Annotated in this window: 40 protein-coding genes and 1 riboswitch; of the genes, 21 read left to right on the top strand and 19 right to left on the bottom strand. The window is 70.4% G+C overall.

From position 1 onward, the window contains the following. Positions 1–100 precede the first annotated feature (100 nt). The 3 genes from ACFWZ5_RS13220 to ACFWZ5_RS13210 form a co-directional block, all read right to left on the bottom strand. Positions 101–1,132, bottom strand: a complete 1,032-nt coding sequence (locus tag ACFWZ5_RS13220) for an alanine racemase (protein ID WP_384791152.1) — start codon at positions 1,130–1,132, stop codon at positions 101–103. Between the two features lie 65 nt (positions 1,133–1,197). Further along, positions 1,198–2,319, bottom strand: a complete 1,122-nt coding sequence (locus ACFWZ5_RS13215; protein ID WP_384791150.1) for a lipid II:glycine glycyltransferase FemX — start codon at positions 2,317–2,319, stop codon at positions 1,198–1,200. 188 nt (positions 2,320–2,507) lie between these two features. Then, positions 2,508–2,819, bottom strand: coding sequence for a hypothetical protein (locus ACFWZ5_RS13210; RefSeq protein ID WP_384791147.1), 312 nt, complete (start codon positions 2,817–2,819; stop codon positions 2,508–2,510). A gap of 307 nt (positions 2,820–3,126) precedes the next feature. Here ACFWZ5_RS13210 and rpsF point away from each other — a divergent pair, with 307 nt between their 5' ends. The 4 genes from rpsF (at position 3,127) to rplI (ending at position 4,862) form a co-directional block, all read left to right on the top strand. Beyond that, the gene (rpsF, locus tag ACFWZ5_RS13205) at positions 3,127–3,417 is read left to right on the top strand and encodes a 30S ribosomal protein S6 (protein ID WP_006604399.1); all 291 of its coding nucleotides are present in this window, start codon (positions 3,127–3,129) and stop codon (positions 3,415–3,417) included. Positions 3,418–3,493: 76 nt separating this feature from the next. Next, positions 3,494–4,090, top strand: coding sequence for a single-stranded DNA-binding protein (locus ACFWZ5_RS13200; protein ID WP_384791145.1), 597 nt, complete (start codon positions 3,494–3,496; stop codon positions 4,088–4,090). 70 nt (positions 4,091–4,160) lie between these two features. After that, a complete protein-coding gene (gene rpsR / locus ACFWZ5_RS13195; protein WP_003949403.1) occupies positions 4,161–4,397 on the top strand; it encodes a 30S ribosomal protein S18 in 237 nt (78 codons plus the stop codon). 18 nt (positions 4,398–4,415) lie between these two features. Then, positions 4,416–4,862 carry a 50S ribosomal protein L9 gene (gene rplI, locus ACFWZ5_RS13190; protein WP_384791142.1) on the top strand — a complete coding sequence of 149 codons (447 nt, stop codon included), beginning with the start codon at positions 4,416–4,418 and terminating at the stop codon, positions 4,860–4,862. Between the two features lie 167 nt (positions 4,863–5,029). Here the strand turns inward: rplI and ACFWZ5_RS13185 are convergent, their stop codons facing one another. Then, a complete protein-coding gene (locus ACFWZ5_RS13185) occupies positions 5,030–6,367 on the bottom strand; it encodes an MATE family efflux transporter (protein ID WP_384791140.1) in 1,338 nt (445 codons plus the stop codon). 460 nt (positions 6,368–6,827) lie between these two features. Between ACFWZ5_RS13185 and dnaB the strand changes: the two genes are divergently transcribed. Then, entirely contained in the window at positions 6,828–8,288 is a 1,461-nt protein-coding gene (gene dnaB / locus ACFWZ5_RS13180; protein WP_384791137.1) for a replicative DNA helicase, read from the top strand. A 14-nt stretch (positions 8,289–8,302) separates the two neighbouring features. Here dnaB and ACFWZ5_RS13175 read toward each other — a convergent pair whose 3' ends face one another. Beyond that, complete coding sequence (locus ACFWZ5_RS13175; RefSeq protein WP_384791134.1) at positions 8,303–9,436, bottom strand: NAD(P)/FAD-dependent oxidoreductase; 1,134 nt, start codon at positions 9,434–9,436, stop codon at positions 8,303–8,305. Positions 9,437–9,530: 94 nt separating this feature from the next. Further along, a complete protein-coding gene (locus ACFWZ5_RS13170) occupies positions 9,531–10,409 on the bottom strand; it encodes an RNA polymerase sigma-70 factor (protein WP_384791131.1) in 879 nt (292 codons plus the stop codon). Positions 10,410–10,520: 111 nt separating this feature from the next. Between ACFWZ5_RS13170 and ACFWZ5_RS13165 the strand changes: the two genes are divergently transcribed. After that, positions 10,521–11,894 (top strand): serine hydrolase domain-containing protein, encoded by a 1,374-nt coding sequence (locus ACFWZ5_RS13165; protein WP_384791128.1) that lies wholly within the window; start codon positions 10,521–10,523, stop codon positions 11,892–11,894. A 118-nt stretch (positions 11,895–12,012) separates the two neighbouring features. On the opposite strand, the gene ACFWZ5_RS13160 is transcribed toward ACFWZ5_RS13165, so the two are convergent. Together ACFWZ5_RS13160 and ACFWZ5_RS13155 are read right to left on the bottom strand one after the other, a co-directional pair. Continuing rightward, positions 12,013–12,465, bottom strand: coding sequence for a GNAT family N-acetyltransferase (locus tag ACFWZ5_RS13160; protein ID WP_384791125.1), 453 nt, complete (start codon positions 12,463–12,465; stop codon positions 12,013–12,015). A gap of 47 nt (positions 12,466–12,512) precedes the next feature. After that, positions 12,513–12,971: a MarR family winged helix-turn-helix transcriptional regulator gene (locus tag ACFWZ5_RS13155; RefSeq protein WP_384791122.1), complete on the bottom strand. Its 459-nt coding sequence runs from the start codon at positions 12,969–12,971 to the stop codon at positions 12,513–12,515. Positions 12,972–13,132: 161 nt separating this feature from the next. On the opposite strand from ACFWZ5_RS13155, the gene ACFWZ5_RS13150 reads away from it, so the two are divergent. Then, positions 13,133–14,353 (top strand): MFS transporter, encoded by a 1,221-nt coding sequence (locus ACFWZ5_RS13150; RefSeq protein ID WP_384791119.1) that lies wholly within the window; start codon positions 13,133–13,135, stop codon positions 14,351–14,353. A gap of 112 nt (positions 14,354–14,465) precedes the next feature. Then, positions 14,466–14,891, top strand: a complete 426-nt coding sequence (locus ACFWZ5_RS13145; protein WP_384791116.1) for a heme-binding protein — start codon at positions 14,466–14,468, stop codon at positions 14,889–14,891. Between the two features lie 100 nt (positions 14,892–14,991). Here ACFWZ5_RS13145 and ACFWZ5_RS13140 read toward each other — a convergent pair whose 3' ends face one another. Both ACFWZ5_RS13140 and ACFWZ5_RS13135 read right to left on the bottom strand, forming a co-directional pair. Continuing rightward, positions 14,992–15,870 carry a GNAT family N-acetyltransferase gene (locus ACFWZ5_RS13140; protein ID WP_384791113.1) on the bottom strand — a complete coding sequence of 293 codons (879 nt, stop codon included), beginning with the start codon at positions 15,868–15,870 and terminating at the stop codon, positions 14,992–14,994. Positions 15,871–15,875: 5 nt separating this feature from the next. Further along, on the bottom strand, positions 15,876–16,457 hold the full coding sequence (locus ACFWZ5_RS13135; protein ID WP_384791110.1) for a DUF2269 domain-containing protein: 582 nt from the start codon (positions 16,455–16,457) through the stop codon (positions 15,876–15,878). Between the two features lie 76 nt (positions 16,458–16,533). On the opposite strand from ACFWZ5_RS13135, the gene ACFWZ5_RS13130 reads away from it, so the two are divergent. Then, the gene (locus ACFWZ5_RS13130) at positions 16,534–17,205 is read left to right on the top strand and encodes an HAD family hydrolase (RefSeq protein ID WP_384791107.1); all 672 of its coding nucleotides are present in this window, start codon (positions 16,534–16,536) and stop codon (positions 17,203–17,205) included. A 330-nt stretch (positions 17,206–17,535) separates the two neighbouring features. Continuing rightward, positions 17,536–19,185: a globin domain-containing protein gene (locus tag ACFWZ5_RS13125; RefSeq protein ID WP_384791104.1), complete on the top strand. Its 1,650-nt coding sequence runs from the start codon at positions 17,536–17,538 to the stop codon at positions 19,183–19,185. Positions 19,186–19,237: 52 nt separating this feature from the next. Here ACFWZ5_RS13125 and ACFWZ5_RS13120 read toward each other — a convergent pair whose 3' ends face one another. The 5 genes from ACFWZ5_RS13120 to ACFWZ5_RS13100 form a co-directional block, all read right to left on the bottom strand. After that, positions 19,238–19,720 carry an NUDIX domain-containing protein gene (locus ACFWZ5_RS13120; RefSeq protein ID WP_384791101.1) on the bottom strand — a complete coding sequence of 161 codons (483 nt, stop codon included), beginning with the start codon at positions 19,718–19,720 and terminating at the stop codon, positions 19,238–19,240. A 59-nt stretch (positions 19,721–19,779) separates the two neighbouring features. After that, the gene (locus ACFWZ5_RS13115) at positions 19,780–20,685 is read right to left on the bottom strand and encodes a LysR family transcriptional regulator (RefSeq protein ID WP_384791098.1); all 906 of its coding nucleotides are present in this window, start codon (positions 20,683–20,685) and stop codon (positions 19,780–19,782) included. Positions 20,686–20,883: 198 nt separating this feature from the next. Beyond that, a complete protein-coding gene (locus ACFWZ5_RS13110; protein ID WP_384791095.1) occupies positions 20,884–22,116 on the bottom strand; it encodes a cystathionine gamma-lyase in 1,233 nt (410 codons plus the stop codon). After that, positions 22,113–22,643: a low molecular weight protein-tyrosine-phosphatase gene (locus tag ACFWZ5_RS13105; RefSeq protein WP_384791092.1), complete on the bottom strand. Its 531-nt coding sequence runs from the start codon at positions 22,641–22,643 to the stop codon at positions 22,113–22,115. Before ACFWZ5_RS13105 ends, ACFWZ5_RS13110 begins: the two co-directional genes overlap by 4 nt. Positions 22,644–22,652: 9 nt before the next feature. Next, positions 22,653–23,033 (bottom strand): phage holin family protein, encoded by a 381-nt coding sequence (locus tag ACFWZ5_RS13100; protein ID WP_384791090.1) that lies wholly within the window; start codon positions 23,031–23,033, stop codon positions 22,653–22,655. 71 nt (positions 23,034–23,104) lie between these two features. Here ACFWZ5_RS13100 and ACFWZ5_RS13095 point away from each other — a divergent pair, with 71 nt between their 5' ends. From ACFWZ5_RS13095 to ACFWZ5_RS13080, 4 genes are all read left to right on the top strand, one after another. Then, positions 23,105–23,422: a cupin domain-containing protein gene (locus ACFWZ5_RS13095; RefSeq protein ID WP_384791087.1), complete on the top strand. Its 318-nt coding sequence runs from the start codon at positions 23,105–23,107 to the stop codon at positions 23,420–23,422. Between the two features lie 245 nt (positions 23,423–23,667). Further along, the gene (locus tag ACFWZ5_RS13090) at positions 23,668–23,883 is read left to right on the top strand and encodes a DUF5326 family protein (protein WP_384791084.1); all 216 of its coding nucleotides are present in this window, start codon (positions 23,668–23,670) and stop codon (positions 23,881–23,883) included. Positions 23,884–24,215: 332 nt separating this feature from the next. Then, complete coding sequence (locus ACFWZ5_RS13085; protein ID WP_384791161.1) at positions 24,216–24,929, top strand: IclR family transcriptional regulator; 714 nt, start codon at positions 24,216–24,218, stop codon at positions 24,927–24,929. Positions 24,930–25,030: 101 nt separating this feature from the next. Then, the gene (locus ACFWZ5_RS13080; RefSeq protein WP_384791082.1) at positions 25,031–25,468 is read left to right on the top strand and encodes an SsgA family sporulation/cell division regulator; all 438 of its coding nucleotides are present in this window, start codon (positions 25,031–25,033) and stop codon (positions 25,466–25,468) included. 161 nt (positions 25,469–25,629) lie between these two features. Here ACFWZ5_RS13080 and ACFWZ5_RS13075 read toward each other — a convergent pair whose 3' ends face one another. Continuing rightward, positions 25,630–27,012, bottom strand: a complete 1,383-nt coding sequence (locus tag ACFWZ5_RS13075) for a YibE/F family protein (RefSeq protein ID WP_384791079.1) — start codon at positions 27,010–27,012, stop codon at positions 25,630–25,632. A 71-nt stretch (positions 27,013–27,083) separates the two neighbouring features. Further along, a riboswitch (TPP riboswitch) is annotated at positions 27,084–27,240 on the top strand. Here ACFWZ5_RS13075 and thiC point away from each other — a divergent pair. Beyond that, positions 27,233–29,026 carry a phosphomethylpyrimidine synthase ThiC gene (thiC, locus tag ACFWZ5_RS13070; protein ID WP_384791076.1) on the top strand — a complete coding sequence of 598 codons (1,794 nt, stop codon included), beginning with the start codon at positions 27,233–27,235 and terminating at the stop codon, positions 29,024–29,026. (Overlaps the previous riboswitch by 8 nt.) A gap of 363 nt (positions 29,027–29,389) precedes the next feature. Here the strand turns inward: thiC and ACFWZ5_RS13065 are convergent, their stop codons facing one another. The 3 genes from ACFWZ5_RS13065 to ACFWZ5_RS13055 all read right to left on the bottom strand — a co-directional run bounded on the left by ACFWZ5_RS13065 (position 29,390) and on the right by ACFWZ5_RS13055 (position 33,327). After that, positions 29,390–30,280: a hypothetical protein gene (locus tag ACFWZ5_RS13065; RefSeq protein WP_384791073.1), complete on the bottom strand. Its 891-nt coding sequence runs from the start codon at positions 30,278–30,280 to the stop codon at positions 29,390–29,392. Between the two features lie 191 nt (positions 30,281–30,471). Then, positions 30,472–31,974 carry a metallophosphoesterase gene (locus ACFWZ5_RS13060; protein WP_384791071.1) on the bottom strand — a complete coding sequence of 501 codons (1,503 nt, stop codon included), beginning with the start codon at positions 31,972–31,974 and terminating at the stop codon, positions 30,472–30,474. 231 nt (positions 31,975–32,205) lie between these two features. Further along, on the bottom strand, positions 32,206–33,327 hold the full coding sequence (locus tag ACFWZ5_RS13055) for a LacI family DNA-binding transcriptional regulator (RefSeq protein ID WP_384791068.1): 1,122 nt from the start codon (positions 33,325–33,327) through the stop codon (positions 32,206–32,208). 505 nt (positions 33,328–33,832) lie between these two features. On the opposite strand from ACFWZ5_RS13055, the gene hisC reads away from it, so the two are divergent. The 6 genes from hisC to ACFWZ5_RS13025 form a co-directional block, all read left to right on the top strand. Continuing rightward, positions 33,833–34,921 (top strand): histidinol-phosphate transaminase, encoded by a 1,089-nt coding sequence (hisC, locus tag ACFWZ5_RS13050; protein WP_384791065.1) that lies wholly within the window; start codon positions 33,833–33,835, stop codon positions 34,919–34,921. Positions 34,922–35,235: 314 nt separating this feature from the next. Then, positions 35,236–36,783: a cytochrome ubiquinol oxidase subunit I gene (locus ACFWZ5_RS13045; protein WP_384791062.1), complete on the top strand. Its 1,548-nt coding sequence runs from the start codon at positions 35,236–35,238 to the stop codon at positions 36,781–36,783. Positions 36,784–36,797: 14 nt separating this feature from the next. Then, positions 36,798–37,826 (top strand): cytochrome d ubiquinol oxidase subunit II, encoded by a 1,029-nt coding sequence (cydB, locus tag ACFWZ5_RS13040; protein ID WP_384791059.1) that lies wholly within the window; start codon positions 36,798–36,800, stop codon positions 37,824–37,826. 64 nt (positions 37,827–37,890) lie between these two features. Then, positions 37,891–41,442: a thiol reductant ABC exporter subunit CydD gene (cydD, locus tag ACFWZ5_RS13035; RefSeq protein WP_384791056.1), complete on the top strand. Its 3,552-nt coding sequence runs from the start codon at positions 37,891–37,893 to the stop codon at positions 41,440–41,442. 78 nt (positions 41,443–41,520) lie between these two features. Next, positions 41,521–43,329, top strand: coding sequence for a GAF domain-containing protein (locus ACFWZ5_RS13030; protein WP_384791053.1), 1,809 nt, complete (start codon positions 41,521–41,523; stop codon positions 43,327–43,329). Positions 43,330–43,544: 215 nt separating this feature from the next. Continuing rightward, positions 43,545–44,376, top strand: an 832-nt coding sequence (locus tag ACFWZ5_RS13025; RefSeq protein WP_384890715.1) for a M23 family peptidase, incomplete at its 3' end; no start/stop codon positions are given.

Raw genomic sequence — 44,376 nt, 5'->3', positions numbered from 1 at the left:
CGCGACGAGTGTCGCGGGCCCGGCCCTGCGTCATGAACGGCTCCGCACGCGCCTGAACGGCGGTGTCAGCGGCCGCGTACGGCAGCGGTCGACTTCTGGGTCAGCGGTCGACGATCCGGTCGAACTGCGTTGTCGTGTGCCGCAGGTGGGCCACCAGCTCCTCGCCCACTGTGGGTTCCGGCGCGTCCGACGGCACGAAGAGAATCGACACCTGCATGTGCGGCGGCTCGGCGAACCAGCGCTGCTTGCCGCCCCAGACGAACGGCGACAGGTTGCGGTTGACCGTCGCGAGACCCGCGCGGGCCACGCCCTTGGCCCGCGGCACCATGCCGTGCAGTGCCTTCGGGGCCTCCAGACCGACACCGTGCGAGGTGCCGCCCGCGACGACGACCAGCCAGCCGTCGGACGCGGTCTTCTGCTGGCGGTAGCCGAAACGGTCCCCCTTGGAGACGCGCGTGACGTCCAGGATGGCGCCCCGGTACTCCGTCGCCTGGTGGTCGCCCAGCCAGAGGTGCGTACCGATCCGCGCGCGGAAGCGTGTCTGCGGGAACTGCTGCTGCAGGCGGGCGAGTTCACCGGCCTTGAGATGGCTGACGAACATCGTGTGCAGCGGCAGCCGGGCGGCGCGCAGCCGGTCCATCCACGCGATGACCTCCTCGACGGCGTCCGAGCCGTCGGGGCGGTCGAGGGGCAGGTGGATCGCGAAGCCCTCCAGGCGCACGTCCTCGATCGCGGCGTGCAGCTGCGGCAGGTCCTGCTCGCTCACGCCGTGGCGCTTCATCGAGGACATGACCTCGATGACGACGCGGGCCCCCACGAGGCCGTGCACGCCGTCGATCGACGACACGGAGCGGATGACGCGGTCGGGCAGCGGCACGGGCTCCTCGCCCCGCCGGAACGGCGTCAGGACCAGCAGGTCACCGCCGAACCAGTCCTTGATCCGGGCGGCCTCGTACGTCGTGCCGACGGCGAGGATGTCGGAGCCGAAGAGCGTGGCCTCTTCGGCGAGCCGCTCGTGTCCGAAGCCGTAGCCATTGCCCTTGCAGACCGGGACGATGCCCGGGAACTGGTCGAGCACGTGCTTCTGGTGTGCCCGCCAGCGCGCGGTGTCGACATAGAGCGTGAGCGCCATGGCTGGTCCCGGAACCTTTCTGGTTGCTGCGGTGTAACAGAGGTATGGAAGGAAATTGTGCGGGATCAGCGACGCGACATGTAGATGTCGAGCGCCTTGTGCAGCAGCTTGTTCAGCGGGAAGTCCCACTCGCCGACGTACTCGACGGCCTCGCCGCCGGTGCCGACCTTGAACTGGATCAGGCCGAAGAGGTGGTCGGTCTCGTCGAGCGAGTCGGAGATGCCGCGCAGGTCGTAGACGGACGCGCCGAGGGCGTAGGCGTCGCGCAGCATCCGCCACTGCATCGCGTTCGAGGGCCGGACCTCACGCCCGATGTTGTCGGAAGCGCCGTAGGAGTACCAGACGTGCCCGCCCACGACGAGCATCGTCGCCGCCGACAGATTCACGCCGTTGTGCCGCGCGAAGTACAGCCGCATGCGGTTGGGGTCCTCGGTGTTGAGGGCCCGCCACTGCTGCTGGAAGTAGCTCAGCGGCCGCGGCCGGAACTTGTCGCGGATCGCCGTGATCTCGTAGAGCCGCTGCCATTCGGCCAGATCCTCGTAGCCGCCCTGGACGACCTCGACGCCGGCCTTCTCGGCCTTCTTGATGTTGCGGCGCCACAGCTGGTTGAAGTTCTTGAGGACCTCGTCCAGGGAGCGGTTGGCGAGCGGCACCTGGAAGACATAGCGGGGCTGGACGTCGCCGAAGCCGGCGCCGCCGTCCTCGCCCTGCTGCCAGCCCATGCGGCGCAGCTTGTCGGACACCTCGAAGGCGCGCGGCTCGATGTGCGTGGCCTCGATGTCACGCAGTCGCTTCACGTCGGGGCTCTGGATGCCCGCCTTGATGGCCTGGGCGTTCCAGCGGCGGATGACGACCGGCGGGCCCATCTTCACGGAGAAGGCGCCCTGCTTCTTCAGGTGCGCGAGCATGGGCTGGAGCCAGTCGTCCAGGTTCGGGGCGTACCAGTTGATGACCGGACCCTCGGGCAGATACGCGAGATAGCGCTTGACCTTGGGCAACTGGCGGTAGAGCACCAGGCCCACGCCCACCAGCTGACCGGTCCTCTCGTCGAACCAGCCCAGGTTCTCCGAGCGCCATTCACTCTTCACGTCTGCCCATGCCGGGACCTGGCAATGGCTCGCCGACGGCAGGCTCTGGATGTACGCCAGATGTTGCTCTCGGCTGATGGTCCTCAGGGTCAGGCTCATTCGCGGCGCTCCTCGGGCTGGTGTGTCCCCATGGGTACAGGGGCTCCGGCTCTAGCGCCGAAGCCTACTGCGCCCTGCGAGCGCCCCGATTGGGCGTATGCAACCTTCGCCCCGGGCCGGGCTCCGACCAGGGGCGACGCGGACCGGTCAGCGGCCGGTCCGGGGAGCGGCGGGGAGCCGCGGGCGGGCTACCAGAGTCCGCCGAAGAGGCCGCCGTGCGCCATACCCAGGAAGAAGCCGACCGCCGAAGCGCCGAGGCCGACGATCAGGAAGAAGCGCTCGCGCGTCGTCACGGAGATGAACTGTCCGTACGCGCCCGTGAAGATCCCGACCAGGCCGGTCCAGGAACTGAGCAGATGGAGGTTGTGGAACATCGCGGTCACGAAGGCGATCGCGCCGAGCGCCAGCGTCACGCCGAGCAGCGTGTCCTGGAGCGGATGGGGCTTGCCGTCGGTGGCGAAGAGGGAGCCTGCGGTGTCGCGTCGCATTGCCTGTGCCATGGAGGCACCTCCTGCGGAAGGCGGCGCATCGTAGCGCCATACACACCCGATGTGTACAGATTCTGCCCGTCCGACGCCGGATTTCAACCGGAAGCCTCCGTGCAGGTACTCTGTACCGTCTGCACCGGTGTCTGCCCAGACCAGTCCTCGACTGGCACAGCCACCCGGCAGCCGAACGGCACGGACTCCCCCGCACCCGCGACCAGGGACCCGATTGTCAGTGGCGGCCGATACCGTTGCGTACGCATCACGACCCTCCTGCCACGGAACGACCGTGGCCGCTGAGTCCAAAGGAGGTGGGTTCCACATGCGTCACTACGAGGTGATGGTCATCCTCGACCCCGATCTCGAGGAGCGCGCTGTCTCCCCGCTGATCGAGAACTTCCTCTCCGTCGTCCGTGAGGGCAACGGAAAGGTCGAGAAGGTCGACACCTGGGGCCGTCGTCGTCTCTCGTACGAGATCAAGAAGAAGCCCGAGGGCATCTACTCGGTCATCGACCTGCAGGCCGAGCCTGCGGTCGTCAAGGAGCTCGACCGCCAGATGAACCTGAACGAGTCGGTCCTCCGGACTAAGGTCCTCCGCCCCGAGACCCACTGAGCTTCCTAGCTCAGCGGCACTCGGGATTCGAGTAGCAGCAAGCAGCCAGCAGCAAACCCGCCGAGAGGTTCCCCCAATGGCAGGCGAGACCGTCATCACGGTCGTCGGCAATCTTGTCGACGACCCCGAGCTGCGCTTCACCCCGTCCGGTGCGGCGGTCGCGAAGTTCCGCGTCGCGTCCACTCCCCGCACCTTCGACCGGCAGACCAATGAGTGGAAGGACGGCGAGAGCCTGTTCCTGACCTGCTCGGTCTGGCGTCAGGCGGCGGAGAACGTCGCCGAGTCGCTCCAGCGAGGCATGCGCGTCATCGTGCAGGGCCGACTGAAGCAGCGGTCCTACGAGGACCGTGAGGGCATCAAGCGCACGGTCTACGAGCTGGACGTCGAGGAAGTCGGCGCCAGCCTGAAGAACGCCACGGCCAAGGTCACCAAGACCACCGGTCGCGGCGGCCAGGGCGGATACGGCGGCGGTGGCGGTGGCGGCCAGCAGGGCGGCGGCTGGGGCGGTGGCTCCGGCGGCGGTCAGCAGCAGGGTGGCGGCGGTGCTCCCGCCGACGACCCCTGGGCGACCGGTGCCCCGGCTGGCGGCGGCCAGCAGGGCGGCGGCGGTGGCGGCTGGGGTGGAAACTCCGGCGGCTCCGGCGGCGGCTACTCGGACGAGCCCCCCTTCTAGGTCCCGGGCGACAGCTCAGGGCGAGAAGGCGGGCCGTACCCACACTTCTTGATCACACAGGAGAAACACCATGGCGAAGCCGCCTGTGCGCAAGCCTAAGAAGAAGGTCTGCGCTTTCTGCAAGGACAAGGTCACGTACGTGGACTACAAGGACACGAACATGCTGCGGAAGTTCATTTCCGACCGCGGCAAGATCCGTGCCCGCCGCGTGACCGGCAACTGCACGCAGCACCAGCGTGACGTCGCCACGGCCGTGAAGAACAGCCGTGAGATGGCGCTGCTGCCCTACACGTCCACCGCGCGCTAAAGGAAGGGTGACCTACACATGAAGATCATCCTGACCCACGAGGTCTCCGGCCTCGGTGGCGCCGGCGACGTTGTCGACGTCAAGGACGGGTACGCCCGTAACTACCTGATCCCGCGGAACTTCGCGATCCGCTGGACCAAGGGTGGCGAGAAGGACGTCGCGCAGATCCGTCGTGCGCGCAAGATCCACGAGATCGCGACCATCGAGCAGGCCAACGAGATCAAGGCCCAGCTCGAGGGCGTCAAGGTCCGCCTGGCCGTCCGCTCCGGCGACGCCGGTCGTCTCTTCGGTTCCGTCACCCCGGCTGACGTCGCTTCGGCGATCGAGGCTGCCGGTGGCCCGAAGGTCGACAAGCGCCGCATCGAGCTGAACGCGCCGATCAAGACGCTGGGCGCCCACGCGACGTCCGTGCGTCTGCACCCCGAGGTTGCCGCGAAGGTCAACGTCGAGGTCGTCGCTGCCTGAGCATTGCGCTCGCAGGACTGAGTGAAGGGGCCGCACCCATCGGGTGCGGCCCCTTTGCCGTGCGGTGTCGGGCTCGGTGCTCTGCCTACGCGTCGTGAGAGGTGGTCCCGGCGTGGGTCAGGGGCGACGTTTCACGTGAAACATCGCCTCTCACGTGAACCATCGCGTCAGCGCGTGGCGCCCGTGACGATCCAGCGGCCCGAGCGGGAGCGCAGCCACAGGGTGAGCATGCGCACGGTCATCATGAGCGTCATGGCGGCCCACAGTGCGGTCAGCCCACCGCCGAGCGTCGGCACGAGCAGGGCGGCCGGGGCGAACGCCGCAAGAGTGATCAGCATCGCCCAGGCCAGATACGGTCCGTCCCCCGCGCCCATCAGGACGCCGTCGAGGACATAGACGATGCCGCAGATCGGCTGGGCGAGGGCGATCACGATCAGGGCGGGCAGGGCCGCGTCCTGGACAGGAGCGTCGCCGCTGAAGAGCGGGACGAACACCGGCCGTGCCAGGACGACCAGGAGGCCGAGCACGACGCCGGAGGCAAAGCCCCACTGCACCATGCGGCGGCAGACGTCACGGGCGCCCTGGGCATCGTTCGCCCCCAGATAGCGGCCGATGATGGCCTGCCCGGCGATCGCGATGGCGTCGAGGGCGAAGGACAGCAGGCTCCACAGGGACAGGACGATCTGGTGGGCCGCGATGTCGGCGTCGCCCAAGCGGGCGGCGACGGCGGTCGCGATCATCACGATCGCCCGCAGTGAGAGCGTGCGGACCAGGAGCGGGACCCCGGCCTGGGCGCAGGCCCTGATCCCGGCGGCGTCGGGGCGCAGCGAGGCACCATGGCGCCGGGCGCCGCGGACGACCACGTACAGATAGACCGCGGCCATGCCGCACTGGGCGAGCACGGTGCCCCACGCGGAGCCGGCGATGCCGAGGCCCGCCCCGTAGACGAGGAGCGCGTTGAGGGCGGCGTTGGCGACGAAGCCGCCGACGGCCACGTACAGCGGGGTCTTGGTGTCCTGGAGGCCGCGCAGCACGCCGGTGGCGGCGAGCACGATCAGCATCGCGGGGATGCCGAGCACGGAGACCCTGAGATAGGTGACCGCGTACGGTGCGGCGGAGTCGGAGGCGCCGAAGAGGTCCACGAGCACGGGTGCCGTGGGCAGGGCGACGGCGATGACGGCGGCGCCGAGGAGCAGGGCGAGCCAGATGCCGTCCATGCCCTGTCGGATGGCGGCCTGGAGGTCACCGGCGCCGACGCGGCGGGCGACGGCGGCCGTGGTGGCGTAGGCGAGGAAGACGAAGACGCTGACGGCGGTCATCAGGAGGGCCGAGGCGACGCCGAGCCCGGCGAGCTGGGCGGTGCCGAGATGGCCGACGATGGCGCTGTCGGCCATGACGAAGAGGGGCTCGGCCACGAGTGCGCCGAAGGCCGGGACGGCGAGTGCGACGATCTCTCGGTCGTGTCGTCGCCGGGCGGCCTTGGGTGCCGCGGGAGCCTGTGTCATGAGCACCAATCTAATCTTCCACAGGTAAGAGATGCAATTGAGGTAGGACCCTTACTTGGGCTGTGTGTGCACCTCGGCTCGTGCGCCGTTCGGCAAGTTCTTGGGCCGACTGGGGAAGTTTTTCTTCTGCACAGCCGGTGGATGGGAAAGGTGCAGGTCAGAGAGGGTGCGAAAAGTGTCCTGAGGGCTTGTTCACAGGGCTGTCCACCGGACCGTGCACAGGTTTGGCGGGGTTCTCCACAGCATCGCGGCAGTCATCCACACCGCCTGTGGATAACCAGATTGGCTGACGGTGCCCACGGGCCTACGGTTGTCCGGCGCCCGCCTCGTCCTGCCATCGCGGAAACCCCGCAAATCCGACGCGTCAGAACCGGAGTTGGGCCCCCTTATTTGTCAGTGTCGTGCCGTAGGAAAGAGGGGCACGGCGAGGTCCGCGCGGCGGACGGGAGGAGGTGGCCCGGTGAGTATCTCCGAGCCCTTGGACGACCCGTGGGCCGACAGCGGTCCAAGTGATCGTCTGCCTGTGTCCCGCCCGTCCCGCGACGGCGGCCGGAGCCGCGAGGAGCAGCACGAGCGCGGCTGGGACGGCGGCCCGTCCTTCGAGCGCGTGCCTCCGCAGGACCTCGACGCCGAGCAGTCGGTGCTCGGCGGCATGCTGCTCTCGAAGGACGCCATCGCGGACGTCGTCGAGGTGCTCAAGGGCCATGACTTCTACCGCCCGGCGCACGAGACGATCTACACCGCGATCCTCGACCTGTACGCCAAGGGCGAGCCGGCCGACCCCATCACCGTCGCCGCGGAGCTCACCAAGCGCGGCGAGATCACCAAGGTCGGCGGCGCCTCGTATCTGCACTCGCTGGTCCAGACGGTCCCGACCGCTGCGAACGCCGAGTACTACGCGGAGATCGTCCACGAGCGCGCGGTCCTGCGCCGCCTGGTCGAGGCCGGCACCCGCATCACGCAGATGGGATACGCGGCGGACGGCGACGTCGACGAGATCGTCAACAGCGCCCAGGCCGAGATCTACGCCGTCACCGAGCAGCGCACCAGTGAGGACTATCTGCCGCTCGCGGACATCATGGAGGGCGCCCTCGACGAGATCGAGGCGATCGGCTCCCGCAGCGGCGAGATGACGGGCGTTCCCACGGGCTTCACCGACTTCGACTCGCTCACGAACGGCCTGCACCCCGGCCAGATGATCGTCATCGCGGCCCGCCCCGCCATGGGTAAGTCCACCCTGGCCCTCGACTTCGCGCGCGCCGCCTCCATCAAGCACAGCCTGCCCAGCGTCATCTTCTCCCTGGAAATGGGGCGCAACGAGATCGCGATGCGTCTGCTGTCCGCGGAGGCACGCGTGGCGCTGCACCACATGCGCTCCGGCACGATGACGGATGAGGACTGGACGCGGCTCGCACGTCGGATGCCCGAGGTCTCGGCGGCGCCGCTCTACATCGACGACTCCCCGAACCTGTCGATGATGGAGATCCGCGCGAAGTGCCGCCGCCTCAAGCAGCGCAGCGACATCAAGCTGGTGATCATCGACTATCTGCAGCTGATGCAGTCCGGTGGCTCGAAGCGTGCCGAGAGCCGCCAGCAGGAAGTCTCGGACATGTCGCGAAACCTGAAGCTGCTCGCCAAGGAGCTCGAGGTTCCGGTCATCGCGCTCTCGCAGCTGAACCGTGGCCCCGAGCAGCGCACGGACAAGAAGCCCCAGGTCTCCGACCTGCGTGAATCCGGCTCCATCGAGCAGGACGCCGACATGGTGATCCTGCTGCACCGCGAGGACGCGTACGAGAAGGAGTCACCGCGCGCGGGCGAGGCGGACATCATCGTGGGCAAGCACCGTAACGGCCCCACGGCGACGATCACGGTCGCCTTCCAGGGCCACTACTCGCGCTTCGTGGACATGGCGCAGACGTAGCCGGAGCCGCGGTCCTAGCGGCGCGGTTCGCTTCCGTGCGGGGTGAGCTTGACCAGGGCCGGGTGGCGCTGGGCGGACAGGGCGCCGCGGACGATGAACTCCTTGTACAGGGCGGCGGCGCGGCCGGTGAGGACCCGCTCGACCGGGGTGTCGTCGTCCCGTACGAACTGGATGAGGCCGTCGCGGCGCCCCAGGCTGACGCACTGGTTGAGGTAGCGGAAGCGCAGCGGGCGCGGGGTGCGGCCGGCGAGGCGGTCGCCCACCGTCCGTGCCACGTGGGCGGCCGACGGCAGCCCGGTGGCGCAGGCCATGCGCAGCTCCTGCCCGCCCTGCCGCTGGGCCGCCGCCGCATCACCGATCGCGTACACGTCGGGGTGCGATACCGAGCGCAGCGTCCGGTCGACCAGCATCCGGCCGTGGTCGTCCACCGCGAATCCGGCCTCGCGCGCGATCTGTGGCACACGGAAGCCGGTGGTCCACACCACGGTGTCCGCGGGAAGCACCTCACCGTCGTCCAGGACGACACCGTCCGCGTGTACTTCGCTGACCCGTACGCGATCCCGGACGTCCACGGCGAGCCGGTCGAAGACGCGGCGCAGATGCCGTCGGCCCCGTTCGGACAGAGCCGCGCCGAGTGCGCCGCCGGTGACCAGGCGGACCTTCAACTCCGGGCGGGACTCGGCCAGTTCGGCTGCGGCCTCGATGCCGGTCAGCCCGCCGCCGACGACCGCGACGCTTCCGCCCTCGGCAAGGCGGGCCCCGAGGCGCTCCGCATCGGTGGCGGTCGCGAGCGGGTACGCGTGCTCGGCGACCCCGGGCACGGTCTCGTGGTCGGCGCTGCTGCCCAGGGCATAGATCAAGGTGTCGTACGCGAGGGGAGTGCCGTCGGCGAGGAGTACCTCACGGCGGGTGGCGTCGACCGCGACGACCCGGTCGACGATGAACCGTACGGGTGCGTCGGCGAGCAGCTCGGCGATCGGCCGCTGCCGCACCTTCTGGCCCGCGGCGACCTGGTGCATCCGGACCCGCTCCACGAATCGGTCGCTCGCGTTCACCAGGGTCACCCGGGTCCCGGGCTGTTTGGCGGTCGCCTTGGCGGCGACGACTCCGGCGTATCCCGCACCCAGCACCACGATGTGCGCTGTCATCACGATCTCCTCCCGACGCCCTGACGACCAGGCGGCGTCGAAGGGTTGACCAGACAGGCCCCCCGATCCGTGACAGTGTCTGGAGAGATGTGGATCACATCGGCTGAGCTGCGGCGAAGGCGAGCTTGGCGGGGTTCACCACGTTGTGCACGGCCTGCACCTGCCCGTCCTCGATCTCCAGGTGCAGCACGGCGACCAGCTCGCCCCCCAGGCGGCCCACGATCGCCGGTGCGCCGTTGACCAGCCGTACGTCGAGCACGGCACCGGCCGCACGCGGGTGGGTGGCGAAGCCGACGAGGAGACGGGAGACCCGGTCCGCACCGGTGACCGGGCGTCGCGCGGCCGAGACCGCACCGCCGCCGTCCGACCACGAGACGACATCCTTGGCGAGCAACCGTTCGAGCCCCGCCACATCGCCCTCCGTCGCCGCGGCGAGGAACCGGTGCACGATCTCCGCGCACTGCTGGGGATCCGAGTCGAAGCGGCGCCGCGGCTCCCGTACATGCTCACGGGCCCGTCGGTAGAGCTGGCGCACTCGCGCCTCCGGTACATCGAGGACCTCCGCGATGTCCGCGTGGGGATAGCCGAAGGCCTCACGCAGCACGAAGGCCGCTCGCTCCGCGGGCGTCAGCCGCTCAAGGAGGACGAGCAGGCCGACCGACACCGAGTCGCGCTGCTCGACCGTCTCCAGGGGACCCAGCTGTCCGTCATCGGTGAACACCGGCTCGGGGAGCCAGGGCCCCACGTATCGCTCGCGACGGGCGCGGGCCGAACTCAGCCGGGTCAGACAGAGATTCGTCACCGCTTTGGTCAGCCAGGCCGCGGGAACCTCGACCGGGCCGCTGTCCGCCCAGCGCAGGTAGGCGTCCTGCAGTACGTCCTCAGCCTCGGCGGCTTCGCCGAGCATCCGGTACGCCAGGCCGAACAGCCGCGCACGGCTCTCCTCGTAACTGACCAGCTTGTCTTCCGACATGGCAACCAGCGTTTCACGTGAAACATGTCGAGCCGCATCGGGTCCCGGGCGAGAAAGGACTCGACGCCGGGCGCCGCGCCCCTATGGACTGGCCGCATGACGACTGACCCCATGACAAACGCAGAACTGCTTCCCGCCACACGCCGAGCCCTGACCCATCGCATCGCCACCGCCCAGACGGAGGGGCGTGCGCCGTCCCTGGTCGCCACCGTGGTCCGCGGGGGAGAGACGGTGTGGGCGGGGAGCCGTACCTCGGTCGATGGCCACGCACCGGACGAGCACGTGCAGTACCGCATCGGATCGATCACCAAGACCTTCACCGCCGTCCTGGTGATGCGGCTGCGGGACGAGGGCGTGCTCGATCTGTCCGACCCGCTGGAGAAGCATCTGCCGGGCACGGGCGCTGGTGAGGTCACGATCGCCGATCTCCTCTCGCACCGGGGCGGCCTCGCGGCCGAGACACCGGGACAGTGGTGGGAGCGCAGCCCCGCGTCGCTGCGGCCCGAACTGAGCGATGTCCTCGGGGAGCAGCCCTTCAAGCACCCTGTCGGTCGTCGGTTCCACTACTCCAACCCCGGCTACACGCTGCTCGGCTCGCTCGTCGAGGCGCTGCGTGGGGCTCCGTGGGAGGACGTACTGCGTCGTGAGGTCCTCGAACCGCTCGGCCTGCATCGCACGAGTGGTCAGCCGATGGCCCCCCACGCCGGCGGCTGGGCTGTGCATCCGTGGGCCGATGTCTTGCTGCCCGAGCCTGCCGAGGATCTGGGGCTGATGGCTCCGGCCGGGCAACTGTGGTCGACGGCAGCTGACTTGGCGCGCTTCGCCGTGTTCCTGATGTACGGCGATGACAGGGTGCTCTGTGCGGATTCGGTCCGCGAGATGAGGATGCCGGCAGCGGTCGCGGATTTTGGTGACGTGGAACAGACCTATGGATTCGGCGTCAGCATCGTGCGGGGCGGTGGACGTACGCTCGCCGGTCACTCGGGCTCGCTGCCCGGCTTCCTCGCCGGCCTGTGGACCTGCGAGGGGGACGACGTCGCGGCGGTGGTCCTGGCCAACTGCACCAGTGGGCCTCCGGTGGCCGCGGTGGCGGCCGACCTCGTACGGATCGTGGCGGAGGCGGAACCGCGGATCCCTGAACCGTGGCGCCCCCTTCCCGAAGTCGACCGGTCCGTACTGGAGTTGACCGGGCCCTGGTACTGGGGAACGAGCACGCTGGCGCTGCGCCTCGCGGCCGACGGGGCGGTCGAGTTGGCTCCGTTGGTGGGTGGTGGGCGAGGCTCGCGGTTCCGGCCGAACGGCGACGGGACGTGGACGGGCCTTGACGGGTACTACGCGGGAGAGCTGCTGCGGGCGGTCCGGCGTCCGGACGGCTCGGTGAGCCACCTCGACCTGGGGTCGTTCGTTTTCACGCGGGAGCCCTATGACGAGGGGGCTCCGGTGCCGGGCGGGGTGGACCCGGAGGGGTGGCGGGGGCTCGCATAAACGCCCTCACTTGCATGAGGTGCCCCTGTTTCACGTGAAACAGGGCACCTCGGGTCGGGGCGCTCGGACTCATGGTGTCGCGCAGGTCAATGCCGCCGCGCGTACGCCCACGCTGCGGTCAGAGCTGGAGCTTGAAGCCGACATGCGAGGCCGTGAACCCCAGACGCTCGTAGAAGCGGTGCGCGTCGGTGCGGCTGGCGTCCGAGGTCAGCTGCACCAACTGGCAGCCCTGGCGGCGGGATTCAGCGACGGCCCACTCGATGAACCGGGTGCCGAGGCCGCTGCCCCGTTCGTCGGCGTGCACGCGGACGCTTTCGATGATCGACCGGATGGTGCCCTTCCGCGACAGCCCCGGGATGATCGTGAGCTGGAGCGTGCCGACCACGCGGCCCTCGCGTACGGCGACGACCAGATGCTGGTTCGGGTCCTTGGCGAGCCGCTCGTACGCCGGGAAGTACGGGGTGAGGTCGTCCGGCGACTCGCGCTGGGCGCCCAGGGGATCGTCGGCCAGCATGGCCACGATCGCGGGGATGTCATCGGCTGCGGCGGGGCGTATCTCAAGATCTCCCATGGCCGCAGCCTATGCGCACGCCCCCCGATGAGCGCCGGGCGAGCCCGCTAGGCCGGGGTGCGGACCGTTTCCACCGCTCTGACCAGCGGGGCGAGCTCGGGGTTCTGCGCGGCTTCGTCGAGCGCCTCGCGCAGCGCCGTGTCGTTGGTGGGCCGGGCCTCGGCGAGGAGCTTGGCGCCGCTCTCGCTGACGTTGGTGTAGATGCCACGCCGGTCGGTGGGGCACAGATAGCGCGACAGGAGGCCGCGGTCCTCAAGCCGTGTGACCAGGCGCGTCGTCGCGCTCTGGCTGAGTACGACGGCGTCGGCGACCTGCTTCATCTGCAGATGGCCGCCCTCTCCGTCGTGCTGGCGGCTGAGGACGTCGAGGAGGCCGTACTCCCGCACGCTCAGGCCGTGCTTGGCCTGGAGCGCCCGCTCGACATGGGTCTCGATCTTCCCGTGGAGCAGGGAGAGCGCGCACCAGCCCTGGGCGAGGGCGGTGAGTGCGGGGTCGGTCGCTGTCATGGCAGTTCCTCCGTCTTCCTGCGTCCCGTCGTCCTGTGCCCTGGAGCGGCTGCGTCCAGGATAGTCCACCGATGCAATATCCAGCGCTTGCAATTATCCCGCGTATGCAATTATTGTGGACGCACGTTAAGCGCACCTGCAACCGTCTGGAAGGAAACTCCATGCCTCTCGCGCTTCTGGCCCTCGCGATCGGGGCCTTCGGAATCGGGACCACAGAGTTCGTGATCATGGGACTCCTTCCCGAGGTCGCGGGTGACTTCGACGTCTCCATCCCCACCGCCGGATTCCTCGTGACCGGCTACGCCCTGGGCGTCGTGATCGGCGCCCCGCTGATGACCGCGCTCGCCACCCGCATCTCCCGCAAGCGGATGCTCATGCTGCTCATGGGCCTGTTCATCGCGGGCAATCTGGTCTCGGCCGTCGCGCCGGTCTTCGGCGTGATGCTGGCGGGCCGCATCGTCGCCTCGCTCGCCCACGGCGCCTTCTTCGGCATCGGCGCCGTCGTCGCCGCGGAGCTGGTCGCCCCTGAGAAGAAGGCCGGGGCCATCGCCATGATGTTCTCGGGCCTGACCGTCGCCAACGTGGTCGGTGTGCCGCTCGGCACGTTCGTCGGCCAGGCCATCGGCTGGCGGATCACCTTCGTCATCGTCGCCGCCCTCGGCGTCGTCGGTCTTGTCGGCATCGCCAAGCTCGTACCGGACCTGCCCAAGCCCGAGGGCGTGCGCCTGCGCGACGAGATCGGGGCCTTCCGCAACGTCCAGGTGCTGCTCGCCATGGCGATGACCGTCCTCGGCTTCGGCGGCGTCTTCGCGGCCATCACCTACATCACGCCGATGATGACGGACGTCGCGGGCTACGCGGACGCGTCGGTGACCTGGCTGCTCGTCCTCTTCGGCCTCGGCATGGTCGGCGGCAACCTCGTCGCAGGCAGGCTCGCCGACCGCGCGATGATGCCGATGCTGTACGTCACGCTCGGCGCCCTCGCCCTGGTGCTCGGCCTCTTCACGCTCACCGCGCACAACAAGGTCGCGTCGGCCGTGACCGTCGTGCTGATCGGTGCCCTGGGCTTCGCGACCGTGCCGCCGCTGCAGAAGCGCGTGCTCGACCAGGCCTCCGGCGCCCCCACGCTCGCATCGGCCGTCAACATCGGCGCCTTCAACCTGGGCAACGCACTCGCGGCGTGGCTCGGCGGAGTCGTGATCTCCGCGGGCCTCGGCTACACCGCCCCCAACTGGGTGGGCGCCCTGCTCGCCGGATCCGCCCTCGTGCTCGCCGTGCTCTCGGCCGCCCTGGAGCGGCGCTCCGCCGCACCGACCCGCGTCGTCGCGGGAACCGCCTCCGTCGCCCCCGTCACCGAAAGCGCGACGCCCGTGCACCACTGACCCCGTCCAGGGCGCCCAGGCTGCCGTCACGGCGCCCTGGGCCACCAGCCCCCGACGCCCCGCATCACCGCATCAGCGAATCACTGCATCACTGCATCAAGGAGAACCCCTCGTGAGCACCACCACCCCCGCCGTCACCCCGCTGACCACCACGGACGCGGAGGCCCTCGTCACCGCCGCCCACCGCGCCGCCGAAGCGGCCGGAGTCACGGTCAGCGTCACCGTCCTCGACGCCGGTGGCCACCTGCTCGCCTTCCGGCGCGACGACCGGGCCGTGCTGATCTCCGGCGAGACCAGCACCCGCAAGGCCTACACGGCCCTCCAGCTCGACGCCCCGACCGCCGACCTCGTCGACGCGGTCCAGCCCGGCGGCCTCTTCCACACGCTGCCCACGGCCCTCGACCGGCCCCTGCTCTTCATCGCGGGAGGCGTGCCCGTCCACCGCGACGGCCGGCTGATCGGCGCGATCGGCGTCGGCGGCGGCGCTCCGGAGCAGGACCACGGGTTCGCGACGGCAGCCCTGGACGCGCTCGCCTGAGGCCCTTCGTGGGCTCCGCACCGGGGCCCTGGGCATGACGAAGGCCCGCCCTCACGTACCGAGGAACTCCCGGTACGTGAGGGCGGGCCTTCGTGTGCCGTCAGCCCGCCGCCACCGTCAGTGGTGCGAACCGGCGGGTCCAGTCGCCGGGCAGCTCCGGGGTTCCGTACGTCATTACGGAGTTGAAGGCGACGGGCGCCAGACCGCGCGCCTTCACCCAGGCGAGCAACTCCTCGTGGCGCACGTCGATGTCGGTGCGCAGCGGCCGGTCGGTGCGGGTGCCGAGGGAGGCGATGAGCGCCTTCGCCGTGTCCGTGTCGCGGGCGATCAGCGGGCCGACGACATGGGTCTGCATGTTCGGCCACAGGCCCGCGTACCCGATGATCTCGCCGTCCGCCTCCGCGACGCGGAGCTGGTCGGTGAAGGCCGGCAGGCGGGTGATCACCGGGGTGCGGTCGAGGCCGAAGACCTCGGTGTCGAGCCCGACGAGGACGGGCAGGTCCTCCGCCGTCGCCGCCCGCGTGGTGACGCCCGGCACGTCCTCGTCCGAGGCCTCGGGGGTGAACGGGCCGAGGACCATTTCGGCGCGCCCGGTCGTCTTGAAGCCGAGCTGCTCGTACAGGGGGCGGCCGTTCGGTGTCGCGTGGAGGGTGAGCGGGGTGGTGCCCGCGGACTCGACGACGTACCGCATCAGATGGCGGCCGATGCCCTTGCGGGCATGGCGCTCGGCGACCAGCACCATGCCGATCGCCGAGAGTCCCGGGTTCTCGTACGGTCCGTACTGGGTCACGACGCAGGCGGCGATGAGCCCCGGTCCGTCGGGGTCGTCGATGCCGTAGCCCGTCCCGGCCGAGAGCAGCAGTCCCCATTTGTGTTCCTCGCGGGGCCAGCCGCGGTCCTCGGACAGGTCGGCGCAGGCCATGAGGTCACGGGGAGTGAGCTTGCGGATGGGCAGTGCGGAGAGGGTAGGTGTCGACACGCGGGTCAGGCTGTCTGACGCATGACCTCGGCGTCCACCTCTTTGTGGGGAGAAGCACTCTGCTTTTGGCCAAGTTTCCTCTGGTCACGCTGCTGCCCGGCGCGGAGCCGTCGGCCGCGCCCGGTCAGGCCCCAGGGTTTGAGAACCGAGATGACCGTCATGAACAGATACGCGCTGAGCGAGACGATGGGTCCGGCGATGAGATCGCTCGGGTCGGCCAGGGGGTCTCCGGCGGATACGGTCGCGACCGCCTCGTTGACCCCGGGGCGCAGCGCGAAGGTCGACGCGGCGATGGTCACCAGGGTCAGCCAGAACTTCGTGTAGACCCAGCGGTGGCGGGCGAGCCCCCAGGTCGTACCGAGCGAGAGCAGCAGGCCGCTCAGCAGGGTGAGGAACGCCAGCGGGAGGACGAGCCAGTCGGTGAAGACCTTCATCGAACGGACGGAGGCCTCGATGGCCGCAGGGGAGTCGGTGGTGAGTGCCGTCGTGGCCAGCCCGACGAGCCCGAGCGTGAGCCCGAGCCAGCCGGCCGAGGCGGCGACATGGACAGCGAGGGTGGCCCGGCGTGCGGGACGACGTAGTTTCACGTGAAACACCGTGCCGGTATCGGCGCGCGGGGGCGTCTGACCGTGGGAGTAACCGCGGGTACTAGCCTCGGCGTACATGACGCGCCTACACCTCTTCGACCTGGACGGCACGCTGCTGTACGGCACTGCGGCGCCCGTGGAGATCTCTCGACAGCTGGGCCTGGAAAGGGAGATCGCGGAGCTTGAGCGGGAATTCGTCGGGCAGCGCGTCGACTCCGCTCAGTACGCGGTGCGGGTGCACGCCCTGTGGGCGGGCCTCACGGATGCCCATGTGACGGCCGCCTTCGAAGGGGCGCCCTGGCTGTCCGGTATCCAGGACACCTGGGCCGAGATCCGGGCGAACGGCGACTACTGCGCGGTCATCTCGCTCTCGCCGTCTTTCTTCGTGGAGCGGCTTCTGGGCTGGGGCGCGCATGCGGCGTACGGCTCGCGCTTCCCGGCCGTGCCGTTCACCGAGCCGGTGAATCCCACGGGCATTCTCAACGCGGCGGCCAAGGTGAGGATCGCGAACCGGCTCTGTGAAGAGTTCGGGGTGGACCGTGCGGATTGCGTCGCCTACGGAGACTCGCTGTCCGACTTGGAGCTGTTCGCCGCCATGCCTGTTTCGGTCGCGGTCAATGCGGACCCACGGCTTGTGGACCTGGCCACTCACTCCTACGTCGGGCGGGATTTGCGGAAGGCGTACGCATTGGCGGGCACGCCGGTAATGGAGGCAATTGCCAGGCCCGGATCCCACAATTCCGAATGAAGCAAGGGCACTTGTGCGTTCGACGCCTGCCGGTAGGGTCGACTCCGGTTCGGGCCCGGTGCGCGGGGAGGCGCACGCCAGGGACGCGCACGCAGATCAATAAAGCTTAACGGGGCAAAGAGATCGATGACCCCCACTTCCGGCTATCAGCTCCCCACAATGGACACGGGTGGGATGCTGCGGATGAGGTGACTGCGGCCAATGTCACATTTCCCCCTACTTGTCCGTAGGGCTTGGGTATCAGGGTTCACTGTGATCGACATGGGCTGCCGAGGCAGAGCGGGGAAAGCAAGCATCTTCCGGTGAGGAAGTGCGTGGACCGACTGAGAGATGTTCGAGGCGAGGCACAGCATGGACGCTCCGACCACCACGTCGGCGGGCAACGGCACTTCCGGGGAGAACGGCAGCGGCTGGTTCACGCCACGCACGCCGTCGAAGCGGCCGGAGAGCGCGGAAGCGAGCCTGGCGGAGACGGCTGACCGCGTGTCCGAGGGCGATGAACAGCCCTTCCCCGAGCCCCTCCCTGAGCCCGGCCCCGAGCCCGTTCCCGAGTTCGGCGCCCGGGAGGCGCTTCCCGGGCGGCGCGTGTCATCGATACGCCCTCTCGGCAGACCCCGAGCCCGTCCCACCGAGAGCGGTGGTTCTGGGCGAATACCGCACACCACACGGGAGTTGGAGCCCGCACCACCGCGCCCCGGCGGACAGACCCTGGCGGCGCCGGACAGCACCGCACCGCAGCCCTCCGAACCGAAGTCGGAACCCACCGCGCCCTCCGCGCTGAAGCCCGAGCGCCCCGCACCGCAACTCGAGCCGGTCGCCCCCCACCCCCAACAGCCCGACCCACCCGACGCATCCGACGCATCAGCCCACGCATCCCCCGACGCCGTCCTCGTCCAGCGCACGATGGCCGAGATAGCCCCCGTCGCCGACAAGGTCACCTCGTACTTCTACGCGCTGCTGTTCACCCGGCACCCGGACCTGCGCACGCTGTTCCCGGCGGCGATGGACACGCAGCGCGACCGGCTGCTCAAGGCGCTGCTGACCGCGGCGGAGCACATGGACCAGGTCGACGTACTCGTCGGCTATCTGCGGAACCTCGGCCGCGGGCACCGCAAGTACGGCACCCAGGCCGAGCACTACCCGGCCGTCGGCGAGTGCCTGATCGGCGCGCTGAGCCGGTACGCGAGCGCGGTCTGGGACGAGGAGACCGAGGCCGCGTGGGTGCGGGCGTACACGACGATCTCCCAGGTCATGATCGACGCGGCCGCCGAGGACGAACTGCGCGCGCCCGCTTGGTGGTACGCCGAGATCGTCTCGCACGATCTGCGGACGCCCGACATCGCTGTCGTCACCGTCCGCCCCGACCAGCCGTACCCGTTCCTCGCCGGGCAGTACACCACCCTGGAAACCCCCTGGTGGCCGCGCATTTGGCGGCACTACTCGTTCGCGTCGGCGTCCCGCTCCGACGGGCTGCTCTCCTTCCACGTCAAGGCGATACCGGCCGGGTGGGTCTCCAACGCCCTGGTGCACCGCGCCCGCCCCGGTGACGTCCTGCGGCTCGGGCCACCCGCCGGCTCCATGACGGTGGACCACACGACCGACAGCGGGCTGCTCTGTCTCGGTGGCGGGACCGGCATCGCGCCCATCAAGGCCCTGGTCGAGGATGTCGCCGAACATGGCAGGCGGCGGCCGGTCGAGGTCTTCTACGGCGCCCGGACCGACCACGACCTGTACGACATCGACACGATGCTGCGGCTCCAGCAGACCCACCCGTGGCTCGCCGTCCGCCCGGTCGTCGACAACCAGGAACAACTGCCGGACGCGGTGCGCGAGTACGGCCCGTGGAACGAGTACGACGCGTACCTCTCGGGCCCGCCCGGGATGATCCGCAGCGGGGTCGACGCGCTGCGGGACGTGGGGATACCGGCGGGCCGGATCCGGCACGACGCGGTGGAGGAACTGGTCGCCGCGGGCGACTGACCGCGTCCCCCAGATCGGGCTCAGCCCAGATCAGGCTCTCCCCAGACCCGGCTCAGCCCAGATCAGGCGCGTGCATCGCGCGTACGCCTTCGATGTTGCCGTCCAGATAGTGCCGCAGGGACAGCGGGACGAGGTGGACCGATGCGATCCCGACGCGGGTGAACGGCACCCAGACGGTCTCGTACTCGCCGATGGGCTCCTCGACCTCGGGGCCGTGCCGCTGGGCCGGGTCCATGGACTCCAGTCGGCAGACGAAGAAGTGCTGCACCTTCACTCCTGTGGCGCCGCCGTCCTCGCCGATGTGCTCGACCGTGTCCACGAAGCACGGGACCACATCGGTGATCTTGGCGCCGAGCTCCTCGTGCACCTCACGATGGAGCGCGTCGACCACCGTCGCGTCCTCCGCCTCCACCCCGCCCCCGGGAGTGACCCAGTACGGGTCCACACCGGGCTTGGTCCGCTTGATCAGGACGAGGTCGTCTCCGTCGAGAAGGACGGCACGTGCGGTGCGCTTGACCACGGGTCGGACGGTCATGGGAGAAATGTGGCCCGGACTGTTCCACGTGAAACATCGCGAACCAGCCGGGCCGTGGCTCACGCCCAGTCGACGGCAGCTCGCAGCAGCCACTCGTGCGCCCGCGCGATGTGGGGCATGGCGAGTGTGCCGGTGCGTACGACGAGGAAGTACGTCCGCAGCGGTGGCACCGCCGGATCGAGGAGCGCCGCGATCTGACCGCGCTCCAGGGCGGACGCGCACAGATAGCGAGGCAGGACGGCGAGCCCGGCACCGGTGATCACACAGGCGAGCACTGCCCGCAGATCCGGCACGATGACGGCGCCCGACGCGGCCGGGCGGGAGTCGAAGACCGCGGCCCAGTAGCGCGAGACGAGCGGCAGCGACTCATGGACCTCCACGACCGGCAGGTTCTCCACCGTGAGTGCGCCCTTGCGGCGCAGCTTGCCGGGGCCGATGCGGGCGGCCCAGCGCGGCGCCGCGACCAGCACGTGCTCCTCGTCGCACAGCGGGGTCGCGGTGAGCAGTGCTCCGCGGGGCCGGGCCGTGGTGATGGCCAGATCGTGGTGTCCGGCGGCAAGCCCCTCGAGGACCTCTTCGGCGTTGCCGAACGACGCACGGAGAGCAAAGCCCTGGCCGTCACCCCCGGTCAGCGTGGTGAGGGCCGGAAGGGCGCGCTCCGCGGTGAACTCGGGCGGCCCCGCGAGATGGAGGGTGCGGACCGACGAGTCCTCGTCGAGTCCGGCCTCGGCGATCTCCACCAGGGCGTCGAGGTGCGGGGCGGCCTTGTGCGCGAGCTCGTCGCCGATCGTCGTGGGGGTCACGCCGCGGGCCTGGCGCAGGAAGAGCGGGCGGCCCAACTGCCGCTCAAGTGTGCGGATCTGGGAGGTCACCGCGGGCTGGGACAGGCCGAGGAGTGCGGCGGCACGGGTGAACGAACCGGCCCGGTGCACCGTCACGAATGTGCGCAACAGGGCCAAGTCCATGTCGTCACCCTCCCCTCCGTATCGGCCCCCGGCGCCGCCCAACTATAAATTTGTCGATAGGTTGCTGTCGCTACTGTGATTGGACACTGACACAGAGTCAACTAGCCTTGTTCGCGCGGTTCTTCGCAAGCGGAACCGCGGGCGGTCCGAGCCACGAGGGGGGAGGCTCGGACCGTCCGTTGTGCGTAGCCCCGTACCTCAGTCCGCTGACGCGTCCCCGGTCTCGTCCGCCGTCTTGTCCAGCGCACGCAGCACATCCGCCACCAGGTCATCGGCGTCCTCAGCGCCCGCGGAGAGGCGGATGAAGCCCTCCGGAACGGCGTCCCCGCCCCATCGCCCGCGTCGCTCGGCGGTCGAGCGTACGCCGCCGAAGCTCGTCGCCTCGTCCACGAGCCGCAGCGCATCGAGGAAACGCTCGGCACGCGCGCGTGAAGCCAGCTCGAACGACACCACGCATCCGAAGTGCCGCATCTGCCGCGCGGCGACCTCGTGCGCGGGGTCGTCGGGGAGCCCGGGGTAGCGCAGCCCGGCCACATCGGCGCGGCCGCGCAGGGCCTCGGCGACGGCCAGGGCGTTTGCGTTCTGCCGGTCGGCCCGCAGCTGGAGCGTGGCCAGCGAGCGGTGCGCGAGCCAGGCCTCCATCGGCCCGGGAATGGCGCCGACGATCTTGCGCCAGCGCCGTACGCCGGCCGCGTGGGCGGCGTCGCGGCAGGCCACGTACCCCAGGAGCAGATCCCCATGACCGGTGAGCTGCTTGGTACCGCTGGCCACGGAGAAGTCGGCGCCGAGGTCGAGGGGGCGCTGGCCGAGCGGAGTGGCGAGGGTGTTGTCGACGGCGACCAGGGCGCCACGCGCGTGCGCGGCGTCGGTGAGGCGGCGGATGTCGCAGACGTCCAGGCCCGGGTTCGACGGCGTCTCGAGCCACAGCAGGCGGGCGCCGTCGAGCACGTCGAGCTGTGCATCGCCGCCGGTCGGCGCGGTGCGGACCTCGATGCCGTACGCCGTGAGCTGCTCGCGCACCAGGGGCAGCGCCTGGTAGCCGTCGTCCGGGAGCACCACGGCGTCACCGGTGCGCAGCTGGGAGAAGAGCACCGCGGATACCGCGGCCATCCCGGAGGCGAAGACCAGGGTCTCCGCGCCGCCGTTCGCGCTCTCCGGCGATTCGAGCTCCCCGATGGCGCGCTCCAGGTGCGTCCAGGTGGGGTTCTCGTCGCGGCCGTATGTGTACGGGCCCGTGGGCTCGCCCGGCAGATGGAAGTGGGCGGCGAACACCGGGCCCGGAAGCGTCGGCTCGTACTTCACCGGCTCCGGGAGCCCGGCCCGCACCGCCAGGGTGCCGTCTCCGGAACCCGCCGGTCCGGTCCCGGCCCTTTCGGTCTGCGACGCCTGCGAGTGCTGTGGTTGCTGCCAGTGCTGTGCGTGCTGCGTCATGCCGCGCGTCCTTCCACCGCTTCGCGTACGGCGTCGAGCAGGCCGTCGCTCGCCGCCTCGACCATGGTCAGGCACTCCTCGAAGCCGTCGAGGCCGCCGTAGTAGGGGTCAGGGACGTCCAGGTCGGCGCCCGCGAGGGCCGTGGGGTCGTATGAGCGCAGCAGGCGCACCTTGTCGGCGTCCGCAGAGGTCGGCGCGAGGCGGCGCAGGGTGCGCAGATGACCGTGGTCGAGGGCGATCACCAGGTCGCGCCCGGCGAACCAGTGCGCCTGGAACTGCCGGGCCACGTGGTCGCCCGCGAAGCCCGCGGATTCGAGGACGGCGACGGTGCGTGGGTCGGCGCTGTCTCCCTCGTGCCATCCGTCGGTGCCCGCGCTGTCCACCTGGACGAGCCCGTCGAGGCCCGCGTCGCGCACCCGTGCGCGGAAGACCGACGCGGCCATGGGCGACCGGCAGATGTTGCCCGTGCACACGAAGCACACGGCGAACGGGGCGGCGGAGGGGCGGGAGGAAGGGGCGGCGCGCATGAGGTGAGGTCAGTCCTTGTGGTCGGGCAGGGCGACGTTCAGCGCCCAGGAGACGATCGAAATGATCAGGCCACCGAGCACGGCGGTCCAGAAGCCCTCGACGTGGAAGCTCACGTCCAGCTTGTCGGCCAGCCAGGAGGTCAGCAGCAGCATCAGGGCGTTGACCACCAGCGTGATCAGGCCGAGGGTCAGGATGAACAGCGGGAAGGTGAGCACCTGGACGATGGGCTTGACCAGGAAGTTCACCAGGCCGAAGAGCAGTGCGACCACAAGCAGCGTGAGCGTCTTCGAGCCCGTGCTGTGGCCGGTGAGCGTGATCTTGTCGAGCAGCCAGACGGCGACGGCCAGAGCCACCGCGTTGGCGATCGTCTTGACTACGAAATTCTTCATGTGTCTGATCGTGGCAGACGGAGGTTGGCTACGGTCGGTTCACGACCAGGGGCAAGGGGCGTACAGCAGCGATGAAGGCATTCCGACTGGACGAGCTGGAAGGCGAGCGGGCCGCGAACGACGGCGCGTATCTGCAATTTCTGCGGGAGCGGAACATGTCGGTCGGGCTCTACGCGCTGGACGCCGGCGAGTCCGACCCGCAGCAGCCGCACCGGCAGGATGAGGTGTACATGGTCGTCAGCGGCCGCGCGTCCATCACGGTCGGGATGGAGACGACAGCGGTCGCGCGCGGCAGCGTCGTGTACGTCCCGGCCGGGGTGCCGCACAAGTTCCACCACATCACCGAGGACCTGCGGGTTCTCGTGGTCTTCTCACCGCCGGAGCGGTGACGGGAGCCTGAGCTCGGGCCGCAGGGACCGTGTCTCAAGGTCCGTGTCTCAGGGCTCAGGACTCGGGGTTCCCTAGGGGACGGATCAGGGGAGGACAAGGGGTCGAGCGTCCCCGAACTGCCCTTTTCCGGCCTAGCATCGAATGCAAGAACTCAGAACCATGGAAGTTCGGGCGTCGGAGTTCTGAACCAATGCGCGGTTGTCGGAAGCAATGCGCGGTCGACAGAAAGGTAAGGGCGAGGGCAATGGGAGAGATCTTCTCGGGGATGCCGTGGTGGGTGAAGTGGATCGCGGTGCCGGTCGTCGCTCTGGTGGTCTTCGGCGGCCTGATAGCGAGCGTCGTCGGCTTCGTGTTCGGCCTGCTCTTCAAGCTGCTGCTCTTCGTCGCCCTGGTCGGCGGACTCATCTACGTCGTACGGAAGTTCATATCCCGCTCGTCCTCGTCCCACAGCGGCTGGTGAGGTCGCGCCAGGGTCGCCCGGGTCTCCTGCGCAGGGGCCATGGTCCCCTTCCGGGGGCCGCGGTTTCCGTCCCAGAGGGCACGGTTCCCTCCCGAGGGGGAAGTTTCCCCGGCTTGGACCGAAGAGCGGTGGCCAAGGGTTAGAGTCCGAAAACCGACGCGGGGCGATCCCCGCAGGCGGGCCCACTGCCCCCTCCCGCGCTCCCCGGACGCGGGTGGACCCCCCATGCGCAACGGGAGTGACCCATGGCCACGGTTGACGCCGACTCGTCCTCGGGCGACACCGCCTCAACAGGCGTCGGGCCCACCCTGATCGGCTCCGTGCAGCGGGCGATGCGTCTCCTGGAGGCCGCCGCATCGCACCAGGCCGGGGCGCCCGCGAAGCAGTTGGCCCGTGAGTCGGGACTCGCGCTCCCGACGGCGTACCACCTGCTGCGGACCCTGACCCACGAGGGCTATCTGCGCCGGGAGAACGGGGTGTTCGTGCTCGGCGAGGCGGCCGAGCGGCTCGGGGCGAGCGCGGCGCGGCAGAATCGTCGCACCATGATTGGTGAGGCCCTGGCGCACTGGCGTGATGCCATCGGTGTGCCGGTGTACTTCGCGATCTACCGCGACGGTGAGATCGAGGTCGTGTCCATCGCCGACACCTCGGGAAAACCGGCCGTCGAGGAGTGGGCCGACTTCCGCGAGACGGGACACGCGCACGCGATCGGACAGTGCCTGCTGTCCCAACTGGACCACCAGGCACGGCGTGAGCACCTCGACCGGTACCCGGTGCGATCGCTCACGCCGAACACGGTCCGTGACGAGCGGACGTTCCTGCGCAGACTGGACGCCATGGAGCGGATGGCACCGGTCCTCGAGCATCAGGAGTACGCGCTGGGGACGGTGTGTGCCGCGATCCCGATCACGGTGGGCACCACCGCGGCCACGATGGCCATCTCCGTTCCGTTGTGCCAGGCGGACCGGCTGCTGCCCGCGGCACGGACCTTGCAGAACGAGGTCGGAACGCTACTAAGGACACTCGCCTTCTCTATCAGCATCTGAAAACTCACTCCTTGTGATCTGGTGTACACGTTGAGCAAGATGCCAAGAGTGTCAGGGAGTTGGTTCCTGGCCACTCGAAGCTAGTGACGGGGTAGGCGGCGATGCGAGAGTCGGTCCAGGCAGAGGTCATGATGAGCTTCCTTGTTTCGGAGGAGCTGTCGTTCCGCATCCCGGTGGAGCTGCGGTACGAGACGCGCGATCCCTACGCCGTGCGGCTGACCTTCCACCTGCCCGGCGATGCCCCGGTGACCTGGGCCTTCGGCCGTGAGTTGCTGGTCGACGGGGTGGGCAGGGCATGCGGGGACGGTGATGTGCACATCGCGCCCACCGACCCCGAGGAGCTCGACGAGGCGATGATCAGGCTTCAAGTGGGTGGGGAGCAGGCGGTGTTCAGGGTGGGGATCCCACCGTTGCTCGCCTTCCTCGACCGCACGGACAAGCTGGTGCCGCTGGGGCAGGAGCGGTCGCTCGCCGACTTCGACGCGCATCTCGACGAGGCGCTGGACCGGATCCTCGCGGAGGAGCAGAGCGCGGGGTGAGCGCCGTACGGACGGTCGGCGGCGCCAACGGGATGGCGGATTAGGGCATTTTGCCGACCGGGCTCACGTCGGCTCCGGAGCTCACGTCGGGTCGTGGGCTCACGTCGGCTCCGGGGGCACGTCGGCTCGGGGGGCACGTCGGCTCGCGGCTCGCCCTCGGCTCAGGGCTTGCGGCGGCGGCCCTTTCCGCCGCGGGCGAGGCGGGGGCGCCCGGGAGCCGGGGCCGGGACGGTCGCGGTCGTACCGGGGGCGGTGGGGCTCGCGGGGGCGTCCGCGGGGGCCGCGGGGCCCTGGCGGTCGGCGGAGACGACCAGGGCCGCGAGGGCGGTGGTGACGGGGACGGAGGCGACGAGGCCGATCGAGCCGATCAGGGTGCGGACGATCTCCTCGGCCACGAGCTCGCTGTTGGCCACGGTGCCGACGCTGCTCTGGGCGATGGAGAAGAGCAGGAGGAGGGGGAGGGCGGCGCCCGCGTAGGCGAGGACCAGGGTGTTCACGACGGAGGCGATGTGGTCGCGGCCGATGCGGATGCCCGCGCGGTACAGGCCGCGCCAGCCCATCGTCGGGTTGGCCTGGTGCAGCTCCCAGACGGCGGAGGTCTGGGTGACGGTGACGTCGTCGAGCACGCCGAGCGAGCCGATGATGACGCCCGCGAGCAGCAGGCCGCTCATGTCGATGTCGGGGTAGAGACCGTGGATCAGACCGGTGTTGTCGTCCGTGTTGCCGGTCAGGGAGGCCCAGCCGATGAAGAGCGAGCCGAGCAGGCCGATCAGGAGGAGGGAGATCAGGGTGCCGAGCACAGCGACCGAGGTCCGTGCCGTCAGGCCGTGGCACATATAGAGCGCGATCAGCATGATGGCGCTCGCGCCGATGACCGCGACAACGAGGGGGTTCGAGCCCTGCAGGATCGCCGGCAGGATGAAGAAGGTCAGGACCAGGAAGCTCACCGCGAGGGCGACCAGAGCCATGATGCCGCGCAGCCGTCCCACCACGACGACGGCCAGGGCGAAGACGCCGGTGAGCAGCGCCATCGGCAGCTTGCGGTTCACGTCGGTGACCGAGTACTGCAGTCCCTCGGGGGCCTTGGGCTCATAGGCGACCACCACGCCCTGGCCCTGCTTCAGCTGTCGCGGCGAGTCCGGTTGGACGATCTCCGTGAAGGTGCGGCCCTTGTCGGGACCGCTGGTGACCTTGATGGTCGCCCTTCCGCAGGTGCCGTCGGCGCGGGACTGCGCGGATTGGCCCTCGGCGGTGGAGGTGTCGCCGTTGGGCGGGGTCTGCGAGGCGTTGACGTCCTTGCAGGGCACCTTCTCCAGCTTCGCCACGGTCGCCGACTGGGTCTGCCGGTCGAAGCCGACACCGGTGCGCTCGTGGTCCGGGGCACCGCCGGGCCACAGCACCACGAGGCCGACGAGGACCGCCGCGCCGAAGGGGATCAGGACGGCGGCGATGACCTTGCGCAAATGCTGGGAGACGGGCGCTGCGGGGCCATGGCTGTGCGTATGGCCGTGCGGTTCATGGACGGGCGGCGGTGTGGTGGTCACGGCCCGATCATCGCAAGAACGGCGGGGGCCCTCTGTTCACCGCGCCAGACATGACGCTAGCGTGGAGGCACCTTTGCAAACGCGGGAGCTCGGAGCACCGGGCTGAGAGGGCGCTGACCTCCGTTGAGAACCGGCACAAGCCGTGCCGGAGCCGTACGGAAGCCGCTGCGTCGACCGCCGAACCTGTTACCGGGTAATGCCGGCGTAGGGAGTAGGTCTCATGACCACATCGGACACACGCACGCCTGCCTTCGACCAGGGCGAGAGCCCGAACGAGGCCGGGAAGTCCATCGGCTGGCACAAGGCGTACATCGAGGGCTCGCGCCCCGATCTGCGCGTGCCGGTCCGCCAGGTGCACCTCACCAACGGCAAGGCCGTGACGCTGTACGACACCTCGGGCCCGTACAGCGACCCGTCGATCGACACCGACGTCCGCCGGGGGCTCACCCCGCTGCGGGAGAACTGGATCATCGCCCGCGGCGACACCGAGGAGTACGCGGGCCGCCCGGTCCGCCCCGAGGACGACGGCATCAAGCACACGTCGCCGCGCGGCGGCCTGCGCAATCTGGACGCGGTCTTCCCCGGTCGCCCGCGCCAGCCCCGCCGGGGCCGGGCGGGGCAAGCGGTGACGCAGCTCGCGTACGCGCGGCGCGGCGAGATCACGCCGGAGATGGAGTACGTGGCCATCCGGGAGAGCGTGGAGCCCGAGGTCGTCCGCGCGGAGATCGCCGCGGGGCGCGCGGTGCTGCCGGCGAACGTGAACCACCCGGAGATCGAGCCGATGATCATCGGCAAGCGGTTCCTGGTGAAGGTCAACGCGAACATCGGCAACTCCGCGGTGACCTCCTCCATCGAGGAGGAGGTGGACAAGATGACGTGGGCGACCAAGTGGGGCGCCGACACGGTCATGGACCTGTCCACCGGGCGCAACATCCACACGACCCGCGAGTGGGTCCTGCGCAACTCCCCCGTGCCGATCGGCACCGTGCCGCTCTACCAGGCCCTGGAGAAGGTCGACGGCAAGGCCGAGGAGCTGACCTGGGAGATCTACAAGGACACGGTCATCGAGCAGGCCGAGCAGGGCGTCGACTACATGACGGTGCACGCGGGCGTGCGCCTGCCGTACGTGCCGCTGACCGCGAACCGCAAGACCGGCATCGTCTCGCGCGGTGGTTCGATCATGGCCGCCTGGTGCCTCGCGCACCACAAGGAGAGCTTCCTGTACGAGCACTTCGAGGAGCTCTGCGAGATCCTCGCGGCGTACGACGTGACGTACTCCCTCGGTGACGGCCTCAGGCCGGGCTCCATCGCGGACGCCAACGACCGGGCGCAGTTCGCCGAGCTGGAGACCCTCGGCGAGCTGAACAAGATCGCCAAGCGGCACCACGTACAGACCATGATCGAGGGCCCGGGCCATGTCCCGATGCACAAGATCAAGGAGAACATCGACCTCCAGCAGGAGATCTGCGAGGAGGCGCCGTTCTACACGCTCGGCCCGCTGACCACGGACATCGCGCCCGCCTACGACCACATCACGTCCGGCATCGGCGCCGCGATGATCGGCTGGTGGGGCACGGCGATGCTCTGCTACGTCACGCCGAAGGAGCACCTGGGCCTGCCGAACAGGGACGACGTGAAGACCGGCGTGATCACGTACAAGATCGCGGCGCACGCCGCCGACCTCGCCAAGGGGCACCCCGGCGCGCAGGACTGGGACGACGCGCTCTCGGACGCGCGCTTCGAGTTCCGCTGGGAGGACCAGTTCAATCTGGCCCTCGACCCGGTCACGGCCCGGGAGTTCCACGACGAGACACTGCCGGCCGAGCCTGCGAAGACGGCACACTTCTGCTCGATGTGCGGGCCGAAGTTCTGCAGCATGAAGATCTCCCAGGACATCCGCCGCGAGCACGGGGGTACGCAGGCGGAGCTCGAGGAGATCGCGGCGGGGATGGCGCAGAAGTCGAAGGAGTTCACGGCGGCGGGCGGGCGGGTCTATCTGCCGATCGCCGACTGACGCGTGCGGGCATGCCGGAGGCCCCCTGGACGTTCCGGCGGTCGGCTTGCGTCGGCCGTCGGAACGCCCGTACTCACGTGCCCGGCGGTACTCAGCGGTACTCAGCGGTGCTCAGCAGTACGCGGCAGCGCTCTGCACGTCTTCGGCGGCTGGCCTGAATCAGCCGTCGAACATTCGTCGAACTGATCCCGGGCTGCTCCCCGACTCCTCCCGAAGTGCTCCCGAACTACTCGGGATTGCTCGGGCGAACCACTTCGGGCTTCTTCGGGCTTCGGGCGGCTGCTCCGGGTTTGAGGACCGGGTCCGGGGACCGGGTCCGGGTCCGGCTCGGGTCTGGCTCCGATCCGGCTCCGGTCTGGCGGGCTAGTCCGGCTGGTGCTCGGGCCCTCCGTAGTCCGGGCTGGAGAAGTCCGGGCTGGAGTAGCTCGGCCGGGTGCCGGTGGTGGAGCCGCCCTCAGGGCTGCTGAACCCCGGCCTGTGGTAGCCGAGTTGCGGCATGCGCCCGGTCGGTCCCGGTGCTGACGCACGGCTCGTGGATGCCGGACCCGCCGGCTCCGCGAGCGCCTCCCGGAGGAAGGGCAGGACTCCGCGCTCCAGGAGCGCCTGGCACCAGGCGTCCCTGGCCCGGTCCACCTCCGCGTTCCGCTCGTGGTCCGAGCCTGCCTGGAGGGAGGTGGAGCCGTTGCGCAGTGCGGTCAGGAGCAGACCGACCGCGGCGACCAGGATGGCGCCCGCCGTGAGCGCGCCGAACAGCCACCCCGCGGTGAGCAGGGTGTCCGCGAAGGCGGGCTCCGGGTTGAGCATCTTCAGGATGTAGCCGACGAGCAGGAAGATCGCGGCGGCCGCCCCGGCGAGCAGCGGCGCGAGGACCGCGACCACGGCGACCGCTCCGGCGCCTGCGGTCTCGGTGACCTCGCCCATGGTCGTGGCGAGGCTGATACCGCCGGAGCCGGACTCGGACTCCGCCGGGGTGGAGCCGCTTCCGCTCCTTTCACTCATGGAAGTGGACGCGGAGGATCCGGAGTCGCGACGCTCCTCGCGGACCTTCACGTAGTGGTGGTATTCGGCCGCTGCTGCGGCCGTGATCAGTGCGGTGGCGTTGAGAGCCATCGTGCGCAGCTGCTCGGGGTTGAGTCGCTGGCCCACCGCGGCCAGCTCCGGGCGGTTCGGTGCGGTGCGCAGCGCCTCATCGAGGATCCGCTCGTACTGGGGGCGGTCCTCATTGAGCAGGTGTGGAGCGCTGTTCATGTGCATCCCCCGATGCTCCGTAGGGCTTGGGGCTCGCATGGTCACGAGCCGTCGGGCAGAAACGGAGGGGAGCCTGCTACGGATAGAGCGATGGTAGAGCCGTGACGGCACGCGGTGACAGGGGGTTTCCAGAATTGGCCCGCTGGCCAGCGAGATCCTGTACGGCTCCCGTATCCCTTCGCCTGCCCGGTGAACGCTCAGTTACCCAGCGGAAGTTGGCAGACCAGTAGCTTTCCGGCCATGGTCACACCGCCGTCCATGGCGATCGCGAGGCCGTCGGCGTAGATGTGCGGGCCCTCGATGACCGGACGGCCGTCGTCGTCCGCGTCGTACTCGGAGCCGACCTCGCCGAGCAGATACGGGATGGGGCTGTGGCCATGGACGATGCGGCCGCCGCCGTAGACGTCGAGCAGCTCGCGCACGGCCTGGGGGCCCGAGTCGTCGCGGAACGCGAAGCGCTTGGTGAACTTGCGGAACAGGTCCCAGTACTCGTCGGCGTCGTTGCGCGTGAGGGCCTCGTGGATCGTGTCGTTGACTTCCTCGATGGAGTCGCCGTAGTCGAGATAGGCGGTCGTGTCGGAGTGCACGAGCAGATGCCCGTCCTCCTCCACGATCGCGTCGAGGCGGGACATCCACTGGAGGTGGTGGTCCTCGAGACGCTCCATGTCGGTCTTCTGACCGCCGTTGAGCAGCCACGCCGCCTGGAAGGTGGCGGTGCCCGCGCCCGAGTTGACCGGGGTGTCGCCGAACCGCTTCGCGCCGATGAGCAGCAGTTCGTGGTTGCCCATGAGCGCCTTGCAGTAGCCGCCGGCCGCCGCGGCCTCGGCGGACAGGCGCATCACGAGGTCGATGACGCCGATGCCGTCGGGCCCGCGGTCGGTGAAGTCGCCGAGGAACCACAGGCGCGTGTTGCCCGCGCACCAGCTGAGCTCGCTGTCGATCAGCCCCTCTTCCTGGAGCGCCGCGACCAGCTCGTCCAGGTAGCCGTGCACGTCACCGACGACGTACAGCGGACCGAGCTCCTCCGCGCCGGGCGCGGGCGGCGGCTCGGGCATCTCGCGCACCTCGACCTGCAGGGTGTCGCCGCGGCGGTTGGGGTTGATGACGGGGAGATCGCGCTCGGTGGGGGTGTAGCCGTCGGGGGCCTCGCCCGCGGAGCCGGCGTGGGTCTGGGCCGCGGGAGGGGTCATGGGGCCGGTGGCCGCCGCCCCGGGGACGGCGTACGGCTGCCCGGCGGGGGCCTGCCCGGAGGGAACCGGACCGGAGGGGACCGGTCCGGCGGGTGCCTGCCCGGCAGCGCCGCTCGCGTGCCGCGCGGGATCCTGCTGTACGGGGCTCGCTACGGGGCCCGGCACGGAGCTCGCTACGGGGCCCGCCGCAGGTGTCGGCTCCACGCGGCCCGGCTCCACGGGACCGGGCTGCACGGGAACCCGCGGCGGAATCCCCGCCCGGCCCTCCGCCCGCACCCCCACGGAGTCCTGCGCGGCGCCCTGGGCCCGAACCGGGACCTGTCCCTGGGGGTGCGCGGAGTGCGGAGCCCGGTCCTGGGCGGCGTGCACGGCCTGGTCCTGGGCGCGCTCCTGCGCCACCGCGCCGTCCTGGCCGGTCTCGCGGACGCCCTCATAGACGTACGCGGGCACGCGGAAGTCGCGCAGCGTCGCCGTCCGCACCTCGGGTCCCCGACCGGCCCCCTGAGTCATCGACCCCTCCACCACCATTGCGCCGCATCTGCACCGGTATCGGACTGCCTGGTCGCAGCGGCCCGCGGTGTCGTCCGCCCATCATAGGAATGCGGCTGTCGCTGTGTGGTGCACCAGGGGTGGTGAATCGATGGGGAGGCCCAGTTCACCGCGGTTTTCTCCCGAATTGGCCCGAGGTTTCCCCGCAGGTCGCGGGGGTGCGCCCTGCGGGGTCGGGTCGGGGTGGCCGGGTCAGCCGTGGCCGGGTGAGCGGGGCGGGCTGACGGTCGTACGGGGTGGACGTCGCTCGGACGAGGTGCGCACGATCAGTTCGGTCGGTATCACCTGCTCGACCGGCCGCCCGGTGTCGAGGCCCTCGATGGCGTCGATCAGGAGCTGGACGACGGCGGTGCCGATGCGGCGCGGCTTCAGGGACAGCGTGGTGATGGGCGGCTCGGTGGTCGCGTACACGGTCGACTCGCTGCAGCACACCAGGAGCAGGTCGTCGGGGACGCGCAGGCCGTAGCGGCGGGCGGCGGCGAGGAGGTCGGTGCCGTTCGGGTCGAACAGGCCGTACACGGCGTCGGGCCGGTCGGGGCGGGCGAGCAGGCGGTCGGCGGCGACGGCGCCCGCGCACGGGTCGTGGGCGGGGTAGGACTCGTACACCGGGTCCTGGCCGACGCGCTCGCACCAGCGCAGATAGGCCGTCGTGGACAGATGCGTGTACGTGTCCGTGGTGGTGCCGGTGAGCAGCCCGATGCGGCGGGCGCCGGCGGCTGCGAGGTGCTCCAGGATCTCCAGGACCGCGGCCTCGTGGTCGTTGTCGACCCAGGCGGTGACCGGCAGGGATCCTGCGGGCCGCCCGTCGGACACCACCGGGAGCCCCTGGCGCACCAGCTCACTGACCACCGGGTCGTGGTCGGAGGGGTCGACGACTACCGTGCCGTCGAGCGCGACGTTCGACCACACGTCGACGGGGCTGCGGCGCGAGGTCGCGGGCAGGATCACCAGGGCATACCCGCGGGCGAGTGCGGCGGATGTGGCGGCTCTCGCCATCTCCGCGAAGTACGCGAATTCGGTGAAGGTGAAAGGTTCATCCCCGTACGTCGTCACGGTCAGGCCGATGAGTCCCGACTTGCCCGTACGGAGCGTGCGGGCCGCCGCCGACGGGCGATAGCCCAGGCGGTCGGCGACCTCGCGTACATGGCGCCGCGTGGCGTCGGGCAGTCTGCCCTTGCCGTTGAGTGCGTCGGACACAGTCGTGATGGAGACACCGGCTGCGGCGGCGACGTCTCTGATGCCTGCTCGACTCTGCCGGTTGCCCCGGCGGGAGGTCTCCGCTCGGCTCACCTGGTGCTTCCCTGCTGCTGTCATGGCGAGCCGATAGTAGGGCTCATGGGGGTGGGTAGTGCGGGCGCATATTCACCCGTTGACAGGCACGTTTCTGCATGGTGAAAGTCCGTCAGTGACCTTCGAAACATAGGTAGTTGAGCCTGCTGCTGGGCATCGTCCCCTTGTCGTCGCGCAGGGGCCTGCCAAATCAGCCAGGTATCGAAGAGGTCTCAACTCACCTTCACGAGGGATGCGCGCCACGGAGCGAGCCACCGGCGTACGCTCCCCTGGGGAGCGCTCCCTCCTCGGTGTGCGCGGGGTGGGGGTGTTCTCTTCGGCTGCGGGTGTCGTTCCGCGTGGATCTTTTTCCCACCCCGCCCGCCCGTTTCCGGTCTCCCGCGGGGCGAGGCCTCTCGTGGGGCCTGCCCGCCGTCGGCGGCTGCGGCCCGGGGCGCCCCCGCCAGGCCTTCGCAGGGGCGGCGAATCCTCATAAGGTGAGAATCATTGAAGGCTGCATGATCACGAAATGATCACGAGGAGGACCGCGGTGAGCGAGACGAGCCCCAGGCTGCGCGCCGAGCTGGAGGGTATTCCCGCCTACAAGCCGGGCAGGAACGCCCAGAGCGGCGAGGGCGGCGGACCCGTCGTGTACAAGCTGTCCTCCAACGAGAACCCCTATCCGCCGCTGCCCGGCGTGATGGAGAAGGCGGTCGCCGCCGCCGGGTCCTTCAACCGCTACCCGGACTACGGGTGCGACGCCCTGATCCACGAGATCGCGGACCGCTTCGGCGTGCCCGTCGACCACGTCGCCACCGGTGTCGGTTCGGTCGGCCTCGCGCAGCAGCTGGTCACGGTGACGGTGACGCCGGGCGACGAAGTCCTGTACGCCTGGCGGTCCTTCGAGGGGTACCCGGTGGTCACGACGGTCGGCGGCGGCACGTCGGTGATGGTGCCGCTGACGCCGGGCGAGCAGCACGACCTCGACGCCATGGCCGACGCGATCACCGACCGCACGCGCCTGATCTTCGTCTGCAACCCGAACAACCCGACCGGCACGGTCGTCACGCGCGCGGACCTGGAGCGCTTCCTCGACCGGGTGCCGTCCGACATCCTGGTCGTGATCGACGAGGCGTACGTGGAGTTCGTCCGCGACCCCGAGACGCCCAACGGCATCGAGCTGTACCGCGACCGTCCGAACGTCTGTGTCCTGCGCACCTTCTCCAAGGCGTACGGCCTCGCGGGCCTGCGCGTCGGCTTCGCGATCGCCCACCCGCCGGTGGCCGCCGCGCTGCGCAAGACGGTGGTCCCGTTCGGCGTGAACCAGCTGGCGCAGGACGCGGCGGTGGCCTCGCTGCGCTCGGAGGACGAGCTTCTCGGGCGCGTCGGCTCCCTGGTCGGCGAGCGCACGCGCGTCCTCGAGGCGCTGCGGGCGCAGGGCTGGACCGTGCCCGACACGCAGGCGAACTTCGTGTGGCTGCGCCTCGGTGACCGGACGGTGGACTTCGCCGCCGCGTGCGAGAAGGCCGGCGTGATCATCCGGCCGTACGCGGGGGAGGGTGTCCGCGTCACGATCGGCGAGACCGAGGCCAACGACATCTTCCTGGCGACGGCGGAGGCCTTCCGCAAGGAGCTGTAGGGGCAGAGCTGGGGACGCACGGTCCCTGGGCGGTACGCGTAAGGGGCACCCACCATTGCGGGGTGCCCCTTACTCATGTGGACTCATGTGGCCCAGGCGGCTGTGGCCCAAGCGGCTCCGCGCGCCCACCGGTCCCCGGTCCTCGGCGGGTTTCCAGCGGTAAGGGGGACCCCCCTTTCGAGCGTCATTCACCAGTACGACATAATGCTTGTGAATGTGAACGCGTTCACAAGCGTGTCCTGGTTGCTCCAGAGATGTCTGGGACATAAGGGGCAAACTGCCGCTATGACCACGGCATGTAAGGAGAAGGCGACGTGGACCTGGCTCTGGCGCCGGAAACACTGGCGCGCTGGCAGTTCGGCATCACCACCGTCTACCACTTCCTTTTCGTCCCCCTGACGATCTCGTTGGCCGCCCTCACGGCGATCCTCGAGACGGCCTGGGTGCGGACCGGCAAGGAGCACTACCTCAGAGCCACCAAGTTCTGGGGCAAGCTGTTCCTGATCAACATCGCGATGGGCGTCGTCACCGGCATCGTGCAGGAGTTCCAGTTCGGCATGAACTGGTCCGACTACTCGCGCTTCGTCGGAGACGTCTTCGGCGCCCCGCTCGCCTTCGAGGCCCTGATCGCCTTCTTCTTCGAGTCGACGTTCATCGGTCTGTGGATCTTCGGGTGGGACAAGCTGCCGAAGAAGCTGCACTGCGCGACGATCTGGATCGTGTCGATCGGCACCGTCCTGTCGGCGTACTTCATCATCGCGGCCAACGCCTTTATGCAGCACCCGGTCGGCTACAAGATCGTGGAGCGGGACGGCAGCAAGCGCGCCGAGCTCACCGACTTCTCCAAGGTGCTGTTCCAGGAGACGACGCTCGTCAACTTCTTCCACGTCATCGCGGCGACCATCCTGGTCGGTGGCGCCTTCATGACCGGCATCGCCATCTTCCACCTGCGCAAGAAGCGGCACGTCCGCACGATGCGCATGTCGCTGCGGCTCGGCCTCGTCACCGCGTTCGTCGGCACCCTGCTCACCGTGATCAGCGCCGACACCCTCGGCAAGGTCATGTACGAGCAGCAGCCGATGAAGATGTCGGCCGCCGAGGCCCTGTGGGAGAGCGAGAAGCCAGCGCCGTTCTCGCTGTTCGCCTACGGAGACGTCGCCAAGGGCCACAACGAGGTCGCCATAGAGATCCCCGGGGTGCTCTCCTTCCTCGCCAAGAACAACTTCAGCGCGGAAATCCCCGGCATCAACGACCTCAACAAGGAAGCCCAGGAGAAGTTCGGCCCCGGTGACTACCGGCCCAACATCCCCACCGCGTACTGGTCCTACCGCTGGATGATCGGCTTCGGCGGCGTCTCGATGGCCCTGTGCACCGCCGGACTCTGGCTCACCAGGCGGAAGTTCTGGCTCGCCCCCGAGCACCACACCGGCGCGGACGACGTACCGAAGCTCATGCTCACCAAGAACAAGGAGCTGTCGCCGAAGCTCGGCACCTGGTGGTGGCGCCTGTCGCAGTGGACGCTGATCTTCCCGCTCATCGGCACCGCCTGGGGCTGGATCTTCACCGAGACGGGGCGGCAGCCCTGGGTCGTCTACGGCGTCCTGAAGACCGAGGACGCGGTCTCCCCCGGTGTCTCGCAGGGTGAGGTGCTCACCTCGCTGATCGTCTTCACGCTGATCTACGCGATCCTCGCCGTCATCGAGGTCAGGCTGCTGCTCAAGTACGTCAGGCAGGGGCCGCCCGAGCTCACCGAGGCCGACCTCAACCCGCCCACCAGGATCGGCGGCCCGCCCAGTGGTGGCACCGGCGCGAACGCCGACGCCGATGCCGACGCCGACCGGCCCATGGCCTTCTCGTACTAAGGAGCTGGGCGCACATGGAACTGCACGACGTCTGGTTCGTCCTGATCGCCGTCCTGTGGATCGGCTACTTCTTCCTGGAGGGCTTCGACTTCGGGGTCGGTGTCCTCACCAAGCTGCTCGCCCGTGACCGGGCCGAGAAGCGGGTTCTGATCAACACCATCGGGCCCGTCTGGGACGGCAACGAGGTGTGGCTGCTCTCGGCGGGCGGCGCGACCTTCGCCGCCTTCCCCGAGTGGTACGCGACGCTCTTCTCCGGCTTCTATCTGCCGCTGCTGATCATCCTGGTCAGCCTGATCGTGCGCGGTGTCGCCTTCGAGTACCGGGCGAAGCGGCCCGAGGAGCGCTGGCAGACCAACTGGGAACACGCGATCTTCTGGACCTCGCTGATCCCGGCCTTCCTGTGGGGCGTGGCCTTCGGCAACATCGTGCGCGGCGTGAAGATCGACGCGCACAAGGAGTACGTGGGCAACTTCTGGGACCTGCTCAACCCGTACGCGCTCCTCGGCGGCCTGGTCACCCTGACGCTCTTCACCTTCCACGGAGCGGTGTTCACGGCGCTCAAGACGGTGGGCGACATCCGGCTGCGGGCGCGGAAGCTGGCGCTGGTCCTCGGCCTGGTCACGGCGGTGCTCGCGGTCGGCTTCCTCGGCTGGACGCAGGCCGACAACGGCGACGGCAAGAGCCTGGTCGCGCTGATCGTCGCCGTCGTGGCGCTCGTCGCCGCCCTCGGGGCCAACCAACGCGGGCGTGAGGGATGGTCGTTCGCCCTGTCGGGAGTCACGATCGTCGCGGCCGTCGCGATGCTCTTCCTGACGCTCTTCCCGAACGTCATGCCGTCGTCGCTGAACGAGGACTGGAGCCTCACGGTCACCAACGCCTCGTCGACCCCGTACACCCTGAAGATCATGACCTGGTGCGCGGGCATCGCCACGCCCGTCGTGCTGCTCTACCAGTCGTGGACGTACTGGGTGTTCCGCAAGCGGATCGGTACGCAGCACATCGCGCCGGACCCGGCGCATCCCGCGCCGGACGCCGCACACTGATTCAGCCGCGCACGGAGGAGCCAACTCTCCGTACGCCCACGGTCCTTGCGAGGGAGTGTTTCACGTGAAACCAGTCGACCCGCGCCTGCTCAGGTACGCACGGGCCACCCGCTTCTTCCTCGTCGCGGTGGTCGGCCTCGGCCTCGTCGGTGCCGTCCTGGTCGTGGCTCAGGCCATGCTCATCGCCGAGGTGGTCGTCGGGTCCTTCCAGGATGACTTGGGCGTGGGCGACTTGGGGCGGCCGCTGGTGCTGCTCGCGGCGGTCGCCGTCGGCCGGGCCCTGGTGGCCTGGCTGACGGAGCTCGCCGCGCACCGGGCGAGCGCCGCGGTCAAGTCGGAGCTGCGGGGGCGGCTCGTGGAGCGGGCGGGGGCGCTGGGGCCCGGCTGGTTGAGCCACCAGCGGACGGGGTCGCTGATCACGCTGGCGACGCGCGGCGTCGACGCGCTCGATGACTACTTCTCGCGCTATCTGCCGCAGTTGGGGCTCGCGGTGGTGGTGCCGGTGGCGGTGCTCGCGCGCATCGTCACCGAGGACTGGGTGTCGGCGGCGATCATCGCAGGGACGCTGCCGCTGATCCCGGTCTTCATGATGCTGATCGGCTGGGCGACGCAGGCCCGGATGGACCGCCAATGGCGGCTGCTCTCCCGGCTCTCGGGGCACTTCCTCGATGTCGTCGCGGGGCTGCCGACGCTGAAGGTGTTCGGCCGTGCCAAGGCGCAGGCCGAGTCGATCCGCAGGATCACGGGCGAGTACCGGCGGGCGACGATGCGGACGCTGCGCATCGCCTTCCTGTCGTCGTTCGCCCTGGAGCTCCTCGCGACGATCTCGGTGGCCCTGGTGGCGGTGACCATCGGCATGCGGCTCGTCCACGGCGACATGGCCCTGTACGACGGCCTGGTCATCCTGATCCTGGCGCCCGAGGCCTACCTGCCGCTGCGCCAGGTCGGCGCCCGGTACCACGCGGCCGCGGAGGGGCTCGCCGCCGCGGAGGAGATCTTCGGCGTCCTGGAGACACCGGTTCCGGCCGGGGGAACCGGGGCGGTGCCCGAGGGCGGTGCGCTGCGCGTGGACGGCGTGACGGTCCGGTATCCGGGTCGGGCGGTGGACGCCGTCTCCGGGGTGTCGTTCACGGTCGAGCCCGGTGAGACGGTGGCCCTGGTCGGGCCGAGCGGGTCCGGCAAGTCGACGCTTCTGCAGGCGCTGTTGGGCTTTGTGCGGCCTGCGGAGGGGCGGGTGCGGGTGGCTGTGGGTTCGGCGGGTTCGGCCGATGAGGGTGTGGATCTGGCGGACGTCTCCCTGGAGCAGTGGCGGGAACGGGTCGCCTGGGTGCCGCAGCGGCCGCATCTGTTCGCCGGGACCATCGCGGACAACGTCCGGCTCGCGCGGCCGGACGCGGATGACGTGGCGGTGCGGGACGCGCTGTGCGCGGCGGGGGCGGGCGCGTTCGTGGACGCGCTGCCCTTGGGGGCGGACACCGTTCTGGGGGAGGACGGGGTGGGGCTCTCCGCGGGGCAGCGGCAGCGGGTCGCACTGGCGCGGGCGTTCCTGGCCGACCGGCCGGTGGTGCTGCTCGACGAGCCGACGGCCGCGCTGGACGGGGAGACCGAGGCGGGGATCGTCGACGCGGTGCGCCGACTGGCTGTGGGGCGGACCGTGGTGCTCGTTGTCCATCGGCCCGCGTTGCTGGCTGTCGCCGACCGGGTCGTCCACGTGGGCGTCTCCGTAGAGGGGGACCGGCACCGGGGGCTGTGCCCACCCGTGCCGCCCTGCGGCACGACTGCCCACAGCAGGAGCAGCAAGCGGGATGCGGTTGGTGCTCGCCCCCTGACTCAGGCAGGTGCGTGGGGTGAGTCCCACGCGAAGGGTGGCGTGCTGGCTCGTGTGCGCGGGGTGGCGCAGCAGCGGCGGGGGCGGCTTGCCTTGGCCCTGCTGCTCGGCAGCCTCGCCCTGGGGAGCGCCGTCGGCCTGATGGCCACCTCCGGGTGGCTGATCTCGCGGGCCTCGGAGCAGCCGCCGGTGATGTACCTGATGATCGCCGTGACGGCCACGCGCGCGTTCGGCATCGGGCGGGCCTGCTTCCGCTACGCCGAGCGCCTCGTGTCGCACGACGCGGTGCTGCGGATGCTCGCCGACATGAGGGTCACCGTGTTCCGGCGCCTGGAGCGCCTCGCGCCCGCGGGGCTGCGCACGACCCGCCGGGGCGACCTGCTTTCGCGGCTCGTCGCCGACGTGGACGCGCTGCAGGACTACTGGCTGCGCTGGCTGCTGCCCGCCGGCGCGGCGGCCGTCGTGAGCGCGGGGGCGGTCGGCTTCACCGCGTGGCTGCTGCCGGAGGCGGGCGCCGTGCTGGCCGTGGGGCTGCTGGTCGCCGGTGTCGGGGTGCCCCTCGTGAGCGGTGCGGTCGCCCGTCGCGCGGAGCGCAGGCTGGCCCCCGCGCGCGGGGTGCTCGCGACACGGGTGGCCGATCTGCTCACGGGGACGGCCGAGCTGACGGTCGCGGGTGCGCTGCGGCGGCGTACCGAGAAGGTGCGGGAAGCCGACGCCGAGCTGACCCGGATCGCCTCCCGCACGGCGGCCGCTACCGCGCTCGGCGACGGGCTCGGCGCGCTCGCGACGGGCCTCACGGTGGCCGCGGCCGCGCTCGTCGGCGTCCAGGGAGTGCACGACGGACGGCTCAGCGGCGTCGCGCTCGCCGTGGTGGTCCTCACGCCGCTGGCCGCGTTCGAGGCGGTCCTCGGCCTGCCCGTCGCCGTGCAGTACCGCCAGCGCGTCAAGAAGAGCGCGGAGCGGGTCCACGAGGTCCTCGACGCCCCCGAACCCGTCCCGTCCCCCGCCGTGCCCGCACAGGCCCCGCAGACGCCGTTCCCGCTCCGCCTCGAAGGCCTGCGGGCGCGCTACGACGGGCAGGAGCGGGACGCGCTCGCCGGGGTCTCGCTCACCCTCGACCGCGGCCGCCGCGTCGCCGTCGTCGGCCCGTCCGGGTCGGGCAAGACGACGCTCGCCCAGGTGCTGCTGCGCTTCCTGGGCGCGGACGGCGGAACGTACGCGCTGGGCGGCACGGACGTCGCCGCGCTCGACGGCGACAGCGTGCGACGCCTCGTCGGCCTGTGCGCGCAGGACGCGCACGTCTTCGACAGCTCCGTACGCGAGAACCTGCTGCTCGCACGCAAGGACGCGAGCGACGACGAGCTGTTCGGCGCCCTGGCGCGGGCCCGGCTCGACGGGTGGGTGCGGTCGCTGCCCGACGGGCTCGACACGCTCGTCGGGGAGCACGGAGCCCGGCTCTCCGGAGGGCAGCGCCAGCGCCTCGCGCTCGCCCGTGTGCTGCTCGCCGACTTCCCCGTCCTGGTCCTCGACGAGCCCGCCGAGCACCTCGACCTGCCGACCGCGGACGCCCTCACCGCCGACCTCCTCGCGGCCACCGAAGGACGCACGACGCTGCTCATCACGCACCGTCTGGCCGGACTCGACAAAGTTGACGAGGTGCTCGTCCTGGATGCCGGTCGCGTGGTGCAGCGCGGCCCGTACGAGGAGCTGGTGGCCGTCGAGGGGCCGCTGCGGCGGATGCGGGAGCGGGAGTCGGCGGCGGACGCGCTGGCGGGGGCCGGGGTCTGATGGATCCTGTGCCCGATGGTGTTCCCGTGCCCGGTGGCTCGACTTTCCCCGTCAAATCGGACTAACTACCCTCAAGGCATGCCCAGCCCTCCGGCCTCAGCCGCCCCGCCGCCCTCTGAGGGCACTCCGGACCCGGGCGACCCGGTGGGCCTGGATGACCCGGTGGACCCGGGTGACGCGGTGGGCCTGGTGCTGCCGGTCCATCCGGCCGAGGCCGCGGCGCAGGCGACCCGCAGCCTGCAGGGGCTCTCCACCGAGCTGACCGCCCGCGTGCCGCAGCTCCTGGAAGCGATGCGGTCCGTGGGCACGGGGCTCGAACTGCACACCACCCTGGACCGCATCTGCGAGACCGCGGCCGAGCTCACGGACGCGCACTACGCGGCGATCGGCGTGGTCTCCGAAGACGGCGGCGGGCTCTCGGACTTCGTCTACTACGGCATCGACGAGGCATCGGCCGCGCGCATCGGCCGCCTCCCCGACGGTCACCGCGGGCTGCTCGGCGCGCTCATCCACCAGCCGGAGAACCTGCGCCTCGCCGACCTCTCCGCCGACCCGCGCTCCTGCGGCTTCCCCGCCCACCACCCGCCGATGCGCACCTTCCTGGGGGTGCCGATCCGCGTCCAGGGCGAGATCTTCGGCAACCTGTACCTCACGGAGAAGCGCGGCGGGGCCGAGTTCAACGACTACGACGTCCACATGGTGCGCGTCCTCGCCACGGAGGCGGGCATCGCGATCGGCAACGCCCGCCTGTACGAGGCGGCCAAGCAACGCGAGCGGTGGATCGACGGCTCCGTGGCCGTCACCACGGCGCTCCTGTCGGGCTCCGACGCGGAGGACGCGCTCGCGGTCGTCGCGGAGCAGGCGCGGCACCTCGCGGACTCGGCGGCCGGGATCGTGCTGCTGCCCGACGACGAGGGCGGCATGGAGATCGTCGCCGTCTCCTCGGACAAGCCAAGCAACGCCCTGGGTGTCGTCGTCCCTCCGGAGAGCCGGATTATCGCCGACCTCCTGGACGGGCAGGCGGTGTTCATCGAGGACGCGGCGACCGACCCGCGCATCATGACCGACCTGGCACGCGAGTACGGCCCCGTCATGATGCTGCCCCTCCAGAGCGACGGCCGTGTCCTGGGGACACTGGTCACGCCACGCGCGCGTGCGGGACGCCCGTTCACGGAGGCCGAGCGGACGCTCGCGACGCAGTTCGCCTCGCAGGCGGCGCTCGCCCTGATGATGGCGGAGGCGCAGCGCGACCGGGAGCGGCTCGCGGTGTACGAGGACCGCGACCGCATCGCCCGCGATCTGCACGACCTCGTCATCCAGCGGCTCTTCGCCACCGGCATGATGCTGGAGAGCGCCCAGCGGCGGTCCGTGGTGCCCGAGGTGCGCGAGGGCGTCGGCAAGGCCGTGGACGAGCTGGACGTGACCATCCAGGAGATCCGTACGGCGATCTTCGCGCTCCAGCAGGGCCCCGCGGAGGCGCCGTCGGGGCTGCGCACCCGGGTCCTGCGCGAGATCAACATGGCGGCCGTGCCGCTGGGCTTCAAGCCCTCGCACCGGTTTCTGGGCCCCGTCGACACGGTCGTCGGCGAGCTCACCGGCAAGAACCTCATCGCGGCGCTCCGCGAGGCCCTGTCGAACGCGTTCCGGCACGCGCAGGCCGCGCGCATCGACGTCGTGGTCGACGCCACGCACGTCCTGCCGGACGGCCGTCAGGGCGTCCGTCTGACCGTCGCGGACGACGGCGTGGGCATCGCGGAGGGTGGCCGCCGCAGCGGCTTGAAGAACCTCAAGAGGCGGGCCGAGTCCCTGGGCGGCGACAGCTGGTACGGGCCCGGCATCGGCGAGGACGGCGGCGGCACGACGGTGGTGTGGGAGGCACCGCACTGACGGGTGGCCGCACTGACGGGTGGCCGCGCTGACGGATGGCCGCGCTGACGGGTCGCCGTGCTGACCGGTGGCCGCGCTGACGGGCCCCGCACCGGGGCTGCCTCACCGAGGGACCGCCGTTCGGCCGTACGCGTCTGCGCCGTACGAGTCACCCGGTCCCCCGCGCGCACGAGTCAGCTGGGAGCCGCCCGCGCCCGCGGGCAACGATCCGTGACATGCGCCCACCTCCACGCCGCCCGCGCAGCCTGGCCCTCGTGTCGGCTCTGCTGTGCGCGCTCGCCGTCGCCGGTGCCCCGTGCGCGGCGGCGTCCGAGGGCGGAGACCGGGCCGACGGGCCGAGCACCAGCGCGGAGGTGGCGCGGCTCTACGAAGAGGCGTCGGCGGCCACCCAGCGCTACGAGACCGGGCGGCGCGCGGCCGGCGAGCAGCGCACCCGCGTCCAGGGCCTCGACCGGCTGCTCGCCAAGGAGCGGGACCAGGTCGCCGTACTGCACGAGGACCTGGGCCGGCTGGCCAGCGCCCAGTACCGCACCGGCGGTGGCCTTTCGCTCACCGCGCGGCTGCTGCTCGCCGAGAGCCCCGACGCGCTCATGCGCGGCAGGCGGGCCCTGGGCCAGGCGGACCTCGCCGTCACCAACGCCGTCGCCAAGACCCAGCAGGCCGCCGGCCGGCTCACCGAGGCCAGACGGTCGGCGGACCGCGCCCGGCGGGCCCTTGACCGCCACACCGCGCGCCTGGCCCGCCTCAAGCGGGACATCGAGGCGAAGCTGGAGTCGGCGCGGTGGACGCTGCAGGGCGAGGCGGACCGGTCGGTCGCGGCGGGGCGGTGCCGGGGCGCGGTGAGGCTCGCGCAGCCGGAAACGCCCGCCACGCGCGCGTGGGTGCCGCCCGTGGAGGCGTACGACCTGTCCGCGGGCTTCGACAGCGCGGGTGAGCGCTGGGCGCACCGGCACACGGGGCAGGACTTCGCCGTCGGCATCGGGGCGCCGGTGCGGGCGGCGGGCGCGGGGCGTGTGGAGCGGGTGGCGTGCGGCGGCGGCTTCGGCA

The sequence above is a fragment of the Streptomyces sp. NPDC059003 genome, assembly GCF_042740445.1.
Lineage (GTDB): Bacteria > Actinomycetota > Actinomycetes > Streptomycetales > Streptomycetaceae > Streptomyces.
Note: the sequence above shows the minus strand (reverse complement) of the source record. Positions and strands in the feature narration are given on the sequence as shown.

What these genes read in the sequence shown, in the direction of transcription:
- ACFWZ5_RS13220 (WP_384791152.1), bottom strand. Translation starts at nt 1,132, where the DNA reads ATGGCGCTCACGCTCTATGTCGACACCGCGCGCTGGCGGGCACACCAG.
- ACFWZ5_RS13215 (WP_384791150.1), bottom strand. Translation starts at nt 2,319, where the DNA reads ATGAGCCTGACCCTGAGGACCATCAGCCGAGAGCAACATCTGGCGTAC.
- ACFWZ5_RS13210 (WP_384791147.1), bottom strand. Translation starts at nt 2,819, where the DNA reads ATGGCACAGGCAATGCGACGCGACACCGCAGGCTCCCTCTTCGCCACC.
- rpsF (WP_006604399.1), top strand. Translation starts at nt 3,127, where the DNA reads ATGCGTCACTACGAGGTGATGGTCATCCTCGACCCCGATCTCGAGGAG.
- ACFWZ5_RS13200 (WP_384791145.1), top strand. Translation starts at nt 3,494, where the DNA reads ATGGCAGGCGAGACCGTCATCACGGTCGTCGGCAATCTTGTCGACGAC.
- rpsR (WP_003949403.1), top strand. Translation starts at nt 4,161, where the DNA reads ATGGCGAAGCCGCCTGTGCGCAAGCCTAAGAAGAAGGTCTGCGCTTTC.
- rplI (WP_384791142.1), top strand. Translation starts at nt 4,416, where the DNA reads ATGAAGATCATCCTGACCCACGAGGTCTCCGGCCTCGGTGGCGCCGGC.
- ACFWZ5_RS13185 (WP_384791140.1), bottom strand. Translation starts at nt 6,367, where the DNA reads ATGACACAGGCTCCCGCGGCACCCAAGGCCGCCCGGCGACGACACGAC.
- ACFWZ5_RS13175 (WP_384791134.1), bottom strand. Translation starts at nt 9,436, where the DNA reads ATGACAGCGCACATCGTGGTGCTGGGTGCGGGATACGCCGGAGTCGTC.
- ACFWZ5_RS13170 (WP_384791131.1), bottom strand. Translation starts at nt 10,409, where the DNA reads ATGTCGGAAGACAAGCTGGTCAGTTACGAGGAGAGCCGTGCGCGGCTG.
- ACFWZ5_RS13165 (WP_384791128.1), top strand. Translation starts at nt 10,521, where the DNA reads ATGACAAACGCAGAACTGCTTCCCGCCACACGCCGAGCCCTGACCCAT.
- ACFWZ5_RS13160 (WP_384791125.1), bottom strand. Translation starts at nt 12,465, where the DNA reads ATGGGAGATCTTGAGATACGCCCCGCCGCAGCCGATGACATCCCCGCG.
- ACFWZ5_RS13155 (WP_384791122.1), bottom strand. Translation starts at nt 12,971, where the DNA reads ATGACAGCGACCGACCCCGCACTCACCGCCCTCGCCCAGGGCTGGTGC.
- ACFWZ5_RS13150 (WP_384791119.1), top strand. Translation starts at nt 13,133, where the DNA reads ATGCCTCTCGCGCTTCTGGCCCTCGCGATCGGGGCCTTCGGAATCGGG.
- ACFWZ5_RS13130 (WP_384791107.1), top strand. Translation starts at nt 16,534, where the DNA reads ATGACGCGCCTACACCTCTTCGACCTGGACGGCACGCTGCTGTACGGC.
- ACFWZ5_RS13125 (WP_384791104.1), top strand. Translation starts at nt 17,536, where the DNA reads ATGTTCGAGGCGAGGCACAGCATGGACGCTCCGACCACCACGTCGGCG.
- ACFWZ5_RS13120 (WP_384791101.1), bottom strand. Translation starts at nt 19,720, where the DNA reads ATGACCGTCCGACCCGTGGTCAAGCGCACCGCACGTGCCGTCCTTCTC.
- ACFWZ5_RS13115 (WP_384791098.1), bottom strand. Translation starts at nt 20,685, where the DNA reads ATGGACTTGGCCCTGTTGCGCACATTCGTGACGGTGCACCGGGCCGGT.
- ACFWZ5_RS13110 (WP_384791095.1), bottom strand. Translation starts at nt 22,116, where the DNA reads ATGACGCAGCACGCACAGCACTGGCAGCAACCACAGCACTCGCAGGCG.
- ACFWZ5_RS13105 (WP_384791092.1), bottom strand. Translation starts at nt 22,643, where the DNA reads ATGCGCGCCGCCCCTTCCTCCCGCCCCTCCGCCGCCCCGTTCGCCGTG.
- ACFWZ5_RS13100 (WP_384791090.1), bottom strand. Translation starts at nt 23,033, where the DNA reads ATGAAGAATTTCGTAGTCAAGACGATCGCCAACGCGGTGGCTCTGGCC.
- ACFWZ5_RS13095 (WP_384791087.1), top strand. Translation starts at nt 23,105, where the DNA reads ATGAAGGCATTCCGACTGGACGAGCTGGAAGGCGAGCGGGCCGCGAAC.
- ACFWZ5_RS13090 (WP_384791084.1), top strand. Translation starts at nt 23,668, where the DNA reads ATGGGAGAGATCTTCTCGGGGATGCCGTGGTGGGTGAAGTGGATCGCG.
- ACFWZ5_RS13085 (WP_384791161.1), top strand. Translation starts at nt 24,216, where the DNA reads ATGCGTCTCCTGGAGGCCGCCGCATCGCACCAGGCCGGGGCGCCCGCG.
- ACFWZ5_RS13080 (WP_384791082.1), top strand. Translation starts at nt 25,031, where the DNA reads ATGCGAGAGTCGGTCCAGGCAGAGGTCATGATGAGCTTCCTTGTTTCG.
- thiC (WP_384791076.1), top strand. Translation starts at nt 27,233, where the DNA reads ATGACCACATCGGACACACGCACGCCTGCCTTCGACCAGGGCGAGAGC.
- ACFWZ5_RS13065 (WP_384791073.1), bottom strand. Translation starts at nt 30,280, where the DNA reads ATGCACATGAACAGCGCTCCACACCTGCTCAATGAGGACCGCCCCCAG.
- ACFWZ5_RS13060 (WP_384791071.1), bottom strand. Translation starts at nt 31,974, where the DNA reads ATGACTCAGGGGGCCGGTCGGGGACCCGAGGTGCGGACGGCGACGCTG.
- ACFWZ5_RS13055 (WP_384791068.1), bottom strand. Translation starts at nt 33,327, where the DNA reads ATGACAGCAGCAGGGAAGCACCAGGTGAGCCGAGCGGAGACCTCCCGC.
- cydB (WP_384791059.1), top strand. Translation starts at nt 36,798, where the DNA reads ATGGAACTGCACGACGTCTGGTTCGTCCTGATCGCCGTCCTGTGGATC.
- ACFWZ5_RS13030 (WP_384791053.1), top strand. Translation starts at nt 41,521, where the DNA reads ATGCCCAGCCCTCCGGCCTCAGCCGCCCCGCCGCCCTCTGAGGGCACT.